The sequence below is a fragment of the Winslowiella arboricola genome, from assembly GCF_025527015.1.
Lineage (GTDB): Bacteria > Pseudomonadota > Gammaproteobacteria > Enterobacterales > Enterobacteriaceae > Erwinia > Erwinia arboricola.
The window spans coordinates 172,638-230,308 of record NZ_JAODIM010000037.1 but is presented as its reverse complement, the minus strand read 5'-3'; the positions used below and the strand labels follow the sequence as shown (position 1 = coordinate 230,308).

Genomic DNA, 57,671 nt, shown 5'->3' with positions numbered 1-57,671 from the left:
TGCGCCGTTTCCTTTACCGCAGTGCAGAATGCGGCATTGCTGTTCCACGGGCTGTCGATCACCAGCGTTGACGGATTGAGCAGCAGCATTATCTGGCTCAGCGCCTTACCGAGGTAGTGCCCCGCACGCGTCATCACTTTGTCTGTGCTTTCCGGCGACTGCTCACGGGTATCCCAGCTTAATCCTTGCTCTACAGCAGCCAGCTGCTGCTGAATGGCAGGCACGCTAATCAACGCTTCAAGGCAGCCGTATTTTCCACAGCTGCACGCCGGGCCGTCAGCGACGGTAAGATGCCCGGCTTCCCCTGCGGTCCAGCTGCTGCCGGTAAAAATATCGCGACCCAGCAGTAACGCACCACCGATCCCTTCGCCGATACGCAGATAAAAACAGCTGGCGCCTTCTGCCACCTTTTGTGGCGTCTGCGCCAGCAGCGCTGCCGCCTTTACATAATTCATAATATGTAGCGGCGTGCCGGTCAGGTTGTGCAAGGCCGCCTGAATATCGACATCCCGCCAGCCTAAGTGGGAGGAGATATGCAGATAACCGGCAGCAGGATCGACGATGCCCGGAAAACCCAGGCCAATCCCCAGCAACTCCGGGTGGCGTTGTTGCAGCTGCTGACAGACTGTCTGTAGTTCACTTAGCACACGGGCCGGATCGCGGGTATCTGTCTGCCAGCTCGACTCTTCCAGTACCTCAGAAAGATAATCTGTCACGGTTACATGCATACGCTGCCGCTCAATCATTACGCCAGCGGCTTTTAGTTTCCCGGCACACAGCGCGATGCCTATTTTTGGGCGACCTGCGGCGGAAACCTGCAACGGCCCCAGTTCCTGCACCCATTCACGGGCAATCAGATCGTCAATAATCAGGGAAACCGTGTTTTTGCTTAGCGCAAGCAGCCCGGCAATATCCTGCCGCGTCGTGATGCGCTGCTGACGCAAAGCCGTCAGCAGCCGTTTTTCATTATTCAGCCGAAGTAACGCTGGCCCCTTGCCTGACTCTTTCATGCGGGTTCCCTGATCTACCGTCCTGCCTTAGTCTCGCAGCAAGCGGCTACTGACTACAAGCCTCCCATACTTTTTCCCCCGTTTTCCAGGTTGATTGCAATCTCAGATTCCCTGTCAATTCCTGCCTCAGCAGGATCAGATCGCAAGGCGCTCCAGGAGCCAGCCCATATTGCACCGGCAAATTGAGCTGCCGGGCAGGGCGAAGCGAAGCCATCTCCAGCGCCAGCTGGCGTGTAGTCAGCTGCTGAGTGAGAAGATGATTAACGCCGGTAAATAAGCCTTTTGCCGAACCGGCCAGCAACTGCGGCTGGTCGGCGACCGATAAACGACCATCAGCACTCAGTTCAACCCGGCCACCAATCGGCGATGAGTACTGACCCGCCGGCATACCGGCAAAACGGGTGACATCGCTGACCAGAAACACCTGCTCCTCTTTGGCGCGCATAAATACTTTCAGCACTGAAGTCGGCAGATGATCGCCGTCGGCAATCAGCGCACAGGCCAGCCGATCTTCTGCCAGCTGCTGCCAGATATAGTTGGGATGGCGGGGAAGCTGAAGGTGCGCGCCATTGCCCAGATGGGTTGAAAGGGTTGCGCCCGCCACCACGGCTTCAGTGATATTTTCTGCGGTGGCAGCCGTATGGCCGATGGACACTCTGACCCCGCTCGCGACACATTCACGGATAAACTCGCCGGCCTGCGGCCATTCCGGGGAAATCGTCAGCAGGGCGATTTTTCCTGCGGCGGCCTGCTGCCAGCGGCGGAAAAGCGCCCAGTCCGGGGCTTTGATATGGGCCAGTGGATGCGCGCCGCGTGGACCATCCTGCGGTGATAAAAACGGGCCTTCCAGATGAATGCCCGCCACCGCCCGCTTAACGATTTCATGCTGCTGGCAGGCTTCGGCCACTCTGCTGACCGCCAGTTCAATCGTCTCGCTGCTGGCGGTGATCACGGTTGGCATAAAGGTGGTCACACCCTGCTGCCAGAGCAATTGCGTGACCTGTTCCACCATCTCAGTTGAAAACGGGAAATGGTTAAAATCCAGCCCGCCGAAGCCGTTGACCTGAAGATCGACCAGACCCGGCGCCATCACTGGCAAATCGGCATCATCAGGTAGCGGCAAAATGCGGGTAATCAGTCCATTTTCACTATGTAACTCAACGGATTGCAATGTGCGGTAATCTCTGCCTCTAATGCGGGATTCAGCCATGCATACGCTCCTGAAAAGCCGCCTGATCGGTATACAAGGTACATTGGGGATGACGTCGCAGCACCGTGGCCGGACAGGCGGCAGAGATCGGATCATACAGGGTGGCAGAAACAGCCCGCCGCTTATTGGCTCCTGGCACCATGCAGAACAGACGGCGTGCAGCCATCAGGGCAGGAATCGTCAGGGTCAACGCAAAACGTGGTACGGTTTCCAGTGTGGGGAAGCAGCCATCATTCACCTGCTGCTGACGGCAGATCTCATCCAGCTCCACCGCTTTCATCCACTGGAGATCGGCAAAGTCGGCAACCGGGGGATCGTTAAATGCCAGATGACCATTTTCGCCGATCCCGAGGCAGACCATATCGATCGGCGCCTGCTGAATCAGCCCGGCGTAGTCAGCGCAGATCGCCAGCGGATCGCCGGAAGAAGGGATTAAAAATACCTTGCCGGGCTTTACCAGCTGAAAAATATGCTGCTCAAGATAATGGCTGAAACGCTGTGGTGCCTGCTCGCTAAGGCCAATATATTCATCCATATGAAAAGCCGTGACCCGCGACCAGTCGATATCGGCTGCGCGGGCCAGTTGATCGAGAAACTCATTCTGCGAAGGCGCAGCAGCAAAAATAATCCGCACCTCAGACTGTGTGGCAAGCAGCTGACGTAAATGAGCGGCAGCCTGTTCTGCTGCCTGGGCGCCCATCGCCTGGCGATCGGCACAGACTTCGACCTGTAAAAGATCGACCTGATGACGCTGAACCGTGGTCTTCATCCTCTTCTCCTTGAAGGTTATTTCAGGTTGTTCTGGTAAGCGGGTTTGGGCTGTTCAGCGGCATTGGCCGGGCCATCCTGATTCAGGGCATTCAACAGCAGATCAATCTGCGGGTCGACAGGGCTGCGGCGCAGCCAGCCGCCGATGATATACACGGCCAGTGAGGTCAGAACCGGTGACGCGACAATCACTGCGGTACTGACGTCGGGCAGTAAAAACTTCACCACAAAGAACACCGACACACCCAACGCCCACGAGCTGATGGCGGCAATGCTGCCACTTTTACGAAACCACGGCAGCAGGCCCAGCAACATCGGGATGGAGATCGGGCCGACCAGACCGCCAAACCAGACGATCAGCAGTGACAGTACGCCGCCAAAGCGTCCGGCATTAACCGCAATTACCAGCGTTAGCAGGATAAACAGCGTAAGGGTGATGCGTGCGGCCAGCAGCGATGGTGTGCGCTGCGAGAAACGTCTGGGGAGCAGTACCGGCAGAATATCGCGGGTGACCACCGCGGTAATCGCGTTAGCGTCTGATGAAGTCATCGACAGTGTATGGGTGAACATGGCGACCAGCACCAGGCCAATCAGCCCGTTCGGCAACAGCTCCATTGCCATTAATGAGTAAGAGCGGGAAGGATCCGCCAGATCCGGATAGAGCAGCGGCGCGGCCCACATCGGGTAAAACAGCACCAGTGGCCAGATCAGATACAGCGCCGCAGAGAGCAGGGCGGCTTTACGGGCTTCTTTACCGCCCGGCGAGGCGATAAAACGCTGAGCCAGATTCCAGGTGCCGCCGTTGTAGCTGAGGGTATAAATCACAAAATAAGCCAGAATAAAGCCGAGGGAATAGGGCTCCTGCACGATGGTGGTATGGTTGGCCGGTAATCTGTCCCAGATATTCAGCAGCTGATCAAAGCCACCGAGGTGAATCGCTACCGCGCCGACCATCACAATCGCTGCGACAAACTGCACGATAAACTGGCCGAAATCATTACAGGCATCGGCCCACAATCCGCCCATTACTGAGTAAAACAGGCTCAGACCACCCGAAATCAGGATCCCCAGCACCGGATCTAATCCGGTGAAGACATTGATAATAACGGCGATCGCCGCCCATTTAGCACCGACATCAAATAATTTCAGCAGCACGCCGCTCCAGGCGAGAACCTGCTGTGTCGGTACGTTATAGCGGGTCGCCAGATATTCCATCGGCGATTCAATATCCATATGAATGCGCAGACGCGCCCAGCGTGGGGCGAAGATCGCCGCACCAAGCAGCACGGCGATTGCAATCGGAAACGCCCACCAGAAGTAGATAGTGATGCCCACTTTATAGGCCACGGCCGCGTAGGCGACAAACACCGCTGCGCTGTAGCCGGACATATGATGCGAAACGCCGGATAGCCACCATGGCATTTTGCCGCCAGCGGCAAAGAAGTCTTTAGTACTGCCAATGCGACGCATTGCCCAAAAAGTAATGCAGATAATCATCACTGCATATAAAGCCATTACACCGTAATCAAGCGCATTCATAGCTAACTCCGCAGGTGTGAGGAACAGGGATCTGCCAGCGGCAAATCAGAAATAGTGTCAACCGTGTAGCTGGTTACTTTTTAATTAATCCTAATTTAGGACAAATTGAAAATAGCATTCTCTTATTGATTGAAATGTGTCCGTTGTCACCCTTTCTGTCGCGGGCTGGCTACTTAACACAAATCATTCGCGTTTGTAAGGTCCACAATTCGTTCATAGTGTTAAGGAAGTGATAAGGAGGGGTAAAGTACAGTAAGCTTATGGTTTTTAAGACATTCGGAGATATTTTTATCCGATGACTTAACGGATAGTATCTCTCAACGGCGCAACTCAGGCCGTGTGAAAATCGAGGATACAACCATGAAAAAAACGACTCTGGCACTTTTAATCACCGTCTTCTCCGCCAGCACTTTGTTCTCCACCGTAACCCAGGCAGAAGGCCCTCCGGGACAGCAGTGGCATCAGCAGGGTGGTCATGATGGACGCGGCGGCCCTGAAGGGCATGGTGGCCCAGGTCGTGGCCCGGATCACGGACGCGATGATCGTCATGACGATCGTGGGCGCGGCCCGGACCATCATTACGAGTCACGTGATCGCTTTGCATGGCAGGGACATGACTTCCGTCGTGGCCAGCCGATGCCGCCGCACTTCCGCGGCGATGACTACCGCGTAAGCGACTGGCATCAGCGTGGCCTGCGTGAACCACCACGCGGCGAACACTGGGCTTATATCGACGGCAACTATGTGTTGATTGCGGCAGCGACCGGAGTAATTACTTCCATCCTGTTAAATAACGCTTTCCACTAAGTTTCTGCGCGGCTGGCACACCCTGTGCCGGCCGCTTTGTCTGCTCTGTTTCATCTCAGCCTTTCACGATAATGTCTGCTGGCGAAAAATCGCCACAAAAAGCAGCGGTATTCCACGGATTGCTTGCCACCTCCCGGCGCTATTCTGCTGGAAATATCACTACTCGCCCGCCCCGGAGCACCCGATGCCAGACAAAGATTCCGTTATTGAACGCCTCTCTCTTGAGGTCCTTGCGCTGAGAAATATTGTGCAGATGCTGATTGCTTACGGCAATGTGCCCACTGGCGGCAAGCTGAACAAGTACCTGGAGAAAGTCGCCGACGATGTTGAACATCGCGATGGCCGTGAAGCGAATAAAGGCATTGCTGATGTGATTCGCAGCTATATTCGCTGATGGTTTGGCATCTCATCAACACAGCCTTGACCCATAACAAGTCGGCCCGCGGTTAGCCTTCCTATAATCTCACCCGTTTATCTTCTTACTGGTGCGAAAGAATGGCTTATCAGCTTGATATTAACTGGCCCGAGTTTCTGGAAAAGTACTGGCAAAAGCAGCCGGTGGTATTAAAAAATGCCTTGCCGGAGTTTGTTGATCCGATTACGCCGGACGAACTGGCGGGTCTGGCGATGGAAGCTGAGATCGACAGCCGTCTGGTCAGCCATGCTGATGGTCAGTGGCAGGCCAGCAACGGGCCATTTGCGCATTTTGATGATCTGGGTAAAACCGGCTGGTCGTTACTTGCTCAGGCGGTTAACCACTGGCATGCGCCCTCGGCGGCGCTGATGACCCCGTTTCGCATACTGCCGGACTGGCGTTTAGACGATTTGATGATCTCTTTTTCGGTGCCGGGTGGCGGTGTCGGACCACATATCGATCAGTACGATGTCTTTATCATCCAGGGGATGGGCAGTCGTCGCTGGCGCGTTGGCGATAAGCTTCCTCTGAAGCAGTTTTGTCCGCATCCGGCGCTGCTGCATGTGGAGCCTTTTACGCCGATTATTGATGAAGATCTGGCACCGGGCGACATTCTCTATATTCCACCAGGCTTCCCGCACGACGGCATCACCCATCAAACTGCGCTTAACTACTCCGTCGGTTTTCGCGGACCCAACGGCAGGGATTTAATCAGCAGTTTCGCCGACTATGCGCTGGAACACGACCTGGGTGGCGAGCACTACAGCGATCCGGATTTAAGCTGCCGGGAACATGCCGGACGGGTTGAAGATTATGAGCTCGATCGTCTGCGCGCGATGATGATCGATATGATTAATCAGCCGGGAGACTTTAAACAGTGGTTTGGTCGCTTTATCACCACGCCGCGCCACGAACTGGATATCGCTGCCGCCCAGCCGCCTTATCAGCAGCATGAGATTGTCGATGCGCTGATGGACGGTGAAGTTCTGACGCGCCTGAGCGGGCTGCGGGTGCTGCGCATCGGCGACAGTTTCTTTATCAACAGCGAGGGGTGGAAAACGGTTGATCCGCAAGCGGCTGATGCACTGTGTCGTTACACGCTTATTGGTAAAGCGCAGCTGGGTAAAGCGCTGCACAGCCCGGCTTTCGTCGCTGAACTGACCGGGCTGATTAATCAGGGCTACTGGTTCTTTGACGAGCAATAGCCTCCTTAAACACGGCCTGCGGACAGTGATGCAATCCGCAAGCAGTGGTCTGTATATCACTCGGCTGACAGTTCGTGCCGGGCGGCTTCGGCGATAAAGTGGCTACGGTCACGATACATTGCGGATTGCTCCCGCACGCGATTATCAATGCGACTGATTAGCGTGTCAGGCAGTGCGATATTAATCCGCTGCTGCTTACCATCAAACTGAGATAGATCGACATCGATAACCAGCCAGCTATCATAATCAGCGTATTCGCGATCCTTTGCATAGGTCAGATGACCCGCATCTTTTATCTGCTCAACTGAATATTTTCCGTTGAGTAACATATCTTCAACGGTTAACAGAATCGCTTCACGCACCATTGCGGCGATTTGGTCCTGCGAGTCAGCGGCGGAGAAGCATCCGTAGTCATAAGCTGAAAACGCAGGAACAATCATACCGTAAGCGGTGTTTTCATCTTTTGGTGTCTCAATGCCCACTGAGAAAAACATAACAACCTCCGAAAAAGGCGGGGACCTGAATCCCCGCCATTTTTTTATGGATTTGACAGTGCCGAGAGGCAAGTCCTTTTTCGGATGCGGCACCGGGAAGGTTTTCCCGGTGATCGGTGACCACCAGATCTGGTGACTACCGCCGTTATGCCGTTTGAGTTCGCATCCGGCCTCTGCCAGCTCCTTTATCAGGTCAGTCGATTTCATTTGCCCTCCTGGCCCTGAATTAATAATACACACATATACACACAGATCAAGTTCTCTCTGTGGGCGTATTTTTTAAAAAGGAGTAACAACAGATCGAACTCTGGCTGGGTTGATAAACTGACAAATGAAAACGTTACAGAGAATTAAACCGCTACCATCGGCAGGGAGGAAGTGTGGCGAGATAACGGCGTATCCCGCCAGAGGATCATGGATTTACGCCTGCTTTGGCTGACCATTAGATGCCGTGATCCCTCCGTCTACCGGCAGATTTACGCCGGTAATATAGCGGGCATCATCACTGGCTATAAAGGCGACAGCACTGGCTATGTCGTCCGGCTGACCGGCGCGTGCTAACGGGATGCGGTCGTAAAATTTGTTTAACAGTTGCTGATTACTCTTCATCTCTTCAGTCAGATCGGTAAAGGTAAACCCTGGACAGATAGCATTAACCCGCACGCCATCTTCACCATAGTCCATAGCAAGCGAACGGGTAAAGTTAGTCACCGCGCCTTTCGCCGCGTTATAGACGCTCATGCCCCAGTCACCGCCCAATCCCGATACCGAAGAGATATTGACCACATTGCCTTTGCTTTTCAGCAGTGCTGGCATGAAGTAGTGCACGCAATGGAATACGCCATCGAGGTCCACACTCATCACCTTCTTCCAGTCATCAAGCGAGATTTTATCAATCCGGCCCTGGACAATCACACCTGCGTTATTCACCAGTACATTGACCTGACCATACTTTTTCAGTACAGCGTCCGACAGCGCCTGAACCTGATCCGCCGCCGCAACGTCGCAGGGAGCAATCAGGTGGTCCCCCTGCGCCAGGGTCGACAGGGTCTTTTCCAGTTTCTCCGCAGTACGACCGACCAAAACCACTGAGGCGCCTTCACTGGCAAAGCGTTTAGCCGTCGCGGCCCCAATTCCTGAACCTGCGCCTGTAACCACCACTACCTGTTGCTGGAAACGTGTCATATTGACCCCCGATTCAATTAGATATCATTAAAAAACATCATGTTAACCCTGGCAGTCTGATTCCGGCCTGCAAGCCAGTCAGTGATTTTTTTTATAAGCTGTTGTTATGGATGAGGATTTAAGCATTAAAAAATGTAAATGAATCGGGAGCTGCTGGCGTCCTGTCATCCATCTGTGAAATCGGGCAGAGCAAATTTATAGATATAAAATGTGTCACCGGTTTTATCCTCTCCACCAGCCTGATCGCTTAAATATTCAATCTGCGAGGCCGGAACATACATAAATCCTTTATTATCAATAAACAGCGCATCAGGCGATACCAGGCGGTCATCCTGCACGATAACCTGCCGGGAACCATCGCTGTGTAACCGTTCAACCGCACGCTTTTCAGCATCAGAAAGATAAATATTGCCTTTTGTATCGATCGCCGTGCCGCCAATCGAGGGGATATCGGCATATTTCTCTAAACGGCTTTCAAGCTGTTTATCTTCAAGTGCATCATCCAGTAACCACCTGATTTCGATTCTGTACAGCGGTCCGGTTGGCGCAGACAGATAGAGCCATTTACCATCAGGGCTGACCTCCAGCATGTCACTATGGACTTGCGGAAAGGTACCTTTGCCATCACTGAGTATCCTGCCGTTAAATCCTTTCTGCTGCGCCGTTTGTGGTTTGCGCAACAAGGGAGCCTCAGACAGTTTTCTGCGGGAATCAGCGGTTTTCAGATCATGAATAATGATGCCGCCAAGGCCAGAGTCAGTGATAAAAATCCGTCCGCCAGCGATCCTCAAATCGTTAGGCGCGCCGCCTTCCGGCAGGATATGTGGGGCAAATCTGATGATTTTTTCAACATTACCGCTGGTGATATCAAAGGCGACCAGCTTTGCCGCGCCGGCAGCGGGTTTTTCACCTTGCGGCGCGCCCTGGTCCACTACCCATAAAAGATTGTCATCAAATATATGCACAGCATTAATATTTACCAGCGTATTAAGACCATCATCCCCGGCTTGCCATTTATTCCACTGATTACCGGGAAATGGCCTCGGGCGACCATTCTCAATGCGCGCGAGAGCAGGGGATGAGGTATGCCCCTTAAACCTGGGGAAATTGATAAATACTTCATTTTGTTGCGATACCGCGACACCGTTGGTCAACCAGGGGGAAGAAACCGCTGGCTGTAGTTCTGCTTTGATTCCGCTGCTGGCCGCGCTGAGGGAGTGCCGGGCAAGGCAGGCAAAAGCCATTCCGCCGGCGATAAAATCTCTTCTTCTCACTTTTTTCACCCTTTATGATTTGTAAAACAACAGAGTTACTTATCAATAAAGCCTGGCAGAATTGTGATGTTTGTCACATGGAAGCGCGCTGGCATAGACAAAATCTGTGCCGGGTTAGCGGGGCCAGCCGGTGTCTGACTGCTTTTAGCTGGTTTTTAAGCCCTGCCGATAACTATCGACTAGACTTAACTCACTGGAAGTTAAAGGAGAGAGCGATGTCTGAGAAAAATCCAACGATCCTGCGTGCGGGTAAAGATGACGAGCATCCGGCAAAAGAGGAACCCAATAAACATGGTGAGATCCCGCGTAAGCGCGATGACAGCGAAGACGACAATAAAGACCCGTTTAAAGCTGACTAACGTCAGCGAATAACCATCACCGCTATCAATTGCCCATCAAATGCTGGAAGATTGGGTCCATCTGAATAACTCCGGGTGTTTTTTGACCGTTCAGTGCCTGCTAATTGAGGCGCTTTGCACCAGCCCCGGGGGTAAAATGTGTATCCGCAGGAGACAACAGCATGAAACAAGGACCACTTGAGCTTGAAGAGCTGGAATGGCTGGAAGATGTTCTGATGAAGTACGGTAATGACGATGCCATGCTTGATGTATCGGAGCTGGACGGCTTTCTTACCGCTATCATCTCTGGCCCGAACAAGCTGGAGCCGGGTGAGTGGCTGGTGGCGCTCTGGGGCGGCGAGAACAGTGTACCGACCTGGGAATCAGAACAGGAACTGCAACGCTTCCTTGATCTTACTTTCCAGCATATGAATGATATCGCTGAGCGGCTAAATGATTATCCGGAGCAGTTCGAACCGATTTTCGGCACCAGCCATCTGGATGATCAGGAATATACCGTGGTTGAGGAGTGGTGTTTCGGCTATATGAAGGGTGTTGATCTTGACGACTGGTCAGGCTTGCCGGAATCCTTGCAACCTTCGCTGGCGGCGATCGCTCTGCATGGTCGCGAGGAAAACTTTACGCAAATCGATAATATGACGCCGGAAGAGTTTGTCAGCAGCATTGAGAATATCCCTCCTGCGGCGCTTAGCCTGCACGATTACTGGCTAAGCAAGCAGTCGCCACTGCACTAAGTACTGCGTTGTCGGTAACCGGGGCTGCCATTGCCATCAGCAGCCCCTGAGTTACCCTGTGAAAACTATTTCACACAGGCAGAACACTGCTGGCGGCAGGTAATCTGCTGATAGAAATCATTACCTTTATCATCGACAAGGATAAAGGCCGGGAAGTTTTCCACCTCGATTTTCCAGATCGCTTCCATTCCCAGTTCGGGATAAGCAATGCACTCCAGACTCTTAATACTCTGCTGTGCCAGTACCGCCGCCGGGCCACCAATACTGCCGAGATAAAAGCCGCCATGCTTATGACAGGCATCGGTCACCTGCTGGCTGCGGTTACCTTTGGCCAGCATAATCATGCTGGCGCCGTGCGACTGCAGCAAATCAACATACGAGTCCATCCGTCCGGCGGTTGTCGGACCCAGCGAACCGGAAGCGTAGCCCTCCGGTGTTTTGGCCGGTCCGGCATAATAGACCGGATGATCTTTCACGTATTGCGGTAAAGCCTCGCCACGTTCAATGCACTCTTTCAGTTTGGCATGGGCAATATCACGCGCCACAACGATGGTGCCGCTGAGCGAGAGGCGGGTCGCGACCGGATAGCGGGCAAGCTGTTGCAGGATCTCGGCCATTGGCCGATTGAGGTCGACGTTTACCGTTTCGCCTTCCCCCGCTTCACGTAAAGCCTGCGGAATATACTGGCCTGGATTATGTTCCAGCTTCTCCAGCCAGATGCCGTCGCGGTTAATTTTGCCTTTGATATTGCGGTCGGCAGAGCAGGAGACCCCCATGCCGACCGGACAGGAAGCGCCGTGACGCGGCAGACGGATCACGCGGATATCATGCACGAAATATTTGCCACCAAACTGTGCGCCCAGACCAAAGTTCTGCGCGGCTTCCAGCAGTTCCTGCTCCAGCGCCAGATCGCGGAATGCCTGACCATGTTCATTGCCCTGATGAGGCAACTCATCATAGTAGTGCGTCGAGGCCAGTTTAACCGTCTTCAGGGTGGCTTCCGCAGAGGTGCCGCCAATCACAAATGCTACATGGTACGGCGGACAGGCGGCGGTGCCGAGGCTGCGCATCTTATCGATCAGATAATCTTTTAATTTACCCGGGCTGAGCAGGGCTTTGGTTTCCTGATACAGATAGGTTTTATTGGCTGAGCCGCCGCCTTTCGCCATACAGAGAAACTTATATTCCGCGCCATCCACGCTGTAGAGATCAATTTGCGCCGGCAGGTTGGTGCCGGTATTCACCTCTTGATACATATCCAGCGCGGCGTTCTGCGAATAGCGCAGGTTATTCTCGATATAGGTGTTATACACCCCACGCGACAACGCCTCTTCGTCACCACCGCCGGTCCAGACGTGCTGGCCTTTCTTGCCAACGATAATCGCGGTGCCGGTGTCCTGGCAGGTTGGCAGAATACCTTTGGCGGCAATTTCTGAGTTCCTGAGGAATTGCAGCGCCACATATTTATCATTTTCGCTGGCTTGCGGGTCATCAAGAATCGCCGCGACTTGCTGCTGGTGGGCCGGACGCAGCATAAATGCGGCATCGTGAAAGGCTTGTTGCGCCAGTAGGGTCAGCGCCTGGGGATCAACTTTCAGCACTTCCTGGCCGGCAAACTCAGAGACAGAAACATAGTCGCGGCTGATCAGCCGGTACTCGGTCTCTTCCGCTGCCAGCGGGAAAGGCGCCTGATAATGGAAAGGTTTATTCGACATTTTTTTCTCACTTAATAAGCAATAAATTCAAATCTTCCAGCCATTTATTGAGCGGGCATTATGCCCGCCCCGTCGGTTATCCGAACATCATGGTCATCCACGGGTAACCGATAACGATTAGCGCGGCGAGGAAGATGGCGCCGAAAATGCTGCCCAGCCGCCAGTAATCGGCGGTCGGCAGATAGCCACTGCCGTAATAAATCGGACTTGGACCGGTACCATAAGGGGTAATAATGCCCATCACGCCCTGCGAAGTCACCAGCATCAGACAGAACACCATCATATTCATACCCGGAATGGTGGCGGCGATAGTCAGCATCGCTGGCAGCAGTGCGGTGGTATGGGCAGTGGTGCTGGCAAACAGGTAATGCAGCAGGTAATAGGCCAGTAGCAGCACGATGGTCGCCTGGTCCGGCGAGATGCCGCTCATCAGCACGCCACCCTCTTTACCCAGCCAGCTGATAAATCCGGTAGAAGAGAGGCCATCCGCCAGCGCCACCAGCGTGGCGAACCAGACAAAGGTATTCCATGCCGGTTTATTGCTGGTAATGTCATTCCACTCCAGCACGCCGGTCCACAGCATCAGGGTGATCACCAGTACCGCAGCCAGCGCTGGCTCAATCCAGCTGGCAGCGAAAATCCACATCATCAGCGCACAGCAGACAAACAGCAGCAACAGAATTTCGTTGCGTGACAGCTTGCCCAGTTTCTCCAGTTCCTGCTGCGCCCAGCGCGGCACTTCGTCGTTGATTTTAACCTGCGGTGGATAGAGCCAGTAAGCCAGCAGCGGCATTGTCAGCAACAGCAGCGCGCCGACGGGCAGGAAGGCGATAAACCAGCTGCCCCAGGCAATATTGATGCCGACGGTGGTTTTCACCAGCGCCAGCGCCAGCAGGTTGGGCGCCAGAGCTGACAGAAACAGCGAGCTGTTGATACAGGTTGCGGTAATTGCTACCCACATCAGATAAGAGCCGATCTTGCGTGCGCTGGGATCGTTGGGTTTGGAGCCGTACAGCGGCGGCAGGTTGGCTATAATCGGATAAATGGTGCCGCCGCTGCGCGCGGTATTGGAAGGGGTAAAAGGCGCCAGCAGCAGGTCGGCAAAGGTAATCGCGTAGCCCAGCGTCAGACTGCGACGACCAAGATATTTCACCAGGATCAGCGCCAGGCGGCGGCCAAAGCGGGTTTTATCATAGCCAGCGGCAAACATAAATGCGCCGAAGATCAGCCAGACCGTTGAGTTGCCAAAACCGCTGACCGCCCATTTAAATGACTGGCTGGCGAGTTTGAAACCAGGCGCCGCCAGCTGCTCCGGGCTGAACAACAGCCACTGGCCGCCGAGGGCGATAATCACTACAGCGGTGAGACCAATCACTGCGCCGGGTAAGGGTTCAATAATTAAGCCGACAATCACCCCCACAAAAATGGCAAAGAAATGCCATGCATAGGGCTCCAGTCCTGCCGGCACTGGCACCAGTAATAATATAATGGCGACCAGTGCGGGCAATAACATCGGGATCAGCTTTTTAATTTTCCCACTTGCAGAGTGACCTGCTGGTGTTAACGGGTTGGATAGCGGAACGTTTGTCATTTTTCAATCGTCTTCAAGAGTTAATAATTTTTTAGCGTGCAGGAAATACTTAATTTCTTTAGTTAATTAACTTTTTAAAGTTAATTAAATGGCAGAGTTACTGTATTCCCTGCGCCATTATTCGGTTCTGATTAACTGATGCGTTATTAACGCTATTGATATATTTATATGATGCGACTTCCATATTAATTACTGTTGATCCTGATCAATAAAATATCCTGAACAGAGTTTTTTACCTGAACTCTTCTGTGGTCAGCGTCAGTCAGGTGTGGCGTGGCGGGGAGACTGGCAGGCGGCATGTTATCTGGCGAAAACAGAGCGTGAGTATCGCTTTTGATTTACGTCAAAAAATAGCGATAAAATGCATATATGCAACAATATTATAATTAGTTAATTAACTAATGTTACTCCTCTGACCAGGTGAAAAATATTATATTGGCATTATGACGTCGGCCAATAACAACAATTAAGAAAACCATAAGCCGATAACAAATTTAAAAACTATGCAACATTCTAAAATTATGGAGAGGCTTATTATGAGCATCAGCGATCGGATATTAATGCCGTTTACTTTACCCAATGGGGTGGAGCTTAAAAATCGTCTGCTAATGGCGCCAATGACCACTTGTACCGGCATTAATAATGGCAGGGTGAGTCCTGAACTGGTGGAGTATTACCGGGTGCGTGCCGGCAGTATTGGTACAGTGATTGTCGAGTGCTGTTTTATCGATAATAAAGGACTGGCGTTTCCGGGTGCTATCGGTATCGACGATGACGACAAAATTGCCGGTCTGTCGCAGATCGCCAGCGCGATTAAAAGTCAGGGCTCGAAAGCGATTCTGCAGATCTACCATGGCGGCCGTATGGTGGAGCCGGAGCTGATCGGGGGGCGTTCGCCGGTCGCGCCAAGCGCTATCGCCGCGCCGCGCGAGGGCGCGGCTAAACCGCTGGCGCTGACCGCTGAACAGGTGGAGTACACCATCAGCCAGTTCGGCGACGGGGTACGGCGCGCCATCGCGGCGGGCTTTGACGGGGTGGAGATCCATGGCGCTAATACTTACCTGATTCAGCAGTTTTATTCACCACATTCCAATCAGCGCAGCGACCGCTGGGGCGGCAGCCGCGATAAACGCAGCCGCTTCCCGCTGGCGGTTCTGGATATTACCCACCGTATGGCGCGTGAGTACGCGGACGACACCTTTATTATCGGCTATCGCTTTTCGCCGGAAGAGCTGGAAGAACCGGGCATCCGTTTTGACGATACGATGTATCTGCTGGAAAAACTGGCGGATCGCGGTCTGCATTATCTGCACTTCTCAATGGGTTATTTCCTGCGTCCGTCAATTGTCGACAGTGCTGACAGCCGGCCGCTGATTGCGAAATATATTGCGATGCGTTCCGCGAAGCTGGCTGAGGTGCCAGTGATGGGCGTCGGCGGTGTGGTAAATAAAAGCGATACCGATTTAGCCCTCGAACATGGCTATGATCTGGTGGCGGTTGGTAAAGCCTGTATTGCTTATCCGGACTGGGCCGACCGCATCGCCAGTCAGCAAACCCTTGAGCTGTTTATCGACAGTACTCAACGTGAAGCGCTGACCATCCCGGAACCGCTCTGGCGCTTCTCGCTGGTCGACGCAATGATCCGCGATATGAGCCTGTCCGCGAAGAAATTTAAACCTGGTGTGTTCCGGCAGAAAGTGCAGGATGCGGATACTCAGCTGATGATCAACGTCAGCCTGGAGACCGACCGCATTACCGATATTACTCTGGAGCCGGACGCCAGCCTCGATGTGGCATTTGTCACCAGTTTTGACACTATTCGCAGCCGTATTCTGGATGCTAACAGCCCGCATGTTGATGCGGTGAGCGGCGCGACTACCCAGAGCGAAGCGGTGAAAAAAGCGGTCGCGAAAGCGATGGTCAACTCCTGCAAAGCGCAGATTGTGGAAGAGGGTGGCAACCCGACAGAAGCGCAACGCTATGATGTGGTGGTGATCGGCAGCGGTGGCGCAGGACTGGCGGCGGCGATTCAGGCCAGCGATGAAGGCGCCAGCGTGCTGATTATCGAGAAGATGTCGACCATTGGCGGAAACACCATTAAAGCCTCGGTCGGTATGAATGCAGCAGAAACCCGTTTCCAGAAACTGAAAGGCATTGTCGACAGTAAACAACAGTTCTATCAGGAAACCCTGAAAGGCGGTAACTTCAAAAATAATACCCAGTTGCTGAATCGATTCGTCGAGCAGGCGCCGCTGGCAGTAGAGTGGCTGGCAGAACGCGGTATCGAACTGAATGATATCACCATCACCGGCGGCATGAGCATTGACCGCACCCATCGCCCGGCAGATGGCTCGGCGGTAGGCGGCTTCCTGATCAGCGGGCTGGTGAAAAATATCAATAAACGCAATATTGATCTGATGCTTGATACATCCGTCAGTGAAATCCTGTATGCCGATGGTGCGGTTAGCGGTGTGCGGGTGATTAACGAGGATCAGGAACAGCTGACGATTATCAGCAAAAGCGTGATTGTCGCCAGCGGCGGATTCAGCGCCAACAGCGCGATGGTGGTGAAATACCGCCCGGAGCTGGCGGGGTTTGTTACCACTAACCATCAGGGGGCCACCGGCGGTGGTATCGCCTTGCTGGAAGCGATTGGTGCCGCAACGGTGGATATGGGCGAGATCCAGATCCATCCAACGGTGGAACAACAAACCTCCTACCTGATTTCCGAGTCTATCCGCGGTGGCGGCGCGATTCTGGTCAATCAGCAGGGTGAGCGCTTCTTTAATGAGATGGAAACGCGCGACAAAGTGTCGGCGGCGATTATCGGGCTGGCGGAAAAATACGCTTATATCGTATTTGATGAGCAGGTGAGGCTGAAAAACAAGGCGGCGGATGAGTATCTGGCACGCGGTTTTGTTGTCAGCGCCAGCTCACCGCAAGGACTGGCGGCTGAACTGAATATTGATGCCGCCACCCTGCAACAGACGCTGACACGCTACAATGGATTTGTTGCCGACCAGTGCGACCCGGATTTTGGTCGCAAAACGGCGCTGCGCCAGCCGATCAGCCAGGGGCCGTTTTACGCCATTCGCATTGCGCCGGGGGTTCACCACACCATGGGTGGCGTGGTAACCAATGAAGATAGCGCGGTTCTGGATGCGCAAAACCAGCTGATCCCCGGCGCTTTTGCCGCCGGTGAGGTGGTTGGCGGACTGCATGGCAGCAACCGGATTGGCGGTAATGCCGTTGCCGATATTATTATTTTTGGTATTCAGGCAGGCAGCCACGCGGCAAAATACGCCCGGCGTTAAGCGCAGCGAGCGGCCCGGTAACCACTATTGTTGAGGAGGATCACTATGCCAGCAGAAGAACGCATCTGTAGTTACTCCACAGTATTAATGGGATCGCCGATTCTTCTTAAACTGTTCAGTCACGATGAAGCGCTGGCGAAACAGGTATTTGGCCGCATTAAACGGCTGGAAGATCTGCTGACAGTTAACCGGGCCGATTCGGAAGTGATGGCCATCAATCACGCGGCGGGCAGCCATGCGGTGGTGGTCAGCCGGCCGGTATTCAATCTGATTAAACGCGCCCGGGCGGTCAGTCTGCTGCCGGGCAGTTGTTTCAATTTCACCATTGGCCCGCTGGTCAAACGCTGGAAAATCGGTTTTCACGGCGATGCGGTGCCGCCGGCCAGTGAACTGCAGGCGCTGCTGGCGCTGACCGACCCACGCCTTGTGAGTCTGGATGAGCAGAACTGTTCGGTACTACTGGAAAAAGCCGCGATGGAGATCGATCTCGGTGCGATTGCCAAGGGTTATATTGCGGATGTGATTAAGCATTACCTGCAACAGCAGCAGGTTGATCGGGCGCTGATTAATCTGGGCGGCAATGTGCATACATTGGGGGCGGGCTGGTCTGTAGGTTTAAAAAAACCGTTTGCCGCTGCTGAAGAACTGATCGGCGTGATCGGGGTTGCCGGTAAGTCGGTGGTCACTTCCGGCATTTATGAGCGCTATTTTGCGCACAACGGTCGCTGTTATCACCATATTCTCGATCCGCAAACCGGTTATCCGCTCGATAACGAGCTGCTAAGCGTGACGATAATTTCCGATGACTCGCTGGATGGCGATATCTATACCACGCTGATTTACGGATTGGGCGTCACCGCGGGGCTGGCTTATCTTGCTGCTGTCCCGCAGATTGAGGCGATTCTGGTGACCAAAGCGAAGGAGGTGATCCTCTCTTCGCAACGGCAGTTTAGCTTTAGCTTACTGGATAACGAATACCGCCTGCGCTAAACCACTTACTGGCAATACTGCTTTAATAACTCATGCTGTTCAGCCTGCAGGCGATAGAGATAGACCGGGCGACCGGTAACGCCATAGTGAATGCTGGTAAACAGAATATTGATTTGCGCCAGATAGATCAGGTATTTGCGGCAGGAGACGCGAGAAATATTCACAGCGGTCGCCAGCTGATCGGTGGAAAATTCACTGTCGGGATGGCTGTCGATCCACTGGCAGATGGTTCGCAGGGTCTGTACGGTTAACCCTTTTGGCAGCCGTTTGTTATCGGCGACAACCGGGTGGCTGCCATGAATCAACTGATCGACATCCGATTGTTCATAATACTGATGGCTGTCCATCATACTTTTCTTCTTGCTCCAGCCGGTCAGCGCCTCTTCAAAGCGCGGGAACTGGAAGGGTTTGATCAGGTAATCCACGACCCCATACTGCAGTGATTTCTTAATGGTTACCGCATCCGCCGCCGAAGAGATCACAATCACATCAATGGCTTTTCCGGCATGGCGCAGCTCAGGCAGTAAATCCAGGCCGTTATCGCCCTGCATATAGACATCCAGCAGGATCAGATCGATCGGCACCGGGGGATTTAACACCATATTTTTCGCCTGCTGTAAGGTTGAGGCAGTGCCGCAGCAGGTAAATCCGGGGATCTGGCCAATATAGCAACGGTTAAGCTCCGCCACCATAGCGTCATCATCCACCACTAAAACATTAATCATCTGCGCATCCTCTCACCATCCCAGGGCAGCTGGACTAAAAATTGGGTATACACCCCGGGTTCGGACTCTACCATAATAGTGCCGCCGAGGCTTTCAACTTGCTGTTTCGCGAGGAATAGTCCGACACCACGATCCTCGCCTTTCGATGAGAAGCCTTTGGCAAAAATGGCCTCAATATGTTCTGGCTGAATGCCGGGACCGTCGTCACTGACTTCACAGGTGAGCCAGTTCTGCTGGTAATGCAGCAACACATTCACTTCACCTTCAGGCTGCTGGTGCATGGCGTCCAGCGCGTTCTCAATCAGATTGCCCAGCACGGTAATCAGCGCGGTGGTCTGCTGCTCATTCTCATTATCCGGCACCTGGCTCTCATCACTGAGAGTCAGAACATGCCCGCTATCGCCAGCACGATTAATCTTGCCAAGCAAAAATCCGGCAATCACCGGCGATTTTATTTTCAGCAGCAGCGAGCCGATTTCTGTCTGATAATTATTGGCGCTTTTCAGAATATAATCTTCCAGCTGCATATAGCTCTTCATATGCAACAGGCCGAGGATAACATGTAGCTTGTTCATAAATTCATGGGAGCGAACGCGCAGGGCGTCGGCATAATTCACCATCCCGCTCAGGCGCTGCATCAGCTGGTGGATCTCGGTCTTATCGCGGAAGGTACAGATTGCGCCAATAATCACCTCGTTGCTGCGCACCGGTACGGTATTACTTAACAGCATGCGCCCTTTAAAATTAATCTCTTCATCACGCCGTGCGACGCCGGTGCGCAATACCTCGCGCAGATTGGTCAGCATCGGCAATGACTGGCCCGCATTACCGATAACCATATTCTCCAGGCTGCCGCTTTCGCGAAACATCTGGCGCGCCGCCTGATTGATCAGCGTCACATGCGCCTGATCGTCAACGGCGATCACTCCTTCCTTAATCGATTGCAGCATCGCCTGGCGTTGTTCAAACAGCCGCGAGATTTCATACGGCTCATAGCCAAACATAATACGTTTTAACATTTTCACCAGGCACCAGATGCCCAGTGAACCCACCAGCGTACCAAACAGGACGGTCCACAGAATGTTCCAGCGGTTTTCATTCACCAGGCTTGCCACACTGGTCAGGGGGATACCGATCGCCACCACGCCGATTTGCCGGTGCTGCGGGCCGTAAACCGGGGTAAACACCCGCAACGCCTCGGCCAGCACGCCACGGTTAACCGAGGCGTTTTCCTTGCCGAGCAGCGCAATATTGATATCGTCGCCGATAAAATGGTGACCAATAACATCCGGATTGGGATGTGAATAGCGGATGCCGTCCATATTGGTCACCACCACAAACAGCAGGTCATTGCGGGTTTGCACCGCACTGGCGAGCGGCTGGATCAGGTCGCTGTCCGTATTCAGCATCGCCTGCTGCAATGCCGGCGACGCCGCCAGCGTTCTGGCTACCGCGAAGGCTTTATCCTCCTGACCCTGACGTACGATGTCACTGATCTGGAAGAAATAGAGCAGATGCACCACCAGCAGCAGCGAGGCGAGCACAACGCTCACCATCAGGGTGATGGAGGTACTGAGTTTAATCGGCTGCTTACGCACCGCGCGTGATTGCTGCATATCGCTCATTGAGTTCCCGGCGAGAAAAATCCACAACCATCATTATCCCTGATGAATCGGATGCGGAGAAGCCGGATCCGGTTAAATAAACCGCGGAGTGATGACCAGAATCAGAGATCAGGGCATTTTATCGTCGCTCTGTTTCAGATCGCCCTGATCTGCACTGAAACTTCATAACCCAGCAGATATAAAGCCTGCTCCAGCGTTTCAACTTTAGAAGCATAACCGACATCCAGCAGCCGGTCAGTCTGCGCACTGTTCTGATTCAGCTTTCGCGCTAAATCCGCCTTGCGCGTGCCGCTGGCGATCATGGCGTTATGCAGCGCCATTTTCAGGCAGGTCAGCACCGGCAGATGAAGCACAATTTCATCGCCGGTTGCTACTGAGGGCGGCGGCAGCGGCAGGCGGTCAGCAATGCTGTCGCCGATAGCAGCGGTTAAGCTCTCTTGTGCGGCTAACTCAATATCATCTTCCGTTAATGCTACAGAGTGGAGATTTTCGAAATCGCGAAAGCTGATAACATATTCGTCGTTTTCTTCGTCAAAGCTAACGCGCGCCGGATAGTTGTACATACAGAACCTTAATTGCCGCAGTGGAAAGGAGAGGGACGTATGGTAGCAGGATGCCGGCGGAGTGGCCTGATAAACCGTAGCCGGGGGAGGTGTGGTAATGAAAAATGCGTTAAGAGCGCCGCTGGTCTGGGGCATCGTCTGTTTTCTGCTGCTGTATCGCACCTTGCCAGCCGATATGATTATGTCCTGGCAGATATCGCAGCAATACAGCGTCCCGTTATCAAACCTGTTATTAACCATTTTAAGTCAGCTGTTGCCTGCGCTGACGCCGCTGGCTTGCTTTGTCTGGCTGGTACGGCACCTGTCGACCGGCCTCTGGCTGGCGCTGATTGCGCCGGTAGTGGCATGGTTTGCCATCCAGCTTATTATTGCGGCCGTTTTCTATTTTGTTGCGGTGAAGAGCGGTAGTATCCCGCCATACGAGGAAGGCTTTGTGACAGTGCTGCGGCGAATGCTGGATATTCAATGGATAGCGGCCATGCTGGTCACTGTGCTGACCATTATGGCCAGTAGCTATGCCTGCTGGCGCGAAACCCGCTGGGGATAACAGGTATCGATCACCTGGCGCCTTGCCATTGTGCACGTCATCGGCACGGGCGGCGAGAACGCCGCCCGTGCGGAAAATTCATAGGTTTATCCAGGGGCGGCGTTTTCGCCGCCCGTAAAAAAACCTTTAGAGAGCGTAAGCAATCACATAATCACCGCGATCCGGTGACTGACGTCCGCCGCCCGCTGAAATCAGGATGTACTGCTTACCATCTTTCGGTGACACGTAGCTTATCGGTCCACCCTGGCTGCCAACCGGCAGACGCGCTTTCCACACTTCCTTACCGGTTGAAGCATCAAAGGCGCGCAGATAGTAGTCCTGGGTGCCCGCGATAAACACCAGGCCACCCTGAGTCGCCAGCGTACCGCCCAGCGTTGGCATGCCGACTGGCATTTTCACGCCCATCTTAATGCCAAACGGACCGGTATCCTGCACCGTACCTACCGGCACCTGCCAGACAATTTTCTGGGTTTTCATATCAATCGCCGACAGCGTACCAAACGGTGGCTTCTGACATGGAATGCCCACAGCAGACAGGAAGCGGTTTTTATTCACTTCATACGGCGTGCCTTTCAGCGGTACTGCGCCCATACCGGCATTAACCGCTTCACCACCATCACTGGCCTTCGCTTTTTTGGTATCCGCGAGGATCATCTGTACCCACAGACCCAGACGCATATCATTAACGAAGATGTAATGGTTATTAGGATCGGTCGACATGCTGCCCCAGTTCATACCACCCAGCGATCCCGGGAAGCTCAGGGAGCGGTCAGTACCTGGCGCGGTGAACAGGCCGTCGTTACGCATGGATTTAAAGTCGATACGGCAGGCCAGCTGGTCAAACGGCGTGGCGCCCCACATATCAGACTCTTTCAGCGTCTGGTTGCCGATTGACGGCATGCCAGTGGAGAAGGGCTGAGTTTTCGAGTACTGCTCATTGGGGATGCCCGCGGTTTTGACTTCGCGCTCTTCGACTTTGGTCAGTGGCTTACCGGTCAGGCGATCAAGCACAAAGATCATGCCGGTTTTGCCGCCAATCACCACCGCCGGTTTGGTGGTGCCATCTTTTTCCGGGAAGTCGATCAGGCTTGGCTGCATCGGTAAGTCGAAGTCCCACAGATCGTTATGTACGGTCTGATAAACCCACTTCTCTTTACCGCTGGTGGCGTCGAGCGCCAGCACGGATGCGCCATATTTATGATCGAGCTGAGTGCGGTTAGCGCCCCACAGGTCAACCGATGAGCTACCCATCGGAATGAACACCGTGTTCATTTTCGGGTCATAGGACATTGGCGCCCAGGAGTTTGGTGTGCTGCGGGCAAACTCTTTACCCGGCATCAGCACCGCATTCGGATCGGCATTGCCCGGGTCAAATGCCCAGCGCATCTGGCCGGTGATCACATCAAAACCACGCAGTACGCCGCCAGGCATATCGGTCTGCACGTTATCAGCGACACGACCACCGACAACTACCGTGGTTCCCGCCAGCGTCGGGGCGCTGGTCAGCTGATATTTCGGATCCTGCGCATCACCCAGACCGGCTTTCAGGTCAACCGTGCCTTTGTCGCCAAAGTTTTCACAGAACTCACCGTTATCGGCGTTGATCGCAATCAGACGCGCATCGATGGTGTTCATCAGAATACGACGCTGGCAGGTATCACCTGCTGGCAGGTTAACCGGCGTGACCGGCGTGGAACCCGGCACGTCTGGCTGTGTCAGCGGTTTGCTGGCGTCAAAATAGGCCAGACCACGACAACGGTTCCAGACCTGCGCCTGGGCGTTAACTTCACGTTTCCACAGCTCTTTACCGCTGTCGGCTGCCACCGCAATCACATTGTTATGCGGAGTACAGAGGAACAGGGTGTTGCCAACCTGCAGTGGCGTCTGCTGATCTTCAGCACCACTACCGGTCGGGCTAAGCGGGGTATCGCCGGTGTGGAAGGTCCAGGCGACTTTTAAATCTTTCACATTATCGCGGGTGATCTGATCCAGCGCCACAAAACGGCTGCCTTCCGGGGTGTTACCGTAGTTATCCCAGTCTTTCTGCGCTTTGCTTTTATCAACCGGCACCAGTGGCAACTGTTGACCATTAAATGCCACGGTTGGATGCGGCTGGAACATCTGCACGAAGGCGACAACCATACCGACCGCAAACAGCGCCGCCAGCGTGTAAGCGGGTTTTGCCAGTGAAGACTTACCTTCGCGTTTACGCAGCGCAGGCCAGGTGAGGAACGCCAGCAGCAGCAGGCCTGCCGGCACCATCAGGCGCGATACCAGTGGCCAGAAATCCCAGCCCGCATCAATTAACGCCCAGATTAAGGTGCCAACAAAGGTAACAATAAACAGCACTACCGCAGATGATTTGCGACGGAAAAACTGAATTGCAGACAGGAGGGTGACCATACCGGCAATCAGGAAGTACCAGCTGCCGCCTAAGGCGACCAGTTTGCCGCCACCGATAACAAAGAACAGTCCGACTGCGAGTAATATTACTCCGAGCAGCACTGACCAGATGCTCAGTCCTTTACCGGGACGAGCGGAATTTTCTGCCATAACACAAACTCCCCTAAAAAAAATAATCGTTCCCGGCCACAAATTCATACCTTTCTGCCACAGAAAAAACATCATGCCAGCGGCTGGAAACTGTTTTGTAATGGCTTTTTTGCGTGCTGATAAGGCAGAACAAAGCCCATTCTGCGATTCGTGTAAACCTGAGAGAACCTCCCCCGCCACACGGCGCCAGGATTGTACCATTTGATTCATAAAAAAAGAACGCTGATAACGCAATGGTTACCGGGCGGTAGCATTTTTGCTACAATTCAATTACTTATTGTATGGATTAAAGTTTTTTAATTTTTTACCCGGGTGGGCTGGCAAACGGGAATAAAAAAATTCAGGGGGAATACGGCTATTTTTATATCAGTAGTTAAGCTGCTGGATCTTTTTTATGCAAACCGCTGAGCAGATAATTTCTGGCCCGTTTCCGGTGTCGGAAACGGGCGGCTGAGGTTGCTGACCTTAACGGGCCGCGGGCAGCGCGATATTTTGCGGTATTCTGAACAGATCGTTATCCGCCGGGATCTCTGCGCGGGCAATCTGGAAGCGTGTTACCGACTGTTGCAGATTCGCCACCTGCAGTTGCAGCGAGCTGGCAGAGGTCGCGACTTCGGACACCAGCGTGGCATTCTGCTGAGTGACGCTGTCCATCTGATTAATGGCGATATTAATCTGCGAAATGCCGCGGCTCTGTTCGCCGGAAGCCAGCATCACTTCATCCATGATATCCACCACCTTTTTCACATCGGACAACACTTCATTCATCGTATTGCCCGCCACTTCCACCAGTCCGGCGCCTTTCTCAATGCGGCCAAGTGAATCATTAATCATGGTGCCGATCTCTTTTGCCGCAGTGGCGCTGCGCTGGGCAAGGGTTCTGACTTCCGATGCCACTACCGCAAATCCCCGGCCATACTGACCGGCGCGTGCCGATTCGACCGCCGCATTCAGCGCCAGCAGGTTGGTCTGGAAAGCGATACCGTCAATAACTCCCACGATGTCAGAGATTTTTGCAGAACTCAGTTTAATTGAGCGCATGGTATCGATCACCTCTGATACCACATTGCCGCCGCGCGTGGCGGAGTCAGACGCCTTTAGCGCCAGATCGTTGGCTTTACGCGTATTGTCTTCATTATTAATCACCGTCGCCATAATCTGTTCCATGCTCGACGCGGTTTCATCCAGCGAGGCCGCCTGCTGTTCGGTACGGGCGGAGAGATCGATATTACCGGTCGCAATCTCTTCCACGCCGCTGCTAATCGCATCAGTACCGTTACGCACCACCAGCACCATATTCTCCAGGCCATCGCGCATACGCTGAACCGCGGCAAACAGCTGAGCCATTTCATTTTTACCGTTAATATCGATTCTGGCGCGCAGGTCGCCTTCGGCAATACGGTCAAAGACGGCAATCGCCTGATGCATTGGCTTCACAATCAGCCTGGTCATCCCCATCCAGGCCAGAGCCGCCAGTAACAGCGCGCATGCCAGCGCACACCAGAGAATAAACGCCATCTGCTCCACGCGATGATTGGAATCGGCCCAGGCTTCATCAATGCTTTTCAGTTTAAAGGCCACCAGCGCTTTGGATGATTTATCAAACGCGGCATACAGCTGTGTGGACTGTCCGGCACGCTGACGATATTCATCGAGATTTCCCGCGGCCAGAGCTGTCAGGGCGGGCTGAATAAATTCTTTCATTAATGTGCCACGCCGGTCGGCCATCTCGCCGGAAATCACCTCTTCCTGTGCTGACTGCGGATATTTCAGATACTCCTGCCATTTTGCATTAGCGCCATCGATCTTACCTTTGGCGCGTTCAAGCGCGACTTTGCCCGCGGCGGCATCGCCTTTCCCCATTAATGATTCATACAGACGCAAATCGAGCCGGGCGCGCAGTAACAGCTCAGAGCTGTCATTCAGCGCCACCAGACCCGGCAACACTTCGTTATCGACACGGGCAAAGGATTTATCGCCTGACTGCACGGCGACTAATCCCAATACGCCAACAAAAAGTAATAATGCCGCCAATGAAAAAACCATCATGCTAAGTGCGGTACGGATCTTTATCTTGCGAAACATAGCTTATTCCCTGTTGCCGGTTAATGAAGAAAAGTGAGTACTGACTCTCAATCTGGAGTCATACGACGCTGCGTGTTGATAAAATTATTAAATAATTAAGAGCAGTATTGAAAAGGTGGTAACCGGCAAAAACGGTTGTTTGCCGGGTGAGTCATCATTAATTTGTCTGCTGTTATTCAGATGTAGTTAAAAACGTTTTGAGTTTATCCTGATAAAACTTTGCCGACATCATTGTGCCATGTCCGCTGGTCTCTTTACTGGCAGGAATAAGCAGCAGCTCAGCCTGTTTTATTTTATCGAGTTCACCAGCCAGAATTCCGGTTTCCACCGGATTACGTTCATCATCTTCTGAATTAATGATCAGCATCGGGGCTTTAATTCTGTTTAATTCTGGTAGCGCATTATAATTCGCGGAAGAACCCCAGATATAAATAAAGTCATTGGCATCGCTGGTGGCAGGGGCTGCCAGCCGTTCATCGATCAGTTTATCGGCCATCGCTCGGGTCGGAGCTTTATTCTGATACGCGAGGGTGCCGCCGGTGGTGGCAATACTAAACATGATGCTGGCGCTCTTCAGTACCGGTGGCTGCTGGGTATAATTTCCCTGATTCCATGCCGGGTCGTTTTTAATCGACTCAATCAGCATACGGCGCATCATCCAGTTTCGGCCCGATAATTCATTAGGTTGTGATGCCATTGGCACCAGCGCATCCATCATCTGCGGATATTTCTCACCCCAGATCCAGGTTTGCATGCCTCCCATGGAATATCCCATCACCAGACGCAGGTGGTTAATGCCTAATCCCTCTTTCAGTAAGCGATATTGCGCCAGCACCATATCGTTATAATCGTATTGCGGGAATTTCATGCGTAAGCCATCGGAGGGGCGCGATGATTTTCCGGAACCAATACTTTCCGGCATAATAATAAAGTATTTACTGCTGTCCAGCGCCTGACCCGGGCCAAATAATTCACCGCCAAAGTTGTCAGCCAGCAGTGCTTTAATCGGCTGGTTGGTGCCATGCAGTAATAAAATCGCCGGCTTACTGCGATCCCCTAAGGTGTAATAGTGGATCTTCAGGTTTTTGAGTTTTTCACCATTATTAAAAGTAAACTCGGGGGCAATCCAGTTACCTTCCTGAGGCGCAGGAATTTTAGTTTGCGCATGCGTAAAGGGTGACGCTATTAACAGAACACAGCCTGCCAGACCTGATAATATAGGATTAGCCATACAAAACTCGTTGGTCATCGTGGAGTATCGGAATGCCGATGTTAATGTTTATTAGGATAAATCCCAAACAACATTACTAAAGTTAATAATAAAAAAATATTATCTTCTGAATGTTCTGTTTAAGACCGGATATTATCCAGCCAGTTTTTACCAGGAGAATATATCTCACAGCGCCTGAATTGTGCATCTGCACAAATTCCCGTTTGTGGCAGAGAAAATAGCTGTAATACAGATGTAACAGACTTAAGGCAAATTTCGCTGTCAGTCATATCGGCTTATTTCCCGCGATAAAGCAAAGGGAACCGAGCGACTCAGTGAGCCATTTCTGGCTTTTTACACCCCGCCAGCGCCACATACTGGTTTGTAATCAGAGCTAAAATTTTTTACTCTGTGGCCGATGATTATTCCAGTAGCAAGATCTGGCTGGCTGCCCAGTCAAAAATTAAAAATTATTCAGATGTTATCTTTAGCGCGGTAAAAATCGCTCTTCTTTTGCTTGTATCACCACCAACATCCGGGATCTGGACAACCTGAATTATGACCGAAAATTTAATTGAGCGTATTTCAGATGCGCTGGGGACTGAAAAGACCCTTGAAGGCTTTGTGCGCCAGATGCTGGAAATGCTTGAACTGGTGACCAATATGGAGTCCACCTACCTGACGCGGATCGATCTGGCCGACGCTAAACAACATATTCTGTTCTCGCGCAACAGCCAGCAGATGCAGATCCCCGAGGGATTAGCGGTTCCCTGGGAAGACACCTTATGTAAACGTGCGCTGGATGCTGGTCAGCCTTTTACCTGTGATGTCGCCAGCATCTGGGGGGATTCGCAGGCGGCGAAAGCGCTGGGGATTACCACCTATCTCAGTAAGCCAGTAATGCTGGGTGATGGCGCTTTATACGGTACGCTTTGTGCGGCCAGTTCTGAAAGCCGCATGCTGTCCGAACAGGCAGAGCAGGTGTTACATCTGTTTGCCGAGCTTATCGCGCAATATATCCGTAAAGAGCAGCTGCTTGAACAGCTTCAGGAAGCGAATGTTGCCCTTAAGGCGGTGAGTTTTACCGATGAATTAACCACTTTACCGAATCGTCGTGCGGTATTTGACCAACTTCCACGGCTGTTTGCCCGTGCACAGCGTGATGCGCGTTATGTGCTGATAGCTTTTATCGATCTGGACGGTTTTAAACAGATCAACGATCGCTACGGTCATGATACCGGCGATGCCTTCCTGCGGGCGGTCAGTCAGCGCCTGCAACAGAGTGCACGAACGGATGAAGTGCTGGGGCGGCTCGGTGGTGATGAATTTATTGTCGCGGGCGTCGGACCTGAAGGGGAGGCCGCAGCCATTGATGCTGCGCAGACGTTCAGATCCCGGCTGGCGGCGCTGCTTATCGGGCAGTATCATCCCGGCAATTGCTTAATTGACTATGCGGGTGCCAGCATCGGCGTGATTGCCGTTAATCCTGCAGCCAGCACACCGGATCTGGCGGTACGTGCCGCGGATGCCGCAATGTATGAAGATAAAAAGCAGCGTAAGCAGCAGATGCTGTTGCAGCCAGAAAAAATCTAATTGTTAAGCACCAGAACCCGCGCATAAAAAAGCCCGGCATTAAGCCGGGCGGTATAATCTGCACCATTAAAGGAACCAGCAAAGTTCCTGAGGCTAAGATAGACGGCCTGTGGGGATTCACCACAATCGTTTTTACTCGTTTTGATTCACCGTTTTACTGATCCTGCTATCCATTCCTCCACGCCACGAATGTTATCTGCATCGCAAAAGCAGAATAAATAAGCATGCTTATGATTTATGGTGATATTGATCACAACATACGCGGCCTCTTAAATATATAAAACCACAATCCAATAAAAATGAAACAGTGGTTCATTTAAATAAGAGGCGCAATGCCATGATAAAAAACAGGCTACCTTTGGGCGAGGGACGCAGGGTTAATCTGGGTCATCAGCTGGCTTATGGCGGGGGCAACCTGCTGGGCAGTGGTGCGCTGGCGATTGCCGGAGCATGGTTACTCTATTTTTATACCACCTTCTGCGGCCTGACGCTGCTGGAAGCGTCATTTATCTTCTCCGTTGCCAGTGTTATTGATGCCATCAGTAATCCGCTAATGGGTTATTTAACCGATAACTTTGGCAACACCTGGTTAGGTAAACGTTTTGGTCGCCGGCGTTTCTTTTTACTGATCGGCGCGCCATTAATGATGTTCTACCCGTTACTGTGGGTAGAAGGGTTTGGTTTCTGGTATTACCTCTGCACGTACGTCATTTTCGAACTGATCTATACCTCGGTGATGGTGCCGTACGAAACGCTGGCCACCGAAATGACCGATGATTTTGCCGTGCGTTCGAAGCTGACCGGCTATAAAGCGATCTTCGGTAAAATGGCTAACTTCCTGGCGGCGATTATTCCCGGACAATTTATCCTGCTGTATGGCAAAGAGTCGGCGCAGCCGTTTCTGTATACCGGCATCACTTATGGCCTGATTCTGTTTATCGCCATTGGCATGCTTTACTGGTTCTCATGGGAGCGTAAAGATGCCGGCATCAGGGCCGTCAGACAGAAAAAAACCTTATGGCAAACGCTGGTGGCGTTGGTGCGCGATATGCAGTCCACCTTCTATTTACGCGTATTCCGCAAGCATCTGGGGATGTACCTGTTTGGCTTTGGCGCGGAATGGCTATTCGCTTCCGTATTTACTTACTATGTGATTTTTGTGCTGCAATACGATCCGGCGATTCTTGCCGGGCTAAACAGCCTGAATGCCATCCTGCAGTTATGCTCTACCGCGATCTTTATTGCTATCTGCGTCAAACGCGGTTTTAGCAAACCTTATACCTGGGCACTGTCGATCGTTATCTTCGCCGTCTGCTGCTACTCACTGCTGCACTTCCTGCATCTGCCGGGGTATTTCGCCACCGTGGCGATTATTGGCGTCACCGTGGTGTTTGGTTTAGGTACCGGTGGTGTCTACTACATTCCATGGACGGTCTATACCTTCCTCGCCGATGTTGACGAAGTGTTTACTGGCCGTCGTCGCGAGGGCATTTATGCCGGCGCAATGACCTTCTCAGGAAAAATCGTCCGTTCGGTGATCGTGTTTGTGATGGGGGCGATCCTCAGCTATTACGGCTTCCAGTCGAAATCCCATGTCCAGCCGGAAAGCGCGATTAACGCTATCTCATGGGTGTTCTTTGCCGGGGTAATTGTACTGGCGCTGACCGCGATTATCTTTAGCCGCCAGATGACCCTCGACCGCAAAACCCACTTTATCGTGTTAGAGGAAGTCGCGCGCATCAAAGCCGGTGGTGAGCTTAGCGCGATCAAACCTGAAGCGCGGGCGGTAATTGAAGAGCTGGTCGGTTTCCCCTACGAGCAGTGCTGGGGCAACAGTGATATTTCGCGCAAAATGAATGACGCCGATGGCGCGCAGCCCGTGATTGCTGAACAGCTGCCATAACGTTACTCATGCAGGTTTAAAATTTGCTGTTTTTGTGTTGTGGTTTTATTAAAAATAAAACGCTGTTTTGATTTTATTGTCTGCAGGGGGAATTAGGGATAGAATCAGGGCAGGCTGGTAAGTGAGTGATGCCCTTTCCCCGACTGGAAAGAGCATGATGCTGACCGATTGTTACCTGATTTTTATCCGGGCGAACTCCGCCCCGTGCGCTAAGGAAGATATGATGATTCTCGATAATTTTTCACTGCAGGGTAAAGTTGCCATCGTTACCGGTTGCGACACAGGTTTAGGACAGGGTATGGCGGTGGGCCTGGCGCAAGCTGGCTGTGACATCGTTGGCATTAATGTGGTGGAGCCGGAAGATACCGCCGCGCAAGTGGCCGCGCTGGGTCGCCGTTTTTTAAGTCTGAAAGCCGATCTGAGTAAACTGGAAGTGGTGCCTGCGCTGCTGGAACAGGCGCTGGCGGAGTTTGGTCATATCGATATTCTGGTGAATAACGCCGGAATTATCCGTCGTCAGGACGCGCTGGAATTTAGCGAAAAAGACTGGGATGACGTGATGAACCTGAATATTAAAACTGTGTTCTTTATGTCGCAGGCAGTGGCCCGTCAGTTTATCAGTCAGGGGCAGGGCGGCAAGATTATCAATATCGCCTCAATGCTGTCGTTCCAGGGCGGTATCCGCGTGCCTTCCTATACTGCGTCGAAAAGCGCCGTCATGGGCGTCACCCGCCTGTTAGCCAACGAATGGGCGCAGTACGGTATTAATGTTAATGCCATTGCGCCGGGCTATATGGCGACCAACAATACTCAGCAGCTGCGTGCCGATCAGGCGCGTAATGATGCGATTGTTGAGCGTATTCCTGCCGGACGCTGGGGTTTACCGCAGGATCTGATGGGACCGGCGGTGTTTCTTGCCTCCCCTGCATCGGATTATATCAATGGCTACACTCTCGCTGTTGATGGCGGCTGGCTGGCGCGTTGATCTGGCTGGGCGGCGTGAGCGCCGCCCGTGCTGCTGATTGTCATAACGTCATAAATAACGCGATGTTCCCCCCGTGATTATCACTGCTGTGAACAACAGATTCAGGACTTAACGGTAACCGTATCCGCTGGCGTCACCGTATGTGTATCGCGGCCCGGTACCGCAGCCGCACGCGCCTGAGCATCCACCGGTTCATCATATTTACGCTTCAGATGATTTTGCACCTGTTGCAGCAGTGCGCCATCCAGTGCGTAATGGCGCAGATAGACCCAGAGCGTCAGGCCAAAGAACAGCATCGGAACCACAATCATAATTCCCTGCATCCCCATTATAGTGCTGGCACTTTGCGGCACGCCCGCCTGATAACCGACGGCGCCGAGCAGTACGCCAATCACCAGACCAGCGAAAGCGGAACCGGCTTTAACCACCATGGTTTGAACCGCAAAGGCAATGCTCTCAATGCGCATTCCCAGCGCGTAATCGCCGTAATCGACGGTATCGGCCACCATAATTACCAGCAATACCCAGAAGAAAGCCCCACCGCAGTTGGCCATAATCCCGGACAGGGCTATCAACGTGGCGCTTTGCGGCGCATACAGCCCGACAATCAGCAGCAACAGGCAGCTTAATACCGGTAAAACAGACGCGCTAATCCACAGAATGCGCCGTGAAAAACGTTTTGCCAGCAAGGGGAACAGCGCGATAGTCGCCAGATTGGCAATTCCGGCATACATCATATACCACGGGAACAGCTCCTCGCGGCCCACCACATATTTGAAGTAGTAGATGGCAAAGGACTGAATCACGTTATGGGCCATATTCCACGACAACGCCATGACCAGCAGGGCAAATAACGGCTTATTACGCACGATCATCATCAGCACGCTTTTCAGCCCGTGCTGCACCTGCTCGCCGCCATTATGCGAAGAAGAGTACTTCTCCTGCACATTGACCAGCGTGACGATGGTGGACAGTACAAAGAAGAACACCAGGATAAAGGTGAAGCGCATAAAACCGTCGCCCTGGCTGCCCTGGCCGAGCAGGTTAATCAGTGGCAAGCCAATGACTCCGGTAAGATAACCGGCGCTGCTGGCAAAGAAACGTGGCCACGGGATCAACGCTTCACGCTCGCGTTTATCGACGGTGATGCAGGGCACCAGCGACCAGAAAGGCACATCCATAATGGTGTAAGTAAAACCCCAGAGAATGTAAGTGACCCAGATATAAGCAATCAGTGCGCCGCCGGTGAAATTATGCGCGCAGAAAACACTGATCAGCACCACGGAATTTACCAGCGTGCCAATCAGAATCCAGGGTTTAAATTTTCCCCAGCGTGTGCGGGTGCGTTCGACAATCCAGCCCATCACCGGATCGAGCAGCGCATCGAGGATACGCGCTACCAGAAACAGCGACGCCACCATACTGACGGAAACGCCCACCACATCGGTGTAGTAATACATTAAGTACATATAAATTATGCCGATGGCGAAGTCTTTACCAAAGGCGCCGAATCCATAGCTGATTTTAGTTTTTAGTGAAACGCTCATGGTTATTTCCGCATCTCCCCGGAGCCGACGCTGACAGCCATAAAAACAGCGTCGGCCTCCTTTCAATGCGGCTTAAAGGTAGGGTGAGCCAGGGATTAGCGGTAAGCCGGCAACCAGTTGCCGTGTGCTTCGATTAACGCATCGCACAGGCGAATGGTGTCATCAATCGACAGCTCCGCCGAGGTGTGCGGATCAAGCAGGGCGGCATGATAGATATGCTCTTTTTTCAGCGTGACGGCGGCTTCAATGGTCAGCAACTGGGTATTGATATTGGTGCGGTTGAGCGCCGCCAGCTGGGGCGGGAGATCGCCGACGATCGTTGGGGTAATACCCTGAGCATCGACCAGGCAAGGCACTTCAACACAGGCTTCTGACGGCAGATTAGTGATCAGGCCGCGGTTAAGCACATTGCCGCCAATTTTGTATGGCTGGTCGGTTTCCATCGCCTCAATGATATATGAAGCGTATTCATGGCTGCGGCAGTGGCTCAGCGCTTCGTCACGCGTGAGTTGTTCACGCTGCATCTGCCAGTTATTGATCTGCTCAATACAGCGGCGCGGATACTCATCCAGTGGAATATTAAAACGTTCGATAAGTTGCGGATAATTGCGCTTGATCCAGTACGGCATATATTCGGCGTTATGCTCGGAGGATTCGGTAACGTAGTAGCCAAATACGCGCATAATTTCATGGCGCACCATATCGTCATGCTTGTGTGCCAGCGCGGCGGCGCGGCGTTTAACTTCCGGATAAATATCCTCGCCATGGCGCTTAATATCCAGTAACCACGCCATATGGTTGATACCGGCAATCTGCCAGGTGACGCCGTCGGTTGGCATATCCACCGCTTTCAGCAGGGTTTCGGCGCAAACCTGCACGCTGTGGCACAGCCCGACGGTTTTAATCCCGGTATGCCGCAACATCGCGCCGGTCAGGGCGGCCATGGGATTGGTATAGTTAAGGAACCAGGCATCCGGGCACTCCTGCTCCATTTCGCGGGCGATATCAAACAGCACCGGCAGGGTACGCAGTGCGCGAAACAGGCCGCCAATCCCCAGCGTATCGGCAATCGTCTGGCGCAGGCCAAACTGTTTCGGGATCTCAAAGTCAGTCACCGTGCAAGGTTGATAGCCGCCGACCTGAATGGCGTTAATCACATACTTCGCCCCGTTTAACGCCGCACGACGTTGTTCGACGCCCACATATTTTTCAATGCTGGCGCGCCCCTGGTTAATATTCTGATTAATATTATTCAGCATATTCCAGGAGTCCTGCAGGCGACTTTCATCAATATCGTAAAGTGCAATCTGCACCTCACTTAATGATGCGGTTGCCATAATGTCGCCGAGTACATTTTTTGCAAATACGGTGCTGCCCGCACCAATAAAGGTGATTTTCATTGTTTTTTCCTGTGCCAGTGAATATTGCGTTGACCTGACTCTAGGCAGCGACGGAAATAATGTATATGTCGTTTTGTGACATCAATATGGCGAAAAATGAAAGCGCAACAAATCTGTGAGGCAGGTCGCAATTAGCCGTCTGTCAACCTGTTGGCGCTTGCCACATCAGCCAGTTCACACTAAAAACAAGCTAATCTATGTGATTATGTGATGTTGTCAGCGCAACACTGAGGCGAAAGCAGTGGTACAAAAAGATCTTAAACCGGAAGAGATATCGCATTTCGGCCTTAATATTTTTCAGTTCGGCCATGAAGTGTGTGAATCCGGGCATAGTTTTGGTCCGGCAGTGCGCCAGCACTATTTACTGCATTATGTGATTAAGGGGACAGGGCGTTTTTATACCGAGCGTGGCAGCTATCAAATAAATCCCGGGGAGGCATTTCTGATTTATCCGCATGAAATTACCACCTACAGCGCGGATAAACGCCAGCCGTGGGAATATATGTGGATTGAATTTGACGGTTTAATTGTGGCGCGCACTTTTGAAGCCTGTGGATTGAATCGTGATAATCCGGTGTATGCCGCCGCCGCTGGCAGTGAGCAGCGCGAAGCGTTTCACTATTTGCAGCAAATTCTGGCGCAGGAAACCGCGCAGTCGCTGCGCATTGCCGGGCTGACCTGCCTGTTTCTTGATGCATTACAGGCGAACACCGTCTGTACTGTCGCCCACCGGCCTGAAGCAGACGATCCTCTGGAGAAGGCGATTCACTGGATGGAGCGCAATTATCACGAGAATATCACTGTCAGCGATATTGCCGCCTGGTGCCGGGTAGACCGCAGCTATCTGAGCCGCCTGTTCAAAGCGCGCTTTGGCTATGGCCCGAAACATTATCTGATTTTACTGCGGATGAATGTCGCCACCTCGCTGCTGGTTGATGCGCGTTTGCCGATTAAGGTGATTGCCTTCTCGGTGGGCTATCGCGATCAGATGCAGTTTTCGCGGGTGTTTCGCCAGATCTGGCAGATGTCGCCGGGGGAGTGGCGCAGGCAGCAGCGGGAAAATGAAGCAGTAAGCGATGCCAGCTATCCCGCAGGATAACCGGCACGCTGATTTTACGGTGTTGCCCCCTCCGCCATCTGCGCGGGCAGTTTCAGCAAGCTGCGCTTCTCCGCCACCTGTCCGGCAGTGACCGCCGGTGCGGCATTGCCCCATGAGTTGCGGATATAAGTCGCTACCGCCGCTGCCTGCTCATCGGATAATTTCCACGCAAAACCTGGCATCGCGCCACTGGTTGGGTTGCCTTTGGTTACCGCGCCTCTGCCGCCTTGCAGCACAGTGGTGATAATTGATGAGGCGTCGGGTCCCATAATCGCCGGATTATCCGCCAGACTGGCGGCAAGGTTGGGAATGCCTTTGCCATCGCTGTTATGGCAGGCGGTGCAGTTAATTGAATAGACATTTTCGCCCATTTTCATCTGTGCACTGCTCGCTGCGCTTAACGGCGTCGGTTTCTGCCGATCGGAACCCGGCTGTGATTGCAGATAGCGGGCAATCGCATGCAGATCCTGATCGGTCAGGTGCTGCGTCGAGTTGCTGACCGCTTCCGCCATCGGACCGGAAGCCACCGCCACATGGTTGCTGCCCAGCTTCAGATACTCCACCACTTGATCTTCTGACCAGCTGCCAATCCCGGTGTAGCGATTGCGGGTAATTTCCGGCGCATACCACTCACCGAGATTACTGCCCTGCAGATAAGCGCTGGTATCGCCGCCGATAATATTTTTCGCGGTATGACAGGCGGCGCAGTGCTCAAGCCCCTCAACCAGGTACGCGCCGCGATTCCACTCGGCTGATTGGGATGCATCGGCAGTAAAGCCTTTATTATCAAAGAACAGCAGATTCCAGCCCATCATCGCCAGGCGGATATTATACGGGAATGGCAGGCTGGTTTCCGGCACCGCCGAACGCACCGGTTTTACCGAACGCATATACATCCACAGATCGTGCATATCCTGGTCGCTGACCTTGATATAGGCGTTATACGGCATTGCCGGATAGAGATTTTCACCGTCTTTACCTTTGCCGTGACGCACGGCGCGATAGAAGTCGCGCTCTGTCCAGTTACCAATCCCGGTTTCGCCATCCGGGGTGATATTGCTGGCGTAAATGCCGCCAAACGGCGTGCTGATCGCGTAGCCGCCGGCGAAGGCGTTTTTGCTTTCCGGTGCGGTATGGCAGGCGACGCAGTCTCCGGCAACCGCAATATAGTGACCGCGTTTTACCGCATCGGCATCGGCGGCGGTCAGCGGCTGGCTCATCAGAATATGGTTATCGGCGACATTATCCGCCGCAGTATTGCCGTTCTGATACAGCAGCACGCCCGCCACCAGGGCGGCGATGATCGCGACACCACCGGCTATGTAGATTTTATTCATTTCACACCTTCACCAGTGGACCAGGGTTTTTCACGTACTGCTCAATAATCGCTTTCGCTGTCCAGAGACTTAGCGCGCCAATGGTGCCCGTCGGGTTATATCCGGCATTATTGGGGAACGACGAGGCGCCAAGGACAAACAGGTTGTGCATGTCCCAGCTCTGCTGATAGCGATTAACCACACTGGTGGCCGGATCGACGCCCATTACCGCACCGCCAATGGTGTGGTCGCTGGCAAAGTTATACGGCGAATATTTACCGGCGGCGGAGTTGGTGCCGATAACGATTTTCGCCCCCATCGCTTTGCCGATTTCGACGCTTTTCTCTTCGATAAATTTCGCGGAGCGGCGGTCGTTCTCGTTATAGTCAAAGGTGACGCGCAGCAGCGCATTACCGTTGTCATCTTTGTACTCAGGATCAAGATCGAGATAATAATCTTCGTGTGAAAAGCTGGTGCCCTGACCAAAGATAAAGGTGCCGTTCTGGAAGGCGTGGGTATAGGCTTTTTTCCACGCTTTGCCCCAGCGTGGCGTACCCGGCGGCAGCGCATCGGCGTTGCCAATCGGCCGCGCGCCGCGCGCCACCACCAGGATGCCGGCGCCGCCAATAAAGTCGAGCTCGCTGTGGTCGAAGTTATCGCCGTTAAAGTCATCAACCTGCTGCGAGAGGGCGCCAGCGCCAATAAACTGATTCAGATTTTCATCTTCGAAGAACAGGCTGGCGCCAGACACCGTCTGAAAACTGTAGGCGCGCCCGACAACGCCGGTTTTGCTGACCGGATCATAGGGCTGGCCGATTTTCGACAGCAGCAGCAGACGCACGTTTTGCATCTGGAACGCTGATAAAATCACCATATCCGCAGGCTGTTCCCACTGCTGCTGATTACGGTCGATATAGGTCACGCCGGTGGCGGTTTTGCCATCTGCCGCTTTGTTCACTCTGACCACCGCGGAATCGGTGAGCACAGTAAAGTTCTCGCGCTGCATCAGCGCCGGGATCACGCAGGCATTCGGGCTGGATTTGGAGAAGTTGCCGCAACCGTAATACAGGCAGTAGCCACAGTAGGTGCATGGCCCCATACGCACGCCCAGCGGATTTACATAAGCGCGTGACGCCTGGCCGGCAGGCACCATAAACGGTTTCTGACCAAGGGATTTCGCGGCATCGCGGAACAGATCGGTCAGGCGCATACCCTCCAGCGGCGGGAGCGGATATTCGCTGCTGCGATTGCCTTCGTACGGGTTGCCATCGGGAATGATTTCGCCATTTAACTTGCCGGCTTTACCGGAAACACCGGCAATTTTCTCAAAGCGGTCGTAAAAAGGCTCCAGTTCATCATAAGTGACGCCCCAGTCCTGCAGGATCAATCCTTTGGCGATCTTCTGTTTGCCGTAGCGTTCAACGGTCTGGGTGTAGGGCTGCAAATCAAACGGGGTAAAGCGCCATGCCATACCGGCCCAGTGCGTACCAGAACCGCCGACGTTATAACCCAGCTCATTCAGGTTCCAGTCGCGGGACGGCAGCGCGGTTTCCTGAATTGAATTGCGGAAGGTGGTGGTTTCGACCGCCGGGGGCAGCAGCATACTGCGGCGCGTATCCCAGCGCAGTTCATCGGTATCAATCGAGGGGGGGAAATCAGTTGCGGTTTCAAACCACGGGCCGCGCTCAATGGCAACGACATTTAAACCTGCGCGTGTCAGCTCTTCGGCGATCAAAGAGCCACACCACCCCAGGCCGACAGTGACGACATCAGCTTTTGGACGGACATTTTTCATTATTAAAACTCGTTATCGCTCAATTACTTAAAGTGCCAGCTCAGAGAGTGTTATCAATCATGCTGGTAGGAATGATATGTAGCTTCTGCCCTTTTTTGCTGAGCAGATCGCGGAAGTCATAGCGCGCACCGGGGAAGCCGATCATTTTCCAGCTGGCCATGCCTTTATTGCCTCCGTACAGCGGGTCGGAGAGAAAGCCTTCACGTACGTTTTGCAGCAGCAGCTCGAAGAACACTTTGGTTTCAACGTCAGCACCGAGATCGAGCTGGCTGGCTTCCATCGCATGCAGTAGCCTGTCCTGTTGCTCGCCATCGAGCTGGACAAAATCCTTGCCGAACTGTTGCTGAGTGGCGACATCCAGTGCCGCCAGGCCGAGGCGATAACGCTGGGCGGGCGTCAGCGGCGATTGCATCCCCTGTTCCGGCGTGCCTTTAACAAAACGTCCGAGACGGTAGATCGCCACGGCATTGCCATAATCGCCGGCTAACTGACGGTCAATAAAGGTGGCGCAGCCCGCCTGCTTGCCGCTGATGCTTAACTCATCGGCGGGGATAAAGCGCTCGGCAATTGCGCCGACCGTGGCGAACTCATGGGCGGTGAGATATTGTCGTCCGCCGGTTTTTGGCGGCGCGGGCGGGGTGACGATTTTTCCCGGCTCAAACGGTTGTCCACCGCTGACTTCCGCTGCTTTCGCTACCGGCAACGATGACGCCAGTCCGATAGCCGCGAACGAGGTGAGGAATTGTCTTCGTTTCATCAAATTTCCCTGTATTTAAATAAAGTGCTTCTGCGCTGAAACAGCGCTGCCATAAAAAGGGTGCAGTTATCTCAGGCTGAATTAATCAGCCCGTTATCTCGGTTCGGCAAATTGATGCAAAAATGAATGCAGGTCAGGCTTGTTTGTTACGCCCTGAAACCCGAGGTGAGAGTGTTTATTTACATCTAATTAAAATAATTAATAAAAAAATAACATTCGCGCTATGATAAATACTCCCACGAAAAAAGGGTACTTTTACGTTGATGGTTTTCCATCATCTGACCTGTGGCTATTTTTTAACTGGTGGATTTATTTAATTGCCGTTATTAACGACCTGGTAATCAGAGGGCAGGCGGTGGTTTTTTGCAACAATTGCCGCCTTGCGGGAATCCCTCCGCTCCGCATAATGCAGCGCTGTACGACCTTTTCAACAGATTTAGCACTGTGGAGCAACCATGAAAAAGCTCACCCTTGAGATGCTGGCGCAAATGGCGGGCGTCGGTGTGGCAACGGTAGACCGGGTACTTAATGAGCGCGGCGGCGTTTCGCCTGAGACGGCGCGTAAAGTGCTGCAGGCGGTGCGCGAGCTGGGTCTGAAACGGATCCTGCCTGATGAGTATAAGCATCCCTGGCATATTGAAGTGATCCTCAGCGCCAATGGCTCCTTCTTTTTTACCCGCCTGGCGCAGGATTTCAGTGAGGCAGGCAGCATATTAGGTTATCAGCGAGTCAGGCTGAGCCGCACGCTGATTTCTGAGGATGATCCGCATAAACTGGCGCGCCATATCGAGAAATGCAGCGAAAAGCGTGACGCAATTATTGTCTTTGCCCACGACCATCCTGCGGTGTATGCCGCGCTGGCGTTGTGTCACAGCAGAGGGGTACCGGTGATCACCATCGTGACCGATCTGCCCGGTGCCAGTCGCTTATGCCATGTCGGGATTAATCAGTTGCAGGCGGGTCGTACCGCCGGCCTGTTAATGGGCAGAACCCTGCAACAGCCCGGAGAGGTTATTATGGTCAGCGGCAATATTGATTATACCGCTCACCGTCAGCGTATTGCGGGTTTTCGCCAGGTTATTCAGCAGCGTTTCCCCGCTGTTATTTTACGCGAAGTATTAGTGGGGCAGGACCAGCGAGAAAAAATTCAGCAGCTATTAAATACATATCTGCAGAACAGCGATAATGTGGTGGGAATATATAATACCGGCTCCGGGAATAGCGGAATTAGCGAAATACTCGCGCACCATCATTTATTGGGTCAATGCATTTATATTACCCATGAACTTTATACTGTAACCCGGCGTTTATTAACCGAGGACGCGGTCAGTTTTGTGCTCGATCAGCATGCCCGCCAGCATGCTCAGCTGGCGCTGGATATTGTGCTGCGTAAACTGGAAAAAGATGAAGTGCCGGATGTCTATCTGAGCGGGAAAGTCGATTTCAGATTAATTACCGCTGAAAACCATCTGTAAGCATGGCGCGTCAGGCCCGCCGTGCCGGGCGCTGCCGCGTTTACTGCGGCAAAACCCTGTCTGGCAGACAACGTAATGAAAATAAATCAGACAGAATTCTGACGGCGTGCTAGAGTTAAATCTCAATTAATAAAACAAAGGTTTTTATCATTACTATTAAATTTAAATGTCCGTGCTGTCACGGTCAGCAGTACCGCCTCTCCCTGTTCGATGTCACTTCTAAGAATCCTCATGGCGCAGTGTGTATCTTCTGCAAATCTGGTATGACAGCCAGCTCTCAGGCCGCTAATAATAAGGTTTTGCCCGCTCACAGCCACGCTTAATCTTCCTGCCGCCCGATTGATGAATCCCGTTCATAACGTCTAGCTCAGAATCCCCCATAGTTTTTTTGCTCTGGCTTCCTAAAGTATTGGCAGCCGGGAGATAAGTTATCTCCTTTGGCAGCAATAACGTCGGAGGACAATATGCAACAACGTAAACTGGGTAACGATGGTCTGAAAGTTTCCGCTCTGGGGCTCGGTTGTATGGGATTAAGCTTCGGCTATGGTCCGGCAACCGACAAACAACAGGCGATCACGTTAATCCGCACCGCCTTCGAACGCGGCGTGACCTTTTTCGATACCGCTGAAGTCTATGGCCCCTTCGTCAATGAAGCGCTGCTGGGCGAAGCCTTAGCGCCGTTTCGTGACCAGGTGGTGATTGCCACTAAGTTTGGTTTCGATCTGCCGCAACCTGATAACAGTCAGGTGCTTAACAGTCATCCGCAGCAGATCCGCAAAGCGGTGGAAGGTTCATTAAAACGCCTGAATATTGACGCCATCGATCTGCTTTATCAGCATCGTGTCGATCCCAATGTGCCGATCGAAGAGGTTGCCGGCACCGTTCAGCAGCTGATTGCCGAAGGTAAGGTAAAACACTTCGGATTATCGGAAGCGGGTGCGCAGACCATCCGTCGCGCCCATGCGGTGCAGCCAGTGTCGGCGTTGCAAAGTGAATATTCGTTATGGTGGCGTGAACCCGAGCAGGAAATTATCCCGACGCTTGAAGAGCTGGGCATCGGTTTTGTGCCTTTTAGCCCACTGGGAAAAGGCTTTCTCACCGGCGCGATTAACGAAAACACCGCGTTCGACAGCAGCGATTTCCGCAATAAAGTGCCACGCTTTAGCGCTGAAGCGCGTAAAGCGAATCAGCTGCTGGTGGATGAGCTGGCAAATATTGCACGGCAGAAAGAGGCTACCCCGGCGCAGATTGCGCTCGCCTGGTTGCTGGCGCAAAAACCGTGGATCGCGCCGATTCCCGGCACCACTAAGCTGCACCGGCTGGAAGAGAATATCGGCGCAGCCCGGCTGCACCTGACCACTGACGAGCTGAGCATTATCAACACTATTCTGGCGGGTATCGAGGTGCAGGGCGCACGTTACCCGGCGGAGTTGCAGAGCCGGGTCGGGCGCTGATACAAAACAATAAAAATTAAAGTTGAACAAGGGGACAATTTTTCTGAAATCTTTTTTTCTTACTGTTGGTGGAGATAAAAGCCGTAAAAGTGGATACAATCTAACCGCTTAGATTTTACTCATATGAGGTTTCATTATGAATGATGGAATAAAAATCGTGATGTCTCCGGTTCAGCTTGCCGCAGTTCTCTCTGATAAAACAGTGACAGAGTCAGAGACGACAATGAATCGGTTTATGGGCGGGGCGGGACAAGCCTCACCATGTAATCGTCTGATTTTATCTGATTAATTTTAGCGAGCCCACTAAAAAAGCCCCCAATCTGCCCCCCACTTTGATGTGGTTCAGAATAGAGGCACATATCGCTGCGGATGGCAGTCTGGTCTGTTACAGGTTAGTGGCGTATCCGGTTCAGCTCTTCTTCCGTCAGCCCTGTCATTTTCATGATTTTCCCTGTATCCAGACCCTCAGAGAGCATCTTGCGGGCAATTTCCAATTTTGTTTGCAGACGCTCTTCCTGACGCCCTTCCTGTCTAAGCTTTTCTGCAGCTGTCATCATCAGTTCCTCATATTGACCCGTGCGCTCTGCCAGCGCCCGCATAAATGATTTTGGATCAGCTGTTTCACCCACCTGCAGCATATAGTTCATCGCCGCAATTAACTGATCCCTTGTAGTGTAATCGCCTTTAATCAGCGTTGCCAGCGGCTCCAGCATCAGCAACAGATCGCGCTGGCGGCTGTGCTTATGCAGATACTCCAGCAGCGCCACTCCACGGTGCTGCATAATTTCTTCGTCGGGGATTGTGGTAATGTCCACCAGCGGAAAGTCACCGCTGTAGAGCTGGCCTGCCCGTTCCGGGTCATCAAAGGTCTGCAGCCAGTTCATCGGATAAGGATAGGGGCTGATATTGCCATGGTAAAACAGAATCGGAATCACCAGCGGCAGGCGTTCATGACCGTAATCAAGGTGGCGCTGCATAGCACCAAAAGCGTAACGCATTAACCTGAAGGGCATATTTTTATCGGGTGAACTCTGGTGCTCAATCAGGCAGTAGATATACCCTTCCCCGCTATCAGTCTGCACCGAATACAGCACATCGGCATAGAACGCCCGCAGATTCTTCTCCACAAAGCTACATGGTTCCAGGTGAAGGGTATCCAGATTGCAGTCCTGCAATAGTGCCGGCGGCAGGTGAATTTGCAGGAAATCCCTGGCGGTGTCGGGGTGAGAGAGAAACTGTTTAAATACCGCATCATGCGGCGTGGGGGGGGGTACCCATTCCGTGGCTCCTGTCATCCGGGTTGACATGGGTGAACTCTATCATATAAGCCTGAAGGCCGAAATATGATCAATTGCGTCACCTTTAAACCTCAGCTTGACAGGCTATATTTCACTGGCCAAATTCAGTATGCCACTACAATCGACAGGCATGGTGGAAAGTGAACAGGCTTATTAACAAGCGTTGGTATTAATCCTGCAATCGCGGCATCCAGTCGCAATTGCAGATTATTAACGTTTATTGCCCCGACCCCGACTCCGGATTTCACACGCTATTATTTACTGCTGATACTGCTCGTCGCTGACATGTTCCAGCCAGTCGACCGCTTTGCCATCCAGCGATTCAGCAATGGCAAGGTGGGTCATCGCACTGCTGGCAGCGGCACCGTGCCAGTGTTTTACGCCCGGACGGATCCAGACGATATCGCCTGTAGTGATCACCTGTGCCGCTTTGCCCCACTCCTGCACCAGACCTTCACCTTCCAGTACAATCAGCGTTTGCCCAAGCGGATGGGTATGCCACGCGGTACGCGCGCCGGGCTGGAATGAGACGGTCGCGCCGCCGACACGTGCTGGCTCGGTCGCCTGAAAAGGTGCGTTAATTTTCACCGCGCCGGTAAACCAGCTTTCCGGGCCGTCGACGGCCGGTTTGGCGCCACTTTTGGTAATATCAATCATATTCGTTCCTCGTTGGTAAGCAGCAGAGATAAATCCTGAGGGGTAATCATAGTGGATATTGCCGCCGTGACTATCGACGATAACAGACAGACCTTATGAGCCAAATTCATAACCCATCACAGAAAATATAACGGATTTATATTGAACAATAATCATTATCATATTTTTGTGTGGTATTTGCGCAATAAAATTAAATAATAATCATTATCAAATATAATTGTTTTTATAAGTTCATTTTAATGACAGTCACTTAAGGGAATTATATCTGGTGGACGCTAAGGTAAATCGCGCCTTATTTAGCATAACATTACTGTTTTGAGGGCTTTCTTATTGCTTACAACAGGTTATTGCCACGAAGAAAATTATCAGTTATTGAACGAAATTAAACTAAACACATAATAACTATCTTTTTTACACTTTGAAATATGTGTGTCTATATGATTATCAGAATCCAGGCCGATAACTAATTATTAACTTCCTTGTTACCTTTAAGCATGTGAGAGTCGTAATGCTATGCTCCTTCAAAAAGAAACTACCCGTCGTAAGTTTTTAATCGGGTCGCTGATGGCTTTGCCGGTCAGCGACATGATCTTTAAAGGTCTGACTGCCGCCCAGGCTGCAGAAATGGCCGCACCAGAACTGCTCGACTATAAACCCATCTTTTTTAGCCCTGAACAGTGGCAGTTTGTGATGGCCGCCTGTGATCGCTTGATCCCCGCAGGCGGTAAAGGCAACGCGCCAGGTGCGCTGGAAACCAATGTGCCGATCTTTATCGATCAGCAGTTGCATACCGAAATGGGCGATGAAATCTATATGCAGGGGCCGTTCGAGCCACATGCAGATGCGACTATGGGGTATCAGATCCCATATCGTCCACAACAGATTTTCAAAACTGGAATCGATCTCACTGATCGCTGGTGCCAGCAGAAATACCAGAAACCTTTCAGTCAGTTGTCCGCACAGGACAAAGATACAGTGCTGACGCAGTTACAGAAAAACGGCGTCGATTTCGCCAGCATGGGAACTGACGATCTGAAGGCCTCTCAGTTCTTCAGTGAACTGCTGTCCGAAACCAAACATGGTTATCTCTCCGACCCAATGTACGGCGGCAATAAAGGCATGAAAGCATGGATTGCCATTGGCTTCCCGGGCGCACGTGCCAGCTATCTGGAATGGGTAAAGCAGCACAACATTCCATATCCATTAGGGCCGGTCAGTGTCAAAGGCGAACGCGCCTGAACGGTTTGAGCACTATTTCGTTTTTGAAAATTGACAGGGTTTAAAATGGCACAGGTGAATAAAGAAGAAGTCGACGTCGTCGTAGTCGGCCTGGGTTGGGCTGGCTCGCTGATGAGTATCGAGCTGGCAATGGCGGGATTAAAAGTTCGTGCGCTGGAGCGTGGACCGGATCGTGGTTACGACGCGTTTGCGTACCCGAAACCGGCGGATGAATATGCTTATGCCGTGCGTAATAAAGTGATGGCGACACCGGCGGAAGCCGCGGTAACCGTGCGTCATAATATGAGTCAGACCGCGTTACCGACGCGCAAATGGGGCGCTTTCTGTCCAGGTAATGGGGTCGGCGGATCCGGTCTGCACTGGACGGCAGTATTGATCCGTCCAACACCTATCGATCTGAAACTGAAAACGTATGCTGAGCAGGCTTATAAGCCGGGCATTCTGCAGGAAGAGATGGAAATCGGCGATTTCCCGTTTACCTGGGAAGAGATCGAACCTTATTACGAAAAGTTTGAGATGATCTGCGGTCAGTCCGGTAACACTGGCAACCTGCGCGGTCAGATTCTTGAAGGCGGCGACCCGTTTGAAGGGCCTCGCGCCAATCCAATGCCGCTGCCGGCGCTGGATGACACACTGAATAACACCATGTTTGTCAAAGCAGCGAAGAAGCTCGGCTACCATCCGTTCCCGAACCCATCCGCCTGTGTGTCGCGCGCCTGGACTAATCCGTATGGTAACCAGATTGCGCCATGTAACTATTGCGGTTACTGCAGTAAATATCCCTGCCTGAACTACTCAAAGGCTTCGCCGCAAACCGCGGTGATGGATGCGCTGAAGCGTATGGATAACTTCTCCTATGAAGTTAACGCCAACGTGATGAAAGTGGTGCTGCACGACGATAAGAAAACCGCCAAAGGGGTGGTGTATATCGATGAACAGGGCAATGAGTGCTTCCAGCCAGCGAAGATCGTGGTGCTGAGCAGCTTCCAGTTTGCCAACGTGCGTCTGATGCTGCTGTCCGGTATCGGTAAGCCGTATAACCCGATCACCAATGAAGGGGTGGTGGGACGTAACTACGCCTTCCTGAGTAACGGCGGTTCGACGCTGTTCTTTAAAGATAAGAACTTCAATCCGTTCGCCACCGCAGGCGCGACTGGCCAGATGTTTAATGATATCTCGCCAGGCAACTTTGATGGTCCGTCACTGGGCTTTATTGGCGGTGCGAAAATCCACAGCTCACAGGCTACCGGTACGCCAATCAGCACCGCATTACCGAAAGGCACCCCGGGCTGGGGCGGCGGCTGGAAAGAGGGTCTTGAAGAGTGGTACGGCCATTCAATGAAGATCAGCATTACCACCACCTGTATGTCTTACCGCGATATCTACCTCGATCTCGATCCTAATTATAAGGATGAGTACGGTTATCCGCTGCTGCGTATGACCTTCGACTGGAAAGCGAATGAACTGAAACTGCAACAGCATCTGCGTGGCATCGTCGGCGATATCACCAAAGAGCTGAACCCTGACAGTTACAGCGAAAGCTTCCTCGGTATGGATGCGCATTTCGATCTGACCAAATACGTCTCTACCCATAATGTGGGCGGTGCGGTTATGGGGGAGTCGCCGGATACTTCCGCACTGAACCGTTATCTGCAGAGCTGGGACGTGCATAACGTGTTTGTGCCGGGCGGTAATGCGTTCCCGCAAAACTTCCAGGCTAACCCGACCGATACTATCGGGGCGATCACCTTAATGGCGGCGCAGGCGATTAAAGATCAGTATCTGAAAAATCCTGGTCCATTGGTTCAGGCATAAGTGAGATGAAAATGATGAATGCTAAACGTTTTTTTATCGCAAATGCACTGGTGGCGGCACTGGGTTTTGTTGCTAATGCGCAGGCGGATAATGCACAGTTAATCAAGCAGGGCGAATATGTTTCCCGCCTTGGCGACTGTAGCGCCTGCCACTCGATTCCGGGTAAAGCGGAGTTTGCCGGTGGTCTGGCGATTGAGTCGAATCTGGGCACCATTTATTCGACGAATATCACCCCGGATAAACAGCACGGCATCGGTAATTACAGCGAGCAGCAATTTAATGATGCGGTACGTAAAGGTGTGTTGCCGGATGGCACCCGCCTCTATCCGGCGATGCCTTATCCGGACTACGCCAAAATTACCGATGAAGATATGCATGCGCTGTACACATACTTTATGCAGGGTGTGAAACCGAGCGCTGAGCAGCCCGCGGAAACCGATCTGAGTTTCCCGTTTAGCCAGCGCTGGGGCATGCGTTTCTGGAACTGGGCGTTTACCAGCGATAAGCCTTTCCAGCCGATTGGCGGCGCGTCAGCCGAGATTAATCGCGGCGCCTATCTGGTTGAGAGCCTTGGTCACTGCGGTAGCTGCCATACGCCGCGTGGCCTCGGTATGAATGAGAAAGCGCTCGACAGCAGCGACGATCAGTTCCTTGCCGGTGGCAATCTCAACGGCTGGGAAGTGCCTTCACTGCGTGGTTTGCCGCGCTGGAGCGAAAAAGAGATCGTCGATTATCTGGCTACCGGTCGTAATGATAAAGCGGCAGTGGGCGGAGAAATGACCTCGGTGGTTGAGCACAGCAGCTCGTATATGACCGATGCCGATCTGCAGGCTATCGCTTCTTATCTGAAGTTCCTCGGCGGCAATCCGGCGCTGGTCACCGGTGATGCGCAGGCAGCTCAGGCGACGGAAGCGAAACTGACAGCGGCGAAAAATCTGAATCTGGGTGAACGTCTCTATCTGGATAACTGCGGCGCCTGTCACTTTGTTAGCGGCAAAGGCGCGAAGGGGATCTTCCCGGAACTGGATCAGGCGACGATTGTCAATGCGCAGGATCCGGGTGGGTTAATTCATACCATCCTGGCTGGCGCGCAGCAGCCCTCCACCGCGCGTGCGCCGTCAACGCTGGTGATGCCTGGTTTTGCCCGGCGTCTGAATGATGATGAAGTGGCGCAGCTGGCGACCTTTATCCGTCAGGGATGGAGCAACAACGCCCCGGCAGTAACCGCCGATCAGGTCAAAGATGTACGTGAGAAACTGAAGACTCACTGATAGCCCCCAGGCTACCCGCCGTCCGGCGGGTAGCTGATTTTCAGCCCCTGTATGCTAAAAATACCCTAAGCTTTAGCCTGATTGATAATGTTAAGCGGGAAAATAACGGGAGAGAGCATGTCTGAGGTTAAGCTGATCGCAGTGGATATGGATGGTACATTTCTTGACAGTCAAAAACAGTACAACAGGGCGCGTTTCGCCCGGCAATATCAGCAACTGAAAGCGCGTGATATTCGCTTTGTCGTCGCCAGTGGCAATCAGTATTTTCAGTTGAAATCCTTCTTTCCGGATATTGAACGTGAAATCGCATTTGTCGCCGAAAATGGCGCTTATATTGTCGACCAGCAGGAAGATATTTTTGTTGGTGAGTTCAGTAACCAAAATGTCCGCGCTATTCTCGCCACGCTGGCGGAGATCAGTGGCCTGAACTATGTGATTTGCGGCAAAAAAAGCGCTTATATTCCGCGCGGCCAAAGCCCTGACTATTATCAGAAAATGACGCATTACTGCCATCGTCTGAAAAAGATCGACAGTATCGACGAAGTGGACGATACCATTTTCAAATTTGCCCTCAACCTGTCGGACGATTATGTGGTGGATTTTATGCGCAATATTGATATTGCCCATAATGGCGTAACCACGCCGGTCACCAGCGGACACGGTTCGGTCGATCTGATTATCCCCGGTTTACATAAAGCGCACGGGCTGGCGCTGTTACAGAAAAAGTGGGGTATCGAAGATCATCAGGTGGTGGCATTCGGCGACGGCGGTAACGATCTGGAAATGCTGACGCAGGCGGGTTACGGTTTTGCTATGGCCAATGCGCCGCAGAAAGTTAAAGATGCGGCGAAGTATCAAGCCGGCACCAATAATGACGAAGGCGTATCAGATGTGATCCAGCAGATTATCGATCGCCAGCCGCCGTTTAATTAATCGCTGGTATTACCGATTCGCGAATAATCAGCTGGCCGCGAAGGGGGGTAAGCGGTGGGTTTGGCTGACCTTCCAGCAAATTAACCAGCCGATCCAGCGTATCTTTAATCATTTCCGCCACCGGCACATGGACGGTGGTTAATGTCGGGATATAAAAGGACGCCATCGGAATATCATCAAAACTGAGCAGCGATATTTGCTGCGGCACCGCAATACCCGCCTGATAAAACGCCCGCGCGGCGCCGGTTGCCATATCATCATTACTGGCGACTAACGCGCTAAAGCTGACGCCACGCGCCAGCAGGGTTTCAGCAGCGACGCGCCCGCTGTCAGGTGTCCAGTCGCCCTGTACTACCCGCGCAGCTTCCCAGGCAATATGGTTTTCCTGCAACGCCTGCTGATAGCCGGCATAACGGCTCTCACTGGTCGGCGACCCCTGCGAACCGCAGATAAAAGCAATCTCCCGATGCCCTTGCGCAATCAGATAATTGATCGCGCTGACGCTATCCTGTTGATGTTCAGCCCAGACACAGTTATCCGGATGGCGCTCCAGCTTACGGTTAACCACCATAATGGGCTGCTGATGCTGCTCAATGATCTCATCCATTTCCGCCGGTGTCAGAAAGCGCGGATAAATAATAATTGCGTCGCAGCGCAGATCCAGTAAGAACTGAATCGCCTGGCGCTCCTCTTCTGCGCTGTGTTTACCATCGGCAAGGATCAGCTGGCGGCCATGATTTTCCGTCAGGGTAGCCGTCTGAAACAGCAATTCGCTGAAGTAGGGGCCATGGTAAAGGGTATTGGTGACCACCAGACCGATGCTTTGCGACTTGCGCGTCGCAAGGTTGCGCGCCAGCAGATTAGGACGATAACCGGTCTCTTCAATCGCTTTAAACACGCGATCTTTGGTGGTCTTGCTGACATAGCTATTTCCGGCCAGTACGCGTGAAACCGTAGCCTTGGAAACACCGGCCTTGTTGGCCACGTCAAGCATCGTTGTCATACGAAGTTCCTTGAATAGATTCCGGACGGGCGGCGAGAACGCCGCCATTAAAATCGTCGCAAATCATCGACACGGGCGGCGAGAACGCCGCCCCTACAATGTTTCAGAAATCCGGTTGTAGGGGCGGCGTTTTCGTCGCCCGATTAGCCAGAGAGTTTACCGTATTGTTATAGCAAAGGGTAAGCGTAAGCGATGAAATAAATACGCTGTAGCGCTGCTTTTTTGCCGTTAAAAATAAACTATACCGTCGTTATTATTATTTTATTTTGTGATCAAATACCCCATTTTTAATCATGATTTAATCTCCTTCTGGTCGTTTGTGATCCGAATCCCAAAAAATAAAAACTAATATGAAACCGGTTGCAGATTTTATCTTAATTTGCCTAAATCTGGATAAACAACAGGCTAGGAGATCGGGATGAATAAAATATTATTGTGCTGCGCCGGCGGGATGTCTACCAGTATGCTGATGCAGAGAATGGAAAAAGAGGCGAAAGAACAGGGGATTGCTGTTGAGATGCAGGCGGTGGGTTTCGACGAGTTCGCTGACCAGATTGCAGCCTGGGATTGCTGCCTGTTGGGGCCACAGATTAAGTACAAATTAGCGGAGTTTCAGGCGATTGCCGCTGAACAGCAGAAACCGGTTGCGGTAATTAATACCATGGATTACGGCATGATGAATGGCAAAAAAGTGCTGCATGATGCGCTGGCATTGATCCAAACTCGCGGAGAATAATAATGAGCACAATCAGTGAGTCATTATTTGGCATTATCGAAAATAAAATCAGCCCGGTAGCAGCAAAACTTTCTAACCAGCGGCATGTAGTGGCGATTAAAGATGGTTTTATCTCGTCGATGCCATTCCTGATTGTGGGTTCATTTATGCTGCTGTTTGCCCATCCGCCGTTTAGTGCTGACAGCCAGTGGGTTATCGCCAAATGGTGGCTGGGGATGGTGGCGCGTTATTCTGACCAGATTATGATGCCCTACAATATGACGATGGGCATTATGGCGGTGTATATCGCCAGTGCTATCTCCTATAACCTGGCGCAGAGCTACAAAATGAACGGCTTTATGGCCGCCTGTCTGTCGCTGATGTCTTTTTTGCTGGTGGCCGCGCCGCAAAGCAATGGCAGCCTGCCGGTAGGCTCACTCGGTGGCGAAGGGATATTTACCGCCATTCTGGTAGCGCTGTATACCACCGAGCTGATGCACTTCCTGCAAAAACACAATATCGGCATTAAATTACCCGAGCAGGTGCCGCCGAAGATCCGCCAGTCGTTTGATCTGCTGATCCCGATTCTGGCGATCTTCCTGACGCTGTTCCCGCTCAGTCTGTTTATGCAGAGCCATTTTGGCATGCTGCTGCCACAGGCGATTATGGCGATTTTTGCGCCGATTATCTCCGCATCCGATTCACTGCCTGCGGTATTAATCGCCGTGCTGCTCTGTCATCTGTTGTGGTTTGCCGGGATTCACGGCGCGGTGATTGTTGGTGGCATTTTGCAGGCGTTCTGGCTGACCAACCTGGGCATTAACCAGCAGGCGCTGAATACTGGCGCGCCGATTACCCAGATCTTTATCGAGCCATTCTGGCAATTCTTTATCGTCGTCGGCGGGTCCGGTTCCACCATGGGGCTGGTGTTCCTCTATCTGCGCAGTAGTGCGGCGCATCTGCGTTCAATCGGCAAGCTGGGCCTGGTGCCAAGTATGTTCAATATCAACGAACCGATTATCTTTGGTTCGCCGGTGGTGATGAATCCGCTGCTGTTTATTCCATTTATTACCGCGCCGCTGGTCAACGCCATTATTGCGTGGATCGCCACCCGCACCGACCTGGTGAACCATGTGGTTTCGCTGGCGCCATGGACCACCCCGGGACCGATTGGCGCCGCCTGGTCCACTGGCTGGGATTTCCGCGCGATTATCCTGGTTGCGGTGCTGATTGGCGTATCGACCCTGATTTACTACCCGTTCTTCAAAATGTATGAGCGTCAGCTGCTGGCGCAAGAGGAAGAGACTTTGCAACCTGCGGAGAGCCACTAATGGAACTTGATGAAACAACGGTAATGGAGCTGATTATCCATGCGGGCGAAGCACGATCGCTGTCGATGGAAGCACTGCGCGCCGCGCGTAAATATGAGTGGGCGGCAGCCGATGAGCTGTTGGCCGGTGCGACGGCGGCGGCCAAAGAGGCTCATAAGATTCAAACCGCGCTGATTGGCGCGGATGAAGGTTGCGGCAAAATCCCGGTCAATCTGATTCTGGTGCACGCACAGGATCATTTGATGAATGCCATGCTGTGCCGCGAACTGGCGGAAGAGATCATTGGCTTACATCGCGAGATTGCGGCACTTAAACAGCGTTAATTTCAGGAGAAGAGGATGAAACACCAGCGGTTAAAACCATTTCCTGCGGGCTTTCTGTGGGGAGCATCAACATCAGCCTATCAGGTGGAAGGCGCATGGAACGAAGGGGGGAAAGGGCCTTCGGTGATCGATAAAGCCACCTTTAGTGACCAGATTACCGACTTTACCGTTACCAGCGATCACTACCATCGTTTTAAGCAGGATGTGGCGCTGTTTGCCGAACTGGGACTGAAGACCTATCGTTTCTCGATTGCGTGGAGCCGTCTGTTTCCACAGGGCAGCGGCGAGCTGAATGCGGAAGGCGTGGCATTTTATCAGCAGCTGATCGATGAACTGCGTCAGCACGATATTGAACCGCTGGTAACGCTGTATCACTTCGATCTGCCGTGGGCATTGCAGGAGAAGGGCGGCTGGTCAAATCCGGTGACCATTGACGCTTTTGAGCATTTCGCCCGCACCGCCTTTGAACTGTATGGCGACCGGGTCAATTATTGGCTGACGATTAACGAACAAAATATGATGATCCTGAAAGGGGAGGTGATTGGCACGCTGCCGCCTGGCACCCCGGATCCGCAAAAAACGCTGTATCAGCAGAATCACCATATGATGCTGGCACAGGCGAAGGCGATGATTGCCTGCCATCAGCTGTTGCCAGAGGCCAAAATCGGCCCGGCGCCGAATATCTCCTGCGTCTATCCTGCCACTTCACGGCCAGAAGATGTGCTGGCAGCCAATAACTTCACTTCGATTCGCAACTGGCTGTATCTCGATCTGGCCTGCTTCGGCCGTTATAACGCCGTGGCCTGGAGCTTTATGGCGGAGAAGGGTTATCTGCCGACTATTACCGATCAGGAGATGGCGATTCTGCGCGAGGGCAAACCTGATTTTATCGCTTTTAACTACTACGCCTCCGCGACCGTTGGCGCCGAACTGGCGTCGGACGATCAGCAGGCGGTCAATCAACTTGTCGATCAGCAGCTGGCTGGCATCGACAAAACGGTGTATGTCGGCACTGAAAACCGCTGGCTGAAGAAGAATCAGTTTAACTGGTATATCGATCCGGTCGGTTTCCGCATCACTGCGCGTGAAATTTATGATCGCTACCATCTGCCGTTAATCGTTACCGAAAACGGCCTCGGCGCCTTTGACGAACTGGCGGCGGGTAACAAGATCTATGACGACTACCGTATTGATTACCTGAGCGCGCATATCGAACAGCTGCAGCTGGCGATTTCCGATGGCGTGGAGCTGTTTGGCTACTGCCCGTGGTCGGCGATCGATCTGGTCAGTACTCATCAGGGGATCCGTAAACGTTACGGCTTTATCTACGTTAATCGTGACGAACACGATCTGAAAGATCTCGCGCGTTTTAAGAAGAAGAGTTTTAGCTGGTATCAGCGCGTGATTCAGAGCAATGGCCAGAATCTGGCGAATAGCGTCGAATATTAACGGTTCTTTAAAAGGAAATAAGATGTCTGAACAACAATTACCGCAAGACTTTCTGTGGGGCGGCGCGGTAGCGGCGCATCAGGTTGAAGGTGGTTGGGATCAGGGAGGCAAGGGCGTCAGCATTTGTGATGTGCTTTCCGGCGGCGCGCATGGCGTCGACCGGGTGATTACCGACGGCGTGCTGCCGGGATACAGCTACCCAAATCACCAGGCAGTCGATTTTTACTCGCATTATAAGCAGGATATTGCGCTGTTCGCCGAGATGGGATTTAAGTGTTTCCGCACCTCGATTGCCTGGACGCGTATTTTCCCTGATGGCGACGAACAGCAGCCGAATGAAGCGGGGTTACAGTTTTACGACGATCTGTTTGATGAGCTGCTCAAATACAATATTCAGCCGGTGATTACCCTGTCGCACTTTGAGATGCCGCATCATCTGGTGAAAGAGTATGGCGGCTGGTTAAACCGTAAAGTGGTGGATTTCTTTGTTCATTACAGTGAAGTGGTGATGAAGCGTTACCAGGCGAAAGTGAAATACTGGATGACGTTTAACGAAATTAATAACCAGCGTAACTGGCAATATCCGCTGTTTGGTTACTGCTGCTCCGGGGTGATTTTCAACCAGCAGCCCAATCCTGAGCAGGCAATGTATCAGACGCTGCATCATCAGTTTGTCGCCAGCGCCAAAGTGGTGAAGCTGGGTCATCAGATCAATCCGCAGTTTAAAATCGGTTGCATGCTGGCGCTGGTACCGCTCTATCCATGGTCCTGCCATCCTGATGACGTGATGTTTGCGCAAGAGGCGATGCGTGAACGCCATCTGTTTGGCGATGTGCAGCTGCGTGGCTATTACCCGTCTTATATTCTGAGCGAATGGGCGCGTAAGGGTTATCAGATTGAGATGGAAGCCGAAGATCAGCAGACGCTGCGGGAAGGCAGCGCCGACTATCTGGGTTTCAGCTACTACATGAGTAATGCGGTGCAGGCTGCGGCGAAAGAGAGCACCAGCGACGATGCGATTGCCGGCTTTAAGGGCAGTGTTAAGAACCCGCATGTGCAGGCATCTGAATGGGGCTGGCAGATTGATCCGGTGGGGCTGCGTTATACGCTGAATGCTTTCTACGAGCGTTATCAGAAACCGATGTTTATCGTCGAGAATGGTTTCGGTGCGGTGGATCGCGTTGAGGCAAATGGCGAGATCAATGACGATTACCGTATCGCTTATCTGCAGGCACATATTGCCCAGATGAAAAAGGCGGTTATTGAAGATGGGGTTGATCTGATGGGGTACACGCCCTGGGGTTGTATCGACTGTGTCTCCTTTACCACCGGTCAGTACAGTAAGCGCTATGGCTTTATTTATGTCGATAAGCATGATGATGGCAGCGGCAGTCTGGCGCGGTCACGTAAGAAGAGTTTCGCCTGGTATAAAGCGGTTATTGCCAGTAATGGCGGCAATATTTAACACCGCGGGAGCCGAAAACGGCTCCCCTACAACAATGTAGGGGCGGCGTTTTCGCCGCCCGTGTCGCGAATTTGTAAGATCGTGATGACGGCGTTTTCGCCGCCCGTGTCGCGAATTTGTAAGATCGTGACGACGGCGTTTTCGCCGCCCGTGCGCTATCGCGCCTGACGCATCTGATCGGCGGCGTGGCGTAACATCTCTTTATAGGCCGCATTACCGGTCTCTTCACGCTTTTTATGCAAGTAGTTGATTATGCCTGAGCGGCTGATGGGTTCTCGTGTGGCTATCAAGGCCAGCACTGCTTCACCCACCTCTTGTTCGATAACGCCGTATTGCACCTCGTAGCTCATGGGGTTCACCTGTTAATTAGCTCGCCTGTCTGTTGCTACCTATAGCACCAATTCGCCAGTTTTTATGATGCCGCTAAAGCATTTTGCAAAAAATGCTGCCAGCACTTCTTACTGTTCCCGTCCGGCATGCTGCGTTTGCGATAAATGTAATTCACTTTTTACGCGCCTGGCGCCAGCAAAAAATCCTAAAGTTACAGAAATGCGACAGTCTGGTCAGCTGTGCCTGTTAGCTAGCGTATAATTCAATCGCTTTAATAAAACTAAACAAACCGTGGGGGGCAGAACAGTGTTCGCATATTATTACGTGACCAGGACGCCGCAAAGAAACGGGTTTCATGCAGTGCATATTAAAGGTTGTAAATTGATACCGGAGATGGAGAAAAGAGTATTTCTGGGTAGTTTTTATAATTCACACAATGCGTTACTGACAGCCAGAATCTATTATCCACATTCAAGGAAATGTGCGTTTTGTTTGTTATAAGAACGCAGGTTCGATTTGTGGTGTTATTTATGTCACAAATTACATATTTAATTTCGTATTGAAATAGTTAACCTGAGCACTGAATTTATGGCAGATATC

At 52.5% G+C, this 57,671-nt stretch carries 48 protein-coding genes and 2 pseudogenes (1 of these 50 only partly in view); 25 read left to right on the top strand and 25 right to left on the bottom strand.

All coding sequences use genetic code 11. From position 1 onward, the window contains the following. The 4 genes in view from N5923_RS05845 to N5923_RS05830 are tightly spaced (at most 46 nt apart) and all read right to left on the bottom strand, a layout consistent with a single transcriptional unit that may run on beyond the window. Positions 1 to 1,010: the 5' portion of an ROK family protein gene (locus N5923_RS05845; protein ID WP_267143357.1), read on the bottom strand. The gene continues 121 nt to the left of window position 1, outside the view; the window shows 1,010 of its 1,131 coding nt (coding positions 1-1,010); it begins with the start codon at positions 1,008 to 1,010; its stop codon lies off the left edge, out of view. Positions 1,011 to 1,056: 46 nt separating this feature from the next. Further along, positions 1,057 to 2,220 (bottom strand): N-acetylglucosamine-6-phosphate deacetylase, encoded by a 1,164-nt coding sequence (locus N5923_RS05840; RefSeq protein WP_267143358.1) that lies wholly within the window; start codon positions 2,218 to 2,220, stop codon positions 1,057 to 1,059. Beyond that, the gene (locus N5923_RS05835) at positions 2,213 to 2,989 is read right to left on the bottom strand and encodes a glucosamine-6-phosphate deaminase (protein ID WP_267143359.1); all 777 of its coding nucleotides are present in this window, start codon (positions 2,987 to 2,989) and stop codon (positions 2,213 to 2,215) included. Before N5923_RS05835 ends, N5923_RS05840 begins: the two co-directional genes overlap by 8 nt. Before the next feature lie 17 nt (positions 2,990 to 3,006). Beyond that, positions 3,007 to 4,527, bottom strand: a complete 1,521-nt coding sequence (locus N5923_RS05830) for a sodium:solute symporter family protein (RefSeq protein WP_267143360.1) — start codon at positions 4,525 to 4,527, stop codon at positions 3,007 to 3,009. Between the two features lie 360 nt (positions 4,528 to 4,887). On the opposite strand from N5923_RS05830, the gene N5923_RS05825 reads away from it, so the two are divergent. The 3 genes from N5923_RS05825 to N5923_RS05815 all read left to right on the top strand — a co-directional run bounded on the left by N5923_RS05825 (position 4,888) and on the right by N5923_RS05815 (position 6,954). Then, positions 4,888 to 5,334, top strand: coding sequence for an RcnB family protein (locus N5923_RS05825; protein ID WP_267143361.1), 447 nt, complete (start codon positions 4,888 to 4,890; stop codon positions 5,332 to 5,334). Between the two features lie 184 nt (positions 5,335 to 5,518). After that, on the top strand, positions 5,519 to 5,728 hold the full coding sequence (locus N5923_RS05820; protein ID WP_017799347.1) for a hypothetical protein: 210 nt from the start codon (positions 5,519 to 5,521) through the stop codon (positions 5,726 to 5,728). Positions 5,729 to 5,829: 101 nt separating this feature from the next. Further along, positions 5,830 to 6,954, top strand: coding sequence for a ribosomal protein uL16 3-hydroxylase (locus tag N5923_RS05815; RefSeq protein ID WP_267143362.1), 1,125 nt, complete (start codon positions 5,830 to 5,832; stop codon positions 6,952 to 6,954). A 56-nt stretch (positions 6,955 to 7,010) separates the two neighbouring features. Here N5923_RS05815 and N5923_RS05810 read toward each other — a convergent pair whose 3' ends face one another. The 4 genes and pseudogenes from N5923_RS05810 to N5923_RS05795 form a co-directional block, all read right to left on the bottom strand. Then, on the bottom strand, positions 7,011 to 7,448 hold the full coding sequence (locus N5923_RS05810) for a type II toxin-antitoxin system HicB family antitoxin (RefSeq protein WP_267143528.1): 438 nt from the start codon (positions 7,446 to 7,448) through the stop codon (positions 7,011 to 7,013). A 30-nt stretch (positions 7,449 to 7,478) separates the two neighbouring features. Further along, a pseudogene (locus N5923_RS05805) lies at positions 7,479 to 7,655 on the bottom strand (type II toxin-antitoxin system HicA family toxin); the annotation flags it as partial. A 213-nt stretch (positions 7,656 to 7,868) separates the two neighbouring features. Beyond that, a complete protein-coding gene (locus N5923_RS05800; RefSeq protein ID WP_267143363.1) occupies positions 7,869 to 8,633 on the bottom strand; it encodes an SDR family NAD(P)-dependent oxidoreductase in 765 nt (254 codons plus the stop codon). 164 nt (positions 8,634 to 8,797) lie between these two features. Beyond that, positions 8,798 to 9,907, bottom strand: a complete 1,110-nt coding sequence (locus tag N5923_RS05795; protein WP_267143364.1) for an SMP-30/gluconolactonase/LRE family protein — start codon at positions 9,905 to 9,907, stop codon at positions 8,798 to 8,800. Positions 9,908 to 10,122: 215 nt separating this feature from the next. On the opposite strand from N5923_RS05795, the gene N5923_RS05790 reads away from it, so the two are divergent. Both N5923_RS05790 and N5923_RS05785 read left to right on the top strand, forming a co-directional pair. Next, entirely contained in the window at positions 10,123 to 10,266 is a 144-nt protein-coding gene (locus N5923_RS05790) for a hypothetical protein (protein WP_267143365.1), read from the top strand. A 161-nt stretch (positions 10,267 to 10,427) separates the two neighbouring features. Further along, on the top strand, positions 10,428 to 11,000 hold the full coding sequence (locus tag N5923_RS05785; protein ID WP_323372733.1) for a UPF0149 family protein: 573 nt from the start codon (positions 10,428 to 10,430) through the stop codon (positions 10,998 to 11,000). Positions 11,001 to 11,065: 65 nt separating this feature from the next. Here the strand turns inward: N5923_RS05785 and fumA are convergent, their stop codons facing one another. Together fumA and N5923_RS05775 are read right to left on the bottom strand one after the other, a co-directional pair. Then, the gene (gene fumA, locus N5923_RS05780) at positions 11,066 to 12,715 is read right to left on the bottom strand and encodes a class I fumarate hydratase FumA (RefSeq protein WP_267143366.1); all 1,650 of its coding nucleotides are present in this window, start codon (positions 12,713 to 12,715) and stop codon (positions 11,066 to 11,068) included. A gap of 76 nt (positions 12,716 to 12,791) precedes the next feature. Beyond that, entirely contained in the window at positions 12,792 to 14,306 is a 1,515-nt protein-coding gene (locus tag N5923_RS05775) for a DASS family sodium-coupled anion symporter (RefSeq protein WP_323372734.1), read from the bottom strand. Positions 14,307 to 14,842: 536 nt separating this feature from the next. Here N5923_RS05775 and N5923_RS05770 point away from each other — a divergent pair. Together N5923_RS05770 and N5923_RS05765 are read left to right on the top strand one after the other, a co-directional pair. Next, complete coding sequence (locus N5923_RS05770) at positions 14,843 to 17,620, top strand: flavocytochrome c (RefSeq protein ID WP_267143367.1); 2,778 nt, start codon at positions 14,843 to 14,845, stop codon at positions 17,618 to 17,620. A gap of 45 nt (positions 17,621 to 17,665) precedes the next feature. Further along, complete coding sequence (locus N5923_RS05765; protein ID WP_267143368.1) at positions 17,666 to 18,610, top strand: FAD:protein FMN transferase; 945 nt, start codon at positions 17,666 to 17,668, stop codon at positions 18,608 to 18,610. A gap of 5 nt (positions 18,611 to 18,615) precedes the next feature. On the opposite strand, the gene dcuR is transcribed toward N5923_RS05765, so the two are convergent. The 3 genes from dcuR to N5923_RS05750 form a co-directional block, all read right to left on the bottom strand. Continuing rightward, positions 18,616 to 19,335, bottom strand: a complete 720-nt coding sequence (gene dcuR, locus N5923_RS05760) for a two-component system response regulator DcuR (protein ID WP_267143369.1) — start codon at positions 19,333 to 19,335, stop codon at positions 18,616 to 18,618. Continuing rightward, positions 19,332 to 20,960: a sensor histidine kinase gene (locus N5923_RS05755; protein ID WP_267143370.1), complete on the bottom strand. Its 1,629-nt coding sequence runs from the start codon at positions 20,958 to 20,960 to the stop codon at positions 19,332 to 19,334. The genes dcuR and N5923_RS05755 overlap by 4 nt, the downstream gene beginning before the upstream one ends. Before the next feature lie 134 nt (positions 20,961 to 21,094). Beyond that, complete coding sequence (locus N5923_RS05750; RefSeq protein ID WP_267143371.1) at positions 21,095 to 21,523, bottom strand: type II toxin-antitoxin system HicB family antitoxin; 429 nt, start codon at positions 21,521 to 21,523, stop codon at positions 21,095 to 21,097. A 97-nt stretch (positions 21,524 to 21,620) separates the two neighbouring features. On the opposite strand from N5923_RS05750, the gene N5923_RS05745 reads away from it, so the two are divergent. After that, positions 21,621 to 22,070 (top strand): hypothetical protein, encoded by a 450-nt coding sequence (locus N5923_RS05745; RefSeq protein WP_267143372.1) that lies wholly within the window; start codon positions 21,621 to 21,623, stop codon positions 22,068 to 22,070. A 126-nt stretch (positions 22,071 to 22,196) separates the two neighbouring features. Here the strand turns inward: N5923_RS05745 and N5923_RS05740 are convergent, their stop codons facing one another. From N5923_RS05740 to N5923_RS05730, 3 genes are all read right to left on the bottom strand, one after another. Further along, positions 22,197 to 24,623, bottom strand: a complete 2,427-nt coding sequence (locus tag N5923_RS05740; protein ID WP_267143373.1) for a glucose/quinate/shikimate family membrane-bound PQQ-dependent dehydrogenase — start codon at positions 24,621 to 24,623, stop codon at positions 22,197 to 22,199. Positions 24,624 to 25,088: 465 nt separating this feature from the next. After that, complete coding sequence (locus N5923_RS05735) at positions 25,089 to 26,708, bottom strand: methyl-accepting chemotaxis protein (protein ID WP_267143374.1); 1,620 nt, start codon at positions 26,706 to 26,708, stop codon at positions 25,089 to 25,091. 172 nt (positions 26,709 to 26,880) lie between these two features. After that, positions 26,881 to 27,939: an alpha/beta fold hydrolase gene (locus N5923_RS05730; protein ID WP_267143375.1), complete on the bottom strand. Its 1,059-nt coding sequence runs from the start codon at positions 27,937 to 27,939 to the stop codon at positions 26,881 to 26,883. Positions 27,940 to 28,476: 537 nt separating this feature from the next. Here N5923_RS05730 and N5923_RS05725 point away from each other — a divergent pair. The 3 genes from N5923_RS05725 (at position 28,477) to kduD (ending at position 32,399) form a co-directional block, all read left to right on the top strand. Further along, positions 28,477 to 29,511 carry a sensor domain-containing diguanylate cyclase gene (locus N5923_RS05725; RefSeq protein WP_267143376.1) on the top strand — a complete coding sequence of 345 codons (1,035 nt, stop codon included), beginning with the start codon at positions 28,477 to 28,479 and terminating at the stop codon, positions 29,509 to 29,511. Between the two features lie 337 nt (positions 29,512 to 29,848). Further along, positions 29,849 to 31,414, top strand: a complete 1,566-nt coding sequence (locus N5923_RS05720) for an MFS transporter (RefSeq protein ID WP_267143377.1) — start codon at positions 29,849 to 29,851, stop codon at positions 31,412 to 31,414. 223 nt (positions 31,415 to 31,637) lie between these two features. Continuing rightward, positions 31,638 to 32,399, top strand: coding sequence for a 2-dehydro-3-deoxy-D-gluconate 5-dehydrogenase KduD (gene kduD, locus N5923_RS05715; protein ID WP_267143530.1), 762 nt, complete (start codon positions 31,638 to 31,640; stop codon positions 32,397 to 32,399). 101 nt (positions 32,400 to 32,500) lie between these two features. On the opposite strand, the gene melB is transcribed toward kduD, so the two are convergent. After that, the gene (gene melB / locus N5923_RS05710) at positions 32,501 to 33,946 is read right to left on the bottom strand and encodes a melibiose:sodium transporter MelB (protein ID WP_267143378.1); all 1,446 of its coding nucleotides are present in this window, start codon (positions 33,944 to 33,946) and stop codon (positions 32,501 to 32,503) included. A gap of 95 nt (positions 33,947 to 34,041) precedes the next feature. Further along, positions 34,042 to 35,346, bottom strand: a complete 1,305-nt coding sequence (melA, locus tag N5923_RS05705) for an alpha-glucosidase/alpha-galactosidase (protein WP_267143379.1) — start codon at positions 35,344 to 35,346, stop codon at positions 34,042 to 34,044. Positions 35,347 to 35,587: 241 nt separating this feature from the next. On the opposite strand from melA, the gene N5923_RS05700 reads away from it, so the two are divergent. Continuing rightward, positions 35,588 to 36,445, top strand: a complete 858-nt coding sequence (locus tag N5923_RS05700) for an AraC family transcriptional regulator (RefSeq protein WP_267143380.1) — start codon at positions 35,588 to 35,590, stop codon at positions 36,443 to 36,445. A 14-nt stretch (positions 36,446 to 36,459) separates the two neighbouring features. Here the strand turns inward: N5923_RS05700 and N5923_RS05695 are convergent, their stop codons facing one another. Genes N5923_RS05695 through N5923_RS05685 form a run of 3 tightly spaced genes read right to left on the bottom strand, consistent with a single transcriptional unit; the run spans position 36,460 to position 40,313 of the window. Then, the gene (locus N5923_RS05695; RefSeq protein WP_267143381.1) at positions 36,460 to 37,782 is read right to left on the bottom strand and encodes a c-type cytochrome; all 1,323 of its coding nucleotides are present in this window, start codon (positions 37,780 to 37,782) and stop codon (positions 36,460 to 36,462) included. Between the two features lies 1 nt (position 37,783). Then, a complete protein-coding gene (locus N5923_RS05690; protein ID WP_267143382.1) occupies positions 37,784 to 39,556 on the bottom strand; it encodes a GMC family oxidoreductase in 1,773 nt (590 codons plus the stop codon). A 40-nt stretch (positions 39,557 to 39,596) separates the two neighbouring features. Beyond that, the gene (locus tag N5923_RS05685; protein ID WP_267143383.1) at positions 39,597 to 40,313 is read right to left on the bottom strand and encodes a gluconate 2-dehydrogenase subunit 3 family protein; all 717 of its coding nucleotides are present in this window, start codon (positions 40,311 to 40,313) and stop codon (positions 39,597 to 39,599) included. Between the two features lie 455 nt (positions 40,314 to 40,768). On the opposite strand from N5923_RS05685, the gene N5923_RS05680 reads away from it, so the two are divergent. From N5923_RS05680 to N5923_RS24865, 4 genes and pseudogenes are all read left to right on the top strand, one after another. Next, positions 40,769 to 41,788: a LacI family DNA-binding transcriptional regulator gene (locus N5923_RS05680; protein ID WP_267145223.1), complete on the top strand. Its 1,020-nt coding sequence runs from the start codon at positions 40,769 to 40,771 to the stop codon at positions 41,786 to 41,788. 119 nt (positions 41,789 to 41,907) lie between these two features. Beyond that, complete coding sequence (gene ymcF, locus N5923_RS24870) at positions 41,908 to 42,111, top strand: cold shock small protein YmcF (RefSeq protein WP_456119816.1); 204 nt, start codon at positions 41,908 to 41,910, stop codon at positions 42,109 to 42,111. 141 nt (positions 42,112 to 42,252) lie between these two features. Next, positions 42,253 to 43,242 (top strand): aldo/keto reductase, encoded by a 990-nt coding sequence (locus N5923_RS05670; protein ID WP_267143385.1) that lies wholly within the window; start codon positions 42,253 to 42,255, stop codon positions 43,240 to 43,242. Between the two features lie 136 nt (positions 43,243 to 43,378). After that, a pseudogene (locus tag N5923_RS24865) lies at positions 43,379 to 43,492 on the top strand (RNase A-like domain-containing protein); the annotation flags it as partial. 142 nt (positions 43,493 to 43,634) lie between these two features. Here the strand turns inward: N5923_RS24865 and N5923_RS05665 are convergent. Beyond that, complete coding sequence (locus N5923_RS05665) at positions 43,635 to 44,537, bottom strand: Rpn family recombination-promoting nuclease/putative transposase (RefSeq protein WP_267143386.1); 903 nt, start codon at positions 44,535 to 44,537, stop codon at positions 43,635 to 43,637. Positions 44,538 to 44,798: 261 nt separating this feature from the next. Then, complete coding sequence (locus N5923_RS05660) at positions 44,799 to 45,194, bottom strand: (R)-mandelonitrile lyase (protein WP_267143531.1); 396 nt, start codon at positions 45,192 to 45,194, stop codon at positions 44,799 to 44,801. 516 nt (positions 45,195 to 45,710) lie between these two features. Here N5923_RS05660 and N5923_RS05655 point away from each other — a divergent pair. The 4 genes from N5923_RS05655 (at position 45,711) to N5923_RS05640 (ending at position 50,455) form a co-directional block, all read left to right on the top strand. After that, positions 45,711 to 46,436, top strand: coding sequence for a gluconate 2-dehydrogenase subunit 3 family protein (locus N5923_RS05655; RefSeq protein WP_267143387.1), 726 nt, complete (start codon positions 45,711 to 45,713; stop codon positions 46,434 to 46,436). Positions 46,437 to 46,481: 45 nt separating this feature from the next. Beyond that, a complete protein-coding gene (locus N5923_RS05650; RefSeq protein WP_267143388.1) occupies positions 46,482 to 48,251 on the top strand; it encodes a GMC family oxidoreductase in 1,770 nt (589 codons plus the stop codon). Between the two features lie 5 nt (positions 48,252 to 48,256). Continuing rightward, positions 48,257 to 49,522, top strand: a complete 1,266-nt coding sequence (locus N5923_RS05645) for a c-type cytochrome (protein ID WP_267143389.1) — start codon at positions 48,257 to 48,259, stop codon at positions 49,520 to 49,522. Between the two features lie 117 nt (positions 49,523 to 49,639). Further along, positions 49,640 to 50,455, top strand: coding sequence for a Cof-type HAD-IIB family hydrolase (locus N5923_RS05640; protein ID WP_267143390.1), 816 nt, complete (start codon positions 49,640 to 49,642; stop codon positions 50,453 to 50,455). Here N5923_RS05640 and N5923_RS05635 read toward each other — a convergent pair. Next, complete coding sequence (locus tag N5923_RS05635) at positions 50,448 to 51,458, bottom strand: LacI family DNA-binding transcriptional regulator (protein ID WP_267143391.1); 1,011 nt, start codon at positions 51,456 to 51,458, stop codon at positions 50,448 to 50,450. The genes N5923_RS05640 and N5923_RS05635 overlap by 8 nt on opposite strands. A gap of 418 nt (positions 51,459 to 51,876) precedes the next feature. On the opposite strand from N5923_RS05635, the gene N5923_RS05630 reads away from it, so the two are divergent. From N5923_RS05630 to N5923_RS05610, 5 genes are read left to right on the top strand one after another with little or no spacing between them, the layout of a single operon-like run. Further along, a complete protein-coding gene (locus tag N5923_RS05630) occupies positions 51,877 to 52,194 on the top strand; it encodes a PTS sugar transporter subunit IIB (RefSeq protein ID WP_267143392.1) in 318 nt (105 codons plus the stop codon). Between the two features lie 2 nt (positions 52,195 to 52,196). Further along, positions 52,197 to 53,504, top strand: a complete 1,308-nt coding sequence (locus N5923_RS05625) for a PTS sugar transporter subunit IIC (protein WP_267143393.1) — start codon at positions 52,197 to 52,199, stop codon at positions 53,502 to 53,504. Beyond that, entirely contained in the window at positions 53,504 to 53,827 is a 324-nt protein-coding gene (locus N5923_RS05620; protein WP_267143394.1) for a PTS lactose/cellobiose transporter subunit IIA, read from the top strand. Before N5923_RS05625 ends, N5923_RS05620 begins: the two co-directional genes overlap by 1 nt. A gap of 15 nt (positions 53,828 to 53,842) precedes the next feature. Then, the gene (locus N5923_RS05615) at positions 53,843 to 55,276 is read left to right on the top strand and encodes a glycoside hydrolase family 1 protein (RefSeq protein WP_267143395.1); all 1,434 of its coding nucleotides are present in this window, start codon (positions 53,843 to 53,845) and stop codon (positions 55,274 to 55,276) included. A gap of 22 nt (positions 55,277 to 55,298) precedes the next feature. After that, positions 55,299 to 56,741, top strand: a complete 1,443-nt coding sequence (locus N5923_RS05610) for a 6-phospho-beta-glucosidase (protein ID WP_267143396.1) — start codon at positions 55,299 to 55,301, stop codon at positions 56,739 to 56,741. A gap of 155 nt (positions 56,742 to 56,896) precedes the next feature. On the opposite strand, the gene N5923_RS05605 is transcribed toward N5923_RS05610, so the two are convergent. Then, positions 56,897 to 57,091, bottom strand: coding sequence for a hypothetical protein (locus N5923_RS05605; RefSeq protein ID WP_267143397.1), 195 nt, complete (start codon positions 57,089 to 57,091; stop codon positions 56,897 to 56,899). Positions 57,092 to 57,671: the final 580 nt, after the last annotated feature.

Coding starts and splice junctions, on each gene's coding strand:
- N5923_RS05840 (WP_267143358.1), bottom strand. CDS start 2,220: ATGGCTGAATCCCGCATTAGAGGCAGAGATTACCGCACATTGCAATCC.
- N5923_RS05835 (WP_267143359.1), bottom strand. CDS start 2,989: ATGAAGACCACGGTTCAGCGTCATCAGGTCGATCTTTTACAGGTCGAA.
- N5923_RS05830 (WP_267143360.1), bottom strand. CDS start 4,527: ATGAATGCGCTTGATTACGGTGTAATGGCTTTATATGCAGTGATGATT.
- N5923_RS05825 (WP_267143361.1), top strand. CDS start 4,888: ATGAAAAAAACGACTCTGGCACTTTTAATCACCGTCTTCTCCGCCAGC.
- N5923_RS05820 (WP_017799347.1), top strand. CDS start 5,519: ATGCCAGACAAAGATTCCGTTATTGAACGCCTCTCTCTTGAGGTCCTT.
- N5923_RS05815 (WP_267143362.1), top strand. CDS start 5,830: ATGGCTTATCAGCTTGATATTAACTGGCCCGAGTTTCTGGAAAAGTAC.
- N5923_RS05810 (WP_267143528.1), bottom strand. CDS start 7,448: ATGTTTTTCTCAGTGGGCATTGAGACACCAAAAGATGAAAACACCGCT.
- N5923_RS05800 (WP_267143363.1), bottom strand. CDS start 8,633: ATGACACGTTTCCAGCAACAGGTAGTGGTGGTTACAGGCGCAGGTTCA.
- N5923_RS05790 (WP_267143365.1), top strand. CDS start 10,123: ATGTCTGAGAAAAATCCAACGATCCTGCGTGCGGGTAAAGATGACGAG.
- N5923_RS05785 (WP_323372733.1), top strand. CDS start 10,428: ATGAAACAAGGACCACTTGAGCTTGAAGAGCTGGAATGGCTGGAAGAT.
- fumA (WP_267143366.1), bottom strand. CDS start 12,715: ATGTCGAATAAACCTTTCCATTATCAGGCGCCTTTCCCGCTGGCAGCG.
- N5923_RS05775 (WP_323372734.1), bottom strand. CDS start 14,306: ATGACAAACGTTCCGCTATCCAACCCGTTAACACCAGCAGGTCACTCT.
- N5923_RS05770 (WP_267143367.1), top strand. CDS start 14,843: ATGAGCATCAGCGATCGGATATTAATGCCGTTTACTTTACCCAATGGG.
- N5923_RS05765 (WP_267143368.1), top strand. CDS start 17,666: ATGCCAGCAGAAGAACGCATCTGTAGTTACTCCACAGTATTAATGGGA.
- dcuR (WP_267143369.1), bottom strand. CDS start 19,335: ATGATTAATGTTTTAGTGGTGGATGATGACGCTATGGTGGCGGAGCTT.
- N5923_RS05755 (WP_267143370.1), bottom strand. CDS start 20,960: ATGAGCGATATGCAGCAATCACGCGCGGTGCGTAAGCAGCCGATTAAA.
- N5923_RS05750 (WP_267143371.1), bottom strand. CDS start 21,523: ATGTACAACTATCCGGCGCGCGTTAGCTTTGACGAAGAAAACGACGAA.
- N5923_RS05745 (WP_267143372.1), top strand. CDS start 21,621: ATGAAAAATGCGTTAAGAGCGCCGCTGGTCTGGGGCATCGTCTGTTTT.
- N5923_RS05740 (WP_267143373.1), bottom strand. CDS start 24,623: ATGGCAGAAAATTCCGCTCGTCCCGGTAAAGGACTGAGCATCTGGTCA.
- N5923_RS05735 (WP_267143374.1), bottom strand. CDS start 26,708: ATGTTTCGCAAGATAAAGATCCGTACCGCACTTAGCATGATGGTTTTT.
- N5923_RS05730 (WP_267143375.1), bottom strand. CDS start 27,939: ATGGCTAATCCTATATTATCAGGTCTGGCAGGCTGTGTTCTGTTAATA.
- N5923_RS05725 (WP_267143376.1), top strand. CDS start 28,477: ATGACCGAAAATTTAATTGAGCGTATTTCAGATGCGCTGGGGACTGAA.
- N5923_RS05720 (WP_267143377.1), top strand. CDS start 29,849: ATGATAAAAAACAGGCTACCTTTGGGCGAGGGACGCAGGGTTAATCTG.
- kduD (WP_267143530.1), top strand. CDS start 31,638: ATGATTCTCGATAATTTTTCACTGCAGGGTAAAGTTGCCATCGTTACC.
- melB (WP_267143378.1), bottom strand. CDS start 33,946: ATGAGCGTTTCACTAAAAACTAAAATCAGCTATGGATTCGGCGCCTTT.
- melA (WP_267143379.1), bottom strand. CDS start 35,346: ATGAAAATCACCTTTATTGGTGCGGGCAGCACCGTATTTGCAAAAAAT.
- N5923_RS05695 (WP_267143381.1), bottom strand. CDS start 37,782: ATGAATAAAATCTACATAGCCGGTGGTGTCGCGATCATCGCCGCCCTG.
- N5923_RS05690 (WP_267143382.1), bottom strand. CDS start 39,556: ATGAAAAATGTCCGTCCAAAAGCTGATGTCGTCACTGTCGGCCTGGGG.
- N5923_RS05685 (WP_267143383.1), bottom strand. CDS start 40,313: ATGAAACGAAGACAATTCCTCACCTCGTTCGCGGCTATCGGACTGGCG.
- N5923_RS05680 (WP_267145223.1), top strand. CDS start 40,769: ATGAAAAAGCTCACCCTTGAGATGCTGGCGCAAATGGCGGGCGTCGGT.
- N5923_RS05670 (WP_267143385.1), top strand. CDS start 42,253: ATGCAACAACGTAAACTGGGTAACGATGGTCTGAAAGTTTCCGCTCTG.
- N5923_RS05665 (WP_267143386.1), bottom strand. CDS start 44,537: ATGACAGGAGCCACGGAATGGGTACCCCCCCCCACGCCGCATGATGCG.
- N5923_RS05655 (WP_267143387.1), top strand. CDS start 45,711: ATGCTCCTTCAAAAAGAAACTACCCGTCGTAAGTTTTTAATCGGGTCG.
- N5923_RS05650 (WP_267143388.1), top strand. CDS start 46,482: ATGGCACAGGTGAATAAAGAAGAAGTCGACGTCGTCGTAGTCGGCCTG.
- N5923_RS05645 (WP_267143389.1), top strand. CDS start 48,257: ATGAAAATGATGAATGCTAAACGTTTTTTTATCGCAAATGCACTGGTG.
- N5923_RS05640 (WP_267143390.1), top strand. CDS start 49,640: ATGTCTGAGGTTAAGCTGATCGCAGTGGATATGGATGGTACATTTCTT.
- N5923_RS05635 (WP_267143391.1), bottom strand. CDS start 51,458: ATGACAACGATGCTTGACGTGGCCAACAAGGCCGGTGTTTCCAAGGCT.
- N5923_RS05630 (WP_267143392.1), top strand. CDS start 51,877: ATGAATAAAATATTATTGTGCTGCGCCGGCGGGATGTCTACCAGTATG.
- N5923_RS05625 (WP_267143393.1), top strand. CDS start 52,197: ATGAGCACAATCAGTGAGTCATTATTTGGCATTATCGAAAATAAAATC.
- N5923_RS05620 (WP_267143394.1), top strand. CDS start 53,504: ATGGAACTTGATGAAACAACGGTAATGGAGCTGATTATCCATGCGGGC.
- N5923_RS05615 (WP_267143395.1), top strand. CDS start 53,843: ATGAAACACCAGCGGTTAAAACCATTTCCTGCGGGCTTTCTGTGGGGA.
- N5923_RS05610 (WP_267143396.1), top strand. CDS start 55,299: ATGTCTGAACAACAATTACCGCAAGACTTTCTGTGGGGCGGCGCGGTA.
- N5923_RS05605 (WP_267143397.1), bottom strand. CDS start 57,091: ATGAGCTACGAGGTGCAATACGGCGTTATCGAACAAGAGGTGGGTGAA.